Consider the following 53,913-nt stretch of genomic DNA (forward strand, 5'->3'; position numbering starts at 1 on the left):
TCCTGACGGCACGCTGTTGCGGGTTCAGGACGCCGAAGGCTGGTACTGGAAGCTAAACCCGGGCCTTTCGCTGATCGAGGACCTGACAGCTATCTACCAAGATCGCTGCGATGCCGGAGCGGGGCGACCTGATGGCGTATTGGATCTCGCGCGACTTTTACCGGACTCGGCTCAACTAGGCACTGCCTTTGGGACGGAAACATACGGCACCTTGCGGGAAAAATACGTTGGTCAAATACCGGTGGCGCAGGATGCCATCTGGCGCCATCTACGGGAACGGCGCGCCGCCTTGTTGGATGCGCTGATGCATAAGGTTTCGACCGGACCTTATCGCCCTGGCTCAGGGTCCGAGGAAGACCATAAACTGATCTTCGGATTGCTCTCGGGCAATACTATGAGCGGGGCGACTCTGCAGTTGGAGCCGGTTCCTGCACCGGCGACGACCGCCGAAAACGCACATGCTGAAGCGCTCGGCGCGGTCGAGCGGCCCCCATGGTGACAGCCTGAAAAGGGCATAATTACTGCCAGCATGACAACATAGCCAGTCAGTTAGCAAACCCAGTCACCCGATTTCCCAGAACAAGTTGTCTCTCGTTATAAAAATAAGTTGCAGGGTTTGACGGTGCATAACTGGGGTTTGCCAAGCAGATGTCCTGTGTAACGGCATAGTGGCGTGTACGACTGTCTGGTTTCCGCACTCCTTGTAGGGGAACTAATGATCGTTACGTAATTCACGCACGCACAGCGAATAGCAGAAAAGTCCCGCACACTACCGGTCCGCAGCATCCAAGATCTTGCGCGCGCAGCGAATGGCCGGTCTGACGGGCCGCACCGCAGCGACAGCTACCCATGACCAATGTCTGCAATGGGCCGCAAACGCAAGCAACGTCGAGTTTTGGAAGCAGGGAAAAACGCTCTCACTGAACTGACATCGGTCGCAGCATGTCGTCGGTGTCAAGGTTGAGCGCGCTGCGCCAGAGCGAGGTCTTGAACACATGACACACGTGCTTGCCGGCGGCTTCCTCGCGGGTCTCGGTCAACAGTCCCGCCCATTCGAGCGGTCGCAGCACACAAGATGAGAAGACGGCCATCTCCCGCCACCCCGCGGTGTGCCAGTCCTGTGGTTCACCGTAGAAGGTTTCGAACAAGGCGGCCTCGGTCGTACCAGGATCGGCTTCTACATTGATCACATTCATCCAGATGTCCCATTTTCCGAAAGGACGGCCGTCGAAGCGCGCATAGGAAGCGTGATCGATCTGAAACAGGAAGTACGGGATCAGTTCGGCAAAAAGGCGTCCAGGCGCACCCGCCAGTTCTGCGCCACGTTTGGTGAGCCGAAATTCACCTTTGAAGTGACGCCCCATGCGCAGCGAAATCAGCAGGAAATGCAGAACCTCGAGCGGCGGAAACTCATATTCGTTGACCACTTTGTTGTAGCGGAACATCTCTTCTGCGGTTTTACCCGGCCAGTCGAAATTCTCGACGGCCCAATGGACGAAGACGCGCTTGAATGCCTTGGTTTTAGTCAGACCGATTGATCCGTGCTCCCGCGCATATTTCAGGGTCAGGAGAGCGCCCCGCAGCAGCGGAGATTGCGCGAGGTCGGGGTGGTCATCGGCGAGAGTGCGAAATTCGATCATTTCTGGACAGTGCCACAGACGGCGCTGCAGTTCCATGATGCCCGCTGAATGATCATTCGGCGGCACCGAGATAATGCTTCCGCAACGAACGGCGGCTTCGACGGGCTGCATCGCAGCACCTCGGCATCTGACGAGTGACCGCAAAGGGCCGGGATATACTGTCGCACCGAGTTTTACAGGCTGCATTCCCAAACCAAAATCATCAAATGCACAAGACTGCCTAGGGGGATGGTGTGGGGGATATGGATTTAGGTAAGCTAAAATTTCATTTACTAACAATTACTTACGGATGTAAGTGGCGGAGAGACAGGGATTCGAACCCTGGGTGGGCTTGCACCCACAACGGTTTTCGAGACCGCCCCGTTCGACCACTCCGGCACCTCTCCGCGGGGGTCTTGGGGGGCATAATTCGACCGCGCGGCATGTGCAAGCCATTTTTTGAACAATTCATCGCCGAACAGCGGTTTCGTGATCGGGCAGAGCTTGGCACCCGCCCGGTGGGGGGCTAGGCTGCGGGGGATCGAAGCAGTCGAAAAGGCAGATGTTGCAATGAAACTCGACAGATTGGCGCCCATGTTGCCGCGGCTGGGTCCGACAATGATGGCCTTTGTTCTGTTGGTGCTGGGGGCGGTGTCCGCAGCACAGGCGGCCGAGGAACAGGAGATCCGCGAATTTCTGAAGGTCACGGGGTTTGACGTGGCGATTGCGTCGATCCAGCAAGGCGCGATGGCAGGCCCGGCGTTGACCGGCGAAGATCCCGATGTGTTCGGTCGCCAATGGGTCAAGCTGGCCGAAGAGGTGTTCGACCCTGACGAGATGATCTCGGAAGCCGTTGAGATGATCGCGGCTGTGATGCCGGACGAGTTGTTGGACCATGGCGCGGCCTTCTATGGCAGCCCGCTGGGTCAACGCCTGGTCGAGGTGGAAAACGAAAGCCACATGGCCGATGACACCGTGAAATACGCCGAGGGCGAACGGCTGACCGGCGAGTTGCTGAAGCAGAACAGCATTCGCATTGAGCTGTTTCGGGAAATGGGCACGGCGATCGGGTCCACGGAAACGGCGATCCGGTCGATTGTCGAAATCCAGGTGCGATACCTGATGGCCGCCGTTGCGGCCGGGGTCAGTGATTTCGACATCTCGGAGGAGGACCTGCGCCTGATGCTGATGGAGCAGAGCGACGAGATGCGCAAGAACATTGAGGTCAACAGCCTTGTGGCCAATGCCTATGCCTATCGTGATCTGTCGGACGAAGAGCTGATCGATTATCTGGCGGCGCTTCAGGATCCGAAGATGGGTCAGGTTTATGAAATTCTGAACGCGGTCCAGTATCAGATCATGGCGGAACGCTATGAAACCCTGGCCAGCCGTCTGGTCGATCTGCAACCCGAACAGGAGTTGTGATGCCCCATCGCCTGCGCCCTTTTCTGCGCGTCGCGGCTGTGCTTGTTGCGCTGGCGATCGGCGGTGGTGCGGCAGAGGGGTGGGCAGAGGTGCGCGATCAGTCGCCGACGGCACACGACACGGCGCAAGCGCAAGCCTATGACACGCTGTGGTCGCTTTTGCGGCTGAATGATCTGCTGGACATCATGCAGGTGGAAGGCGCCACCATGGCGCTTGAGTCAGATGTCGACCTTTTGGGACATCCCGGCGGGACGGCGTGGGAGCGGCGGGTTCAGGCCATTTATGACATCGACCGGCTGAAAGCCGATGCCGAAAGCGCGATGGAGGCGGCGCTGGACCCAGCGCATCTTGAGGCGCTGAACAGCTTCTATGCCTCCGAAAACATGCAGCGCGTGGTTGAACTTGAGATCTCGGCGCGCCGCGCCTTTCTGGAACCCGAGGTCGAAGACCGCGCCCGCACCGCCTGGCTGAGCGGGCGCGCGTTGACGCCGCATGAAGACGCCATTCTGCGTTTTGTCGAGGTCAATGACCTGGTCGAACGCAATGTCATGGGGGCGCTGAATTCGAACTATGCCTTTTTGCGGGCGATGACCGATGCCCATCCAGTGGCGGCCGAGAAACTGACCGAGCAGGAAATCCTGTTCGAAGTCTGGTCGCAGGAGACGGAAATCCGGCGTGACACGTCCGAATGGCTGTTTGCCTTCCTGTCGACGGCCTATGGCCCGGTGTCACAAAAGGTGCTGGACGACTACGTTTCCTTTTCGGCCACCCCGGCGGGTCACGCGCTGAACCATGCGATGTTCGAGGCGCTGGACCAGATCTATATCCGGTTGTCCTCGGATCTTGGCCGCGCCGTGGGCGAGTTTGGGGCGCAGCAAGACCTGTGATGCCGGATCACGGCGGGTGGTGATCCGGGCAGGGCGCGCGCTCAGTCGTCGGGCACCCCGTCCAGTCCTTTCAGCCCGTCCAGCATCTCGCCCAGATGCGCCTCGTACCGGCGCCATTTGCCGATGGACGAGCTGTAGAGCGGTTGACGCACCTGCGCCAGTGACAGCGTTTTCACATCCCGGTCGGTCTTGTGGAAATCCAGGCAGGCGTCCTCCCAGTCCAACTCACAGAACTCCAGCAGCTTGCGCACTTCGTGTTCGGGGTTGGCGACGAGGGATTCGTATTCCAGCTCGTATATCCGGTCAGGTGCCATCTCGCGCCACAGGGCAAGGTATTCGGTGAACAGGCGATAGGTCTCGACAAGATCGGATTGGGTGTATGTGTAAAGATGCAGCCCCGTGACAAAGCGGTTCTTGAACATCGACCACAGGTTGTCACGCGGATCGCGGCGCAGCGCGACGATCTTGGCGTTGGGCAGCGCCAGCCACGAAAGCGGCGCGATCTGATAGGTCGAGATCGTTTTGTCGGTGATCCGTTCGGCCCCCGGCAGACGAATGTCGATGGCGGCCTGATAGGCGCGACCGATGCCCTCAAGCTGGGCCGGGGTCATGTCGGCAATAGTGCCCCCGTCGCGGTCGGTTTTCGCCACCGCCTCGAACGCCAGAGGATGCAGGATACTCAACTCGTCCCCGCCGGTGATGGTCGAGTGGCTGGCCAGGATCTGTTCGACCAGCGTGGTCCCGGACCGGGGCAAGCCGGTGACAAAGATGGTCTGGTTGTCCTGAAACCCGACCGTGCCGATCCGGTCGGGGTCGAACCCGTCCAGAAACGCGCGCAGCTTGTCGAAATCCCGTTGGGCCTTGGCGCGTCCATAGGGGTGGCGCCTGGCCATGATTTCGTTCGCGCGCGACAGGTAGTGCCAGGCCTGATCGTAATCGCCCGTGTCTTCCATCACCTTCAGAAGACCATAGCCCAGATCCATCCGGCCTTCGTCGGGCAGGTCATCGCGCTGCCACAAATCCTGCATTTCGGTGACCACCGGATCATCGGCGGCAAGTTTCTTGCCATGAGCGATCATCCGGTAAATCGCGCCCGAGCGGACACCGCGGGTCAGCGCGTCGCGCAGCAGGGCGTCGGCTTCGTCCATCGCGCCTTCCTGCTGCAGCATGTTGGCGGCAATAGTGATCACGCGCAGGCTGTTGGGATCTGCCTCAAGTGCCGCCTTGATCTGCGTATGCGCACCGTCGGCATCGCCGGCCAGTTTGCGCGCCACCGCGCCAAGGGCAAGCGTTTCGCCGGTGGGGGACGCAAGCCGTTCCAGATGATCCAGATCGGCCCGTGCGGCGGCCGCGTTTTCCAGCGTCAGATGAGCCTGCGCGCGCGTCATCAGGGCCAGGCGATTATCGGGATCCTGTTTCAAAAGGCGATCCAGACACTCCACCGCCTCGGTCGGCGACCCCAGATCCTGATAGAGCTTGCCCAGATTGCCCAGAACGATCGGGTTGTGCGGAATCAGCCGCCTTGCGTGCAACAGAAAGGGCCTGGCCTCCTGATGACGCCCTTCGGCCAGCAGCAGTTGGCCCAGCTGTGCGGCGGCCTCGCCATAATCGGGATCAATGGACAAGGCATGGCGAAAGCCGGCCTCTGCCTCGTCGGTGCGGCCAAGACTGGCAAGGGCGGCCCCGTGGATGGTGGACAGTATTTCACTGCCGCCGCGGGTCGCGATCAACTGGCGCGCCTGTGCTTCGGCTTGGGCCATGTGACCGGCATTGACGAGACCCACCAGGGCGTTGATTTCATCCTTCGACACGTTCGTGGTCACGCGCGCGGTGCTGGTCTGGACCGCCTGCATTGCCTTGGCGATGGCCTTGCGGTCACGCGCGCCCAGCTTGGCGGCCTTCAAACGCGCCTTCGCAGCCTTCAGCGCCGCGTCATCGCCATGGGCGGCAATGGCGGCAGCGTAAGCCTGCCACACCTTCATCTCGCCCGGTGCCAGCTCGGCCGCGCGGGCCAGAAAGTGGCTAGCGTCCTTCGGACGCCCGGCCTGCATGTGGATCTGCCCCATGTGAAACGGGATCTCGGCGCGGGTCGGGGCGAGTTTGGCCATCTGCGCCAGCAGATCCAGCGCCTCGCGCGGTTTGCCGCTGCGCGCCAGCCCCATCGCGCGATTGAACATGACCGGGATCTGGTTGGCATTCAGCGGCAGCATCGCGGGCTCCTTGCGCTTGGGTCGGCGGGGTTGGGCAGGGGGCTGCACCGCCGCAGGGTTTCCTTTCATGGCCTAATATGTCATGCGAAGGGTCGCAAGGGGCGGTGCGGGCACTGGCGTGCGCGGGATGCGATTTTCCCCGGAAATCGTCTTGACTTACGGGCGTTTTCACCCGATAAGCCGCCACTCCTGCCGGGATTATCCCGCGTGGGGGCGTTTAACTTTGCCCATCGGGGCGCGCTGTTCGCGGTAAGTGAAGGGATCACCCCTTCGACAAACACCGGATCACCCGGGACCACAGAACGCGGAATATGAAGGAAGATCAAATGTTTGCGGTTCTGAAAACCGGCGGCAAGCAGTATAAAGTTCAGGCTGGCGACGTGCTGCGCGTCGAAAAGCTGGCTGCGGCTGCGGGCGACAAAGTCCAGTTCAACGAGATTCTGATGGTTGGTGCAACCGTCGGCACCCCCACCGTATCCGGTGCAGGCGTGCAGGCCGAGGTCATCGACCAGATCAAAGGCGAAAAAGTCATTCACTTCGTGAAGCGTCGCCGCAAGCACAGCTCGAAGCGCACCAAGGGCCACCGTCAGCAACTGACGCTGATCCGCGTGACCGACATCCTTGAAAAGGGCGCGGACAAATCGGGCGTGAAAGCTGCGATTGGCGCAGGCTCGGTATCGGGTGGCGTTGCTGCTGCGCCGGCCAAGAAAGCTGCGCCGAAAAAGGCGGCCCCCAAGACGGCCGAGAAGGCAGAAGCAGCCGCTGCTGCGGATGACCTGACCGCCATCACCGGTGTCGGCCCGGCCGCCGCCAAGAAGCTGGCCGATGCCGGCATCACCACATTCGCCCAGCTTGCGGCGGTTGACGTTGACAGCTTCGACGCCGTCAAGGTTAAGCCCGAGTGGGTTGAGCAGGCCAAAACGCTGGCCTAATCTGAGCTAAGGAGAGAGAACATGGCACATAAAAAAGCAGGCGGTTCATCCCGTAACGGCCGCGACTCGGCCGGTCGTCGCCTTGGCGTCAAGAAATATGGCGGCGAAGCCGTGATTCCCGGCAACATCATCGTGCGTCAGCGCGGCACCAAAATGTGGCCGGGCGAAAATGTCGGCATGGGCAAGGATCACACCATCTTCGCGACCGCCGAAGGCGCCGTCAAATTCCATAAGGGCCTGAAAGGCCGCACCTTTATTTCGGTTCTCCCGGTGGCGGAGGCCGCCGAGTAAGCCGAACCTGACAAGGTTGTGAAAAACCAGGGGCCGGCTGTGAAAGCCGGCCCCTTTTCTTTTTGTATCAAACACCTATCTGCCATTCATCGGGATTTCACAATTTGGTCTTAATGCCCGCCATATCCTGCGATATGCCGCATAGACAGACCTGACCACCCCGGTGCGTTCTGCGCTTTTCAGAGGAGGGAAAGCCATGAAGCATGTTGAGATCACACGCCAGCCGCTGATTGAAGCGGACCGCTTTGTGCTCCGCCCTGTCCGCCGTTCGGATGTGGGGATGCTGTCCATGTATACGGCGGATGAACGTGTGGCCTCGGGCACGCGGTCGATCCCGCACCCTCTGCCGCCCGGCACGACCGAGGCGTTCATCGAACGATCATTGCAGGATGGGCGCCGGGAAGATGTCTGGGTGATGGATGGCGCGCGTGATGACGGGCGCGAGGTTCTGGGCGTGATCAGCCTGACCCAGCTGGACCGGGCGCAATCGCAGCTAGGCTATTGGGTTGCGCCGGGGTTCTGGAACACCGGGATTGCATCCGAAGCGGTGCAGGCGCTTGTCGCGGCGAACCCCCAGAACAACACCTCGATCTTTGCCGAGGTGTTTCAGGACAACCCGGCCTCGGCCCGTGTGCTGACCCATGCCGGTTTTGAATATATCGGGGATGCCGAAAGCCATTGCGTGTCCCGCAATGCCAATGTGCCGACCTGGACCTATATCAATAAGATCTCGTAAGCTGTTGTCATGGCAGATAAGTTTGTGATCAGGGCGGGGCGGCTGACGCTTCGCCCGCTTGGGGCTGCGGATGGCGAGCAGGTGGTTGACTTGCTGAACGATTACGAGGTTTCGCGCTGGCTGACGGTCGTGCCGCATCCCTATCGCTTGTCCGATTTCAACGGCTTTCTGACTCATCTGGCCGACACCTCGCCATTGGGCGGGTTGGCGATCGAGCAAAATGGGCAGGTCATGGGCGTGATCGGGCTGGACCCGACGCTGGGCTATTGGCTGGGGCGTGTCCATCAGGGGCGCGGCGTGATGACCGAGGCGGCGACGGCGTTGGTCGATTGGGCCTTCGAAAACCTTGAAATCGACCGGATCGGATCGGGTTATTTTCGCGGCAACGCCGCCTCGCGGGCCGTGCTGACAAAGCTCGGTTTTCGCGAAACTGGCGTGATCGAACGGGTGAACTGTGTTGCGCAAGGCACTGTTGTGGAACTGATAAAGCTCGATTTGTCCCGCGACGGCTGGCAGCGTTCCCAATGATGACCCGGCTCGTCACCGACCGGTTGATGATGCGCCGCCTTCAGCCGTCGGATGCCGAGGCATTTCATGCGCTCGTGTCGCATTTCGACGTGGTGCGCATGACGTCCAGTTGGCCCTGGCCCGCCGATCCTGCCTTCACCCGGTCGCGCTGTCATCCTTGTGACCCGGTGACGGGCATGGCCGGGCCGGTGTTTCATCGCGGCCAGTTGGTCGGCGCCATGGGCATCATGTCCCGCGACGAAGCAGGCCCCGAAATGGGCTATATGTTTGCGCCGGAACATTGGGGCCGGGGGTTTGCCACCGAAATGGGGCAAAAACTGATCACGCATGTCTGGGCGCAGTATGACTGGGACGTGGTCCGCGCCACGGCGTTTTTCGACAACCCGGCATCCGCGCGGGTTCTGACCAAGCTGGGCTTTGTCGAAACCGAACCGACATCAGGCCGGTGCGTTGCGCGCGGGGGGGATTTTCCGCTGCGCAGCTTCATCCTGCCGCGCCCTGCAGGATTCTGAGCGGATTGCGCGTCAAACCGCTTGAACTCTTGAGCCTCGGCGCATTTCCCTCTATCGCCAATACCGTAACCAGAAAAGGCGTGTGCCCCATGAAATTCCTCGATCTAGCCAAGGTCTATATCCGGTCCGGGTCCGGTGGCGGGGGCTGCGTGTCGTTCCGGCGCGAAAAGTATATTGAATACGGCGGTCCCGATGGCGGCGATGGCGGGCGTGGCGGCAACGTGGTGGTCGAGGTCGTCGACGGGCTGAACACGCTGATCGACTTTCGCTATCAGCAGCACTTTTTCGCGGGCAATGGACGCCCCGGCATGGGGCAGCAGCGCACCGGCGCAGATGGCGACGATATCGTGCTGCGCGTGCCCGTCGGGACCGAAATTCTGGACGAAGATCAGGAAACCGTGATCGCCGACATGACCGAGGTTGGACAGCGGTTCGTGCTGGCCAAGGGCGGTAATGGCGGCTTCGGCAACCTGCACTTCACCAGTTCCACCAACCGCGCCCCGCGCCGCGCCAATCCGGGGCAGGAGGGGGTTGAGCGCACGATCTGGCTGCGCCTGAAGCTGATCGCCGATGTTGGCCTGCTGGGATTGCCCAATGCCGGCAAGTCGACCTTTCTGGCGGCGACCTCGAACGCGCGGCCGAAGATCGCGGATTACCCCTTCACCACGCTGCACCCCAATCTGGGCGTGGTCGGTGTGGATGGGGCCGAGTTCGTGGTGGCCGACATTCCCGGTTTGATCGAAGGTGCGTCCGAAGGACGTGGCCTGGGCGATTTGTTCCTTGGGCACGTAGAGCGGTGCTCCGTCCTGCTGCACCTGGTTGACGGCACATCCGAGGATGTGGTCGGGGACTGGCAGACGATCATCACCGAGATCGAAGCCTATGGCGACATCCTGGGCGGCAAACCGCGCGTTACGGTTTTGAACAAGATCGACGCGCTGGATGATGAAGAACGCGAAGAGAAGCGCAAGACGCTTGAGGCTGTCGCGGGTCCCGTGATGCTGATGTCGGGCGTTGCACATGAGGGCACGACCGAGGTGCTGCGGGCGTTGCGCAAGGAAATTTCGGACGACCGCATCCGTCAGAAACCCCAAGAGGAGAAGCAGACGTGGCAACCCTGACCCAGGCTGACCGCATCGTTGTCAAGATCGGCTCGGCGCTTCTGGTCGACGTTGCGACGGGGGCGCTGAAATCTGATTGGTTGCAGTCTCTGGCCGCCGATGTTGCTGTCTTCAAGGCGCGCGGGGCGGATGTCGTTCTGGTCTCGTCTGGCTCGATCGCGCTGGGGCGCGGTGTGTTGGGTCTGCCCGCAGGCACCTTGTCGCTGGAACAATCGCAGGCCGCTGCCGCTGTCGGTCAGATCCGGCTGGCGCGGGCCTATGAAGAAGCATTGGCGCCGTTGGGCGCAACCACCGCGCAAGTTCTGGTCACGCTGGAGGACAGCGCGGATCGCCGCCGCTATCTGAACACACGCGCAACGCTTGAGACCCTTCTGTCGCTGGGCGTCGTGCCCATCGTGAACGAAAATGATACGGTCGCCACGGATGAAATCCGCTTTGGTGACAATGACCGGCTGGCCGCGCAAGTGGCCGTCACGGTGGGCGCTGATCATCTGGTGCTTCTGTCCGATGTGGACGGCTTCTATTCGGGCAACCCCAAGGATGATCCCGCCGCCACCCGCTATGATGTGATCGACACCATCACGCCCGAGATCGAGGCGATGGCGGGCGACGCGGGCACGGGGTTGTCCAAGGGCGGCATGAAAACCAAGGTGATGGCCGCGAAAACGGCAACCGGGGCAGGGTGCGACATGACGATCACACTGGGGTCGCGGATGAACCCGCTCAGCGCCCTGGCCGAAGGTGCTGCGGCGACCCTGTTTGCCGCGCGCACCGATCCGAAGGCGGCGCGCAAGCACTGGATCGCTTCGATGAAATCACGCGGCGCGGTGGTGGTGGATCAGGGGGCGGAACGCGCGCTGCGATCCGGGAAATCGCTGCTGCCCGCCGGGGTGGCGGCGGTGCGCGGTGAATTTCAGCGCGGCGATCCGGTGGAGATCCACAGCACGGGGGGCACCCATCTGGGCGCGGGGCTGAGCCGCTACACGGCGGACGAGGCCCGGGCGATCAAAGGCCAGCGGTCGGACCGGATCGAGGCCATTCTGGGCTATCCGGGCCGCGCCGCCCTGATCCATCGCGACGACATGGCCCTGTAAGAACAACGACCAAGGGAACGGAGATCAACCATGAGCGAAGACATCACATCCATGATGGCCGACATCGGACGCCGCGCCCGCGATGCGGCCAAGGTGCTTGCCTTCGCTCCGGCTGCGGCCAAGGAAAAGGCGTTGATCGCCGCGGCCGACGCCTGTTGGGCGCGCCGGGCCGAGATCATTGCCGCCAACGAAAAGGACATGGCGTTTGGCCGCGACAAGGGCCTGTCGCCCGCGATGTTGGACCGGCTGATGCTGGACGAGGATCGTATCAAGGGCATGTGCGACGGTCTGCGCGCCGTGGCAGGGCAAGCCGATCCGGTGGGCGAGGTGCTGGCGGAATGGGATCGTCCCTCGGGCTTGCATATCAAGCGGGTGCGCACCCCCTTGGGCGTGATCGGCGTGATCTATGAAAGTCGCCCCAATGTGACGGCGGATGCGGGCGCGCTTTGCCTGAAGGCGGGCAATGCCGTGATCCTGCGCGGTGGGTCCGAAAGCTTCCATTCCGCCGGGTTGATCCATGCCTGCCTGCAAGACGGTTTGCGTGCCGCGGGACTTCCCGAAGACGCAATCCAGCGCGTGCCGACCCGTGACCGTGCGGCGGTCAGCGCGATGCTGACCATGACGGATTATATCGACGTGATCGTGCCGCGCGGCGGCAAGGGGCTGGTGGGCCTGGTGCAGCGCGAAGCCCGCGTGCCGGTTTTCGCCCATCTTGAAGGGATCGTGCATATCTTCATCGACAAGGATGCCGACCCCGACAAGGCCCGCCGGGTGGTGATGAACGCCAAGACGCGCCGCACCGGCATTTGCGGCGCGGCGGAATGTCTGTTGGTGCACCGCGACGCGGTGGCCCTTGGGCAAACAATCCTGGATGACCTGATGGACGCCGGGGTTCAGGTTCACGCGGGCGAGGGGTTGACCGGCACCATCGCCGCCACCGAGGATGACTGGGGCAAGGAATTTCTGGACAGCATCATCGCCGCGCGGGTGGTTGATGACGTGGACGGGGCGATTGACCACATCAACCGCTATTCATCCTCGCACACCGACGCGATCCTGACGGAAAATGACGCGACCGCCGAGCGGTTCTTTACCCGGCTGGACAGCGCGATTCTGATGCGCAATGCCTCGACCCAGTTCGCCGATGGGGGCGAGTTCGGCATGGGGGCCGAGATCGGCATCGCCACCGGCAAGATGCATGCGCGCGGGCCGGTGGGGGCGGCTCAGCTCACTTCGTTCAAGTATCTGGTCGAAGGCGACGGGACGACCCGCGCGTGATGGTATTCAAAACTCGACGTTGATCGAATGATCCGACAGCGTCACCCCGGCGGTTCGGTTCTGGCGCGCCAGTTCCGGTGCGATCAGGGCAAAATGGACCTGGGCCGGGGGCACATCGGTGTCGCCCTGCGGGGTGCTTAACAAGGCCCAAAGGTCCGGATCCAGCTTCAGCTTGTCGGCCACACCCCGGATCGTCCAATGATCCCCGTCACGCCGGACGCTGATCCGGCCCCCCCCAGGGCATCGCGCTTTCAAAGCATTGCAGGATCAGGAAAGCCAGTTTGACACAGGCGCGGGGCTGGCTGCCTTCCGGTGTCCAGTCCACCTCGATCTTGCGGCCATCGACACCGGGGGCGAGGATGCTGCGAATTTCGCCGTCCGCGATCATCTGATCATCTGGCGCCGCCCCGAAGGCCACGCGGAAATATCGGATGCGCAGGTTGGCATTGGTCACGCTTTCCGCAATCAGCGCCATTTCCGGGCTGTCAGCCATTCCGGAAAGCTGCAAAAGCTCAACACCATTGCCGATCGCCCCCAAAGGGCTGATAAGGTCGTGGCAGATGCGGGAACCGATAAGCGCCGTCAGGTCGCGGTTATGTTGTGTCATGGGGTCGCCTTGAATAGGAGGGCAGGATGGGAATGGGATCATTGCTGGAGCCGGGCATGCTGGTGCGTCACCCCGAGAAACCCGATTGGGGTCTGGGACAGGTGCAGTCCAATATCGGGGGCAAGATCACGGTGAATTTCGAACATGCCGGAAAACAGGTTATCCTGTCGGATCTGGTAGATCTCATGCCTGTGTTTGAACCTCCGCATTCAACCAGAAGAAACTAGATTTCTGTTTCTGCAACCATAGGAGGTATCCAGCCCGGTTGCAAACCCGAAACCATCGCCATAGAAGCCCAGCGAGGTTAGCAAAGTGTTAAAGACGATGCCCCAGCCCGATTTTCTTTTGCGACTGGCCCGGGACGAGGCCGATCTGATTGCCGCCCAACGCCTGCGCTATGATGTGTTTGTTGATGAATTGGGCGGCGATGGCGCTTTGGTGGACCACGACGCGCGGCTGGAACGGGATGCTTTCGACCCCCATTTCGATCACCTGATCCTGTTCGATCAGGCACGGGCAGGCTGTCCCGCCGTGGGGGTCTATCGGTTGTTGCGCAGCGACATGCTGTCGGACGCGCCCGGCGGAGTGGACCGGTTCTATTCGGAAGACGAATATGATCTGAGCGTGCTGAAACACTCGCGCCGCAGATTGCTGGAACTGGGCCGCTCGTGTCTGCATCGCGATTATCGCGGGGGCAGCGCGATGATGGTCATGTGGGCAGGTCTTGCCGACTATGTCGACCTGCACCAGATCGACATCATGTTCGGTGTGGCCTCGTTCCACGGGACCGATATTGACGCATTGAAAGCCCCGTTATCCCTGCTGCACCATCGTCATCTTGCACCGCCAGAGTTGCGGGTGCGGGCGCGACCGGCACATTACCAGCCCATGGATTTGATGGACGAGGATCAGATCGACCGCCCCGCCGCGATGCGGGCTGTGCCAGCCCTGATCAAGGCCTATCTGAGACTGGGAGGGGTCGTCGGCGACGGGGCCTATGTCGACCACGCCTTCAACACCACCGATGTCTGCCTGATCATGGACACCAAACGAATGAGCCAGACGCACAAGGCGATCTATGCCGGGGGCAGGCGCAGATGACGGCCCTGTGGCAGGATGAACCAGAGCCGCAGGTGTCTCACCCGCGCGGTCTGGACTGGGTCAGGGTCGTTCTGCGCGGTCTGCCGCTGGCCATTTTGGTCTTTGGCGGGCTGGCCGTCCTGCTTCTGGTGCGACTGGTCGAGCGTCCGTTGTTCGGCGTCCAGCGCCCCCTGACACCGCATATCACCCAGATCGTCTGCCGCACGGCATTCGTGGTCCTGGGCATTCCCTATGCGACGACCGGCACCCCGATGCGCGAAAACGGGGCGGTGGTGTCGAACCACGCCGGTTGGCTGGACATCTTTGCGCTGAACGCCCGAAAACGCGTTTATTTCGTCTCGAAATCCGAAGTGGCCAGCTGGCCGGGTATCGGCTGGCTCGCCCGCGCGACCGGAACGGTGTTCATCAATCGCGACCGGCGCGAGGCCAAAGGGCAGATCGAGGTGTTTCGGGATCGTCTGTCTGCCGGGCACAAGCTGTTGTTCTTTCCCGAAGGTACATCCAGCGACTCGCGCCGCGTTTTGCCCTTCAAATCAACGCTTTTCGCGGCGTTCTTCGCAGACGAGCTGCGCGAATTCATGTGGGTGCAACCGGTGACATTGCGCTATATCCCCCCCGCCGGTGCCGATCCGCGCTTTTACGGCTGGTGGGGCGATATGGAGTTTGCGCCACATCTGATACAGACGCTGGCCGCACCCCGCCAAGGGCGGGTCGAACTGGTCTATCACCCGCCGGTCAAGGTGTCGGATTTCGACAGCCGCAAGGCGCTGGCCGCCCATTGCGAGGCGGCGGTGCGTGCGGGTCTGGGCGATCTTGATGTCGAGACGTCTTAGCCGCGCATCGCGTCCACCAGACGCCCCAGCGTGGCCGAGGGGTCGTCGGTGCGCCAGATCTCTTCACCAATGGCGAAGAAATCGGTGACGGGGGTCAATGCGCGGATCGTGTCCTCGTCCAGGGCGCCTTCAGCCACCACCGGCACTTCGATCATCTCGCTCCACCATCCGAAAAGATCGCGATCGGCGCGGCTGCCATCGCCCAGCGGTGTGGCACCGGCCGGGCCGAAGCTGACATAATCCGCGCCCATTTCACCCGCCGACATCCCGTCATGACGCGAGGCCCCGCAAAAGGCGCCGACGATGGCATCCGTGCCCAGGTCTTCGCGGGTTTTACGCATCCGGCGTGCGCCATCGCCCAGATGCACCCCGTCCAGCCCCAACCGTTCAACCATCAACACATGGTCGGCGATCACGATGGGCACGTCGCGGGCATGGGCGACTTCGCGGCAGGCGTCGGCGGCGCGGGTGATGCGATCTTCGTCCGCGGTCGCCAGCGTCAGCCGCAGGCAAGCTGTCGCGTGCGCATCCAGAACCCGCGCCAGCTGGTCGGGAAAGCGAGACAATTCGAAATCGGGCGGTGTCACCAGATAAAGTTGGGGAAGTTCCAATTCGGTTTCGGCCATCGCGTGTGGTCCTCTTCATCGGGTGTTTGCAGCTTCATAGACGACCTGCGCGTCTTTGCAAGCATCAGGGTGGCACGCGGTTGGACCGGGTTATTTCGGGGGCAGGGTGGTCACATAGGCAAGGGCGAGTTCAAGCAGTGTCGTACGGGTGCCGTCATCTGCCACCGCCGCGGGGCCTGCGTCGATGAAGCCGCCCATCCGGCGTCCGGTGAAGGCCATCGGCTGGGCACCCGGCAGGGCCAGCGCCGCCGCTTCGTTCTCTTTTCCGACGCGATACATCGCGCCGTCCTTGTGCACCCCGCACAGCATGTTGCCATTCAGCATGAAGGCGATCCCGCCGAACATGCGCTTTTCGGCAAGCCCGTCCAGATCTTGCAGATCGTTCCTGAGAAGCTCCAGGGTTCCTTCGTCATACGCCATTCCAACGCCCCCTTCTTGCCCTGATCCTGCGGTCAGCGTATCACGCCGCCAGACAAAGGAAAGGATCGGTCTTGGCGGATCAGAGGACGGACAATTCGGGCCCGCAACCAGAGATCGTGCTGGTGCGCCCGCAGATGGGGGAAAACATCGGGGCGGCGGCGCGTGCGATGCTGAATTTCGGGCTGGAGCGGATGCGGATCATTTCCCCGCGCGATGGGTGGCCGAACCCGTCGGCGGTGGCGATGGCGTCAGGCGCGGGCCGTGTGCTGGATGCCGCCGGGGTGTACGACACGCTGGCCGAAGGGGTGGGCGATTGCGACTATGTCTATGCGACCACTGCGCGGTCGCGCGATCTGGCAAAACCGATCCTCAGCCCCGAACGCGCGATGGAAGAGGCGCGCGCAATGCAGGCGGCGGGCAAGAAGGTTGCGGTGCTGTTCGGGCCAGAGCGCACCGGGCTGGAAAATGACGAGGTGGCGCGCGCCAACGCGATCATCTCGGTGCCGGTCAATCCTGGGTTTGCGTCGCTCAACCTGGCGCAATGCGTGTTGCTGACGGCCTATGAATGGCGTCGCCAGACCACCGAGGTGAACCACGAAATGATGGAATGGGCAGGATCGGACCGCGCGCAGGCCATCGAGATCGAGAAACTGGCCCAGCATTATGAGGTGCGGCTGGATGAAGCCGGGTTCTTCTTTCCGCCCACCAAAGCGCCGGTGATGAAAACGACGCTCAGGAATATGTGGAGCCGAATGCCGATGACCCGCGCGGATGTGCAGATCTTCCACGGCATTCTGCGCCAGCTTTTGCGCGGCAAACAGGAGTGATCAGGCCTTTCGCGTGGCGGCCACAACCCAGATGACCGCCAGACCCAGCGAACCGACGGCATTCAGGTTGGCCATGGTCAGGCCGAACATCTCCCACGGAATCTCGTCGCAGCGGATCAGGGGGGCGTCGTTGATCTTCGACAACAGGTCTTCGACCGACAGATCCGCGACACCGCCGCCGGAACAGGCCGCCGGACCTTCCCACAGCTTGCGTTCAATGCCTGAGTGATAAAACCCCAGCGCCGAGGTGGTCGCGGCGGCCAAAGCGCCCAGCCAGGCCAGCGCCCGTTGTTTGCTGGCCAGTGCCGCGCCCCCGATCACGATGGCGGCGGCGTGGGGCCAGCGTTGCCATAGGCACAGTTTGCACGGTGCATAGCCAAGCGCCTGAAAGACAAACGCACCGCCAAGGATCAGCGCCGACGATACGGCGGCAAGGGCGATAAGCTGTGTGGTTGAGAACCGGTCGAGAAGTTTCATAGGTATTTCACCATATAGAAGCCGCCAAGCAGGATTACGACGAACAGGATGAACATCAGGCCCAATCGGCGTTCGATGAAGTCACGAATGGGGGCGCCGAATTTCCACAAAAGCGCGGCCACGATGAAAAACCGCAGGCCCCGCGCGATGAAGCTGGCCACCATGAAGACGCCGAAGTTCAGTCCCGTCGACCCGGACAGGATCGTGATCACCTTGTACGGGAAGGGCGTCACTCCGGCGATCAGCACCGCCCAGGCGCCCCACTGGTTGTAGGTGTCCGCGAAATGGCCGAATTCATCCGTTTTGCCATAAAACTCCAGCACCGGATGACCCACGCTTTCGTAAAGGCCCCAGCCGATGAAATAGCCGAATGCGCCGCCGATCACCGACGCAATCAGAGCGATCCCGGCAATGGAAAAGGCGCGTGAGGGGCGGGCGATGATCATGGGGATCATCAGGACATCGGGGGGGATCGGAAAGACCGAGCTTTCCAGAAACGACACCACCGCCAGCGCCCAAAGCGCGTGGCGTGTGTCGGCCAGTCCCATCGTCCAGTCGTAAAGGCGCCTGATCATCTTCTTGTCCCGTGTTTTCGTTCACGAAACATGCGGCGTGGTCAAGGTCAAGGCACGTGTATGCTATCTTGTCTTGATACACGCCGAATGACCGGTAAACTCCTTGTGGAACCTATGTGTCTTTTGGGCGTTTTACGTAACGAGTGGACGGAGGGATATACTCATGAAATGGCGTGGCCGGCGCGGAAGCCGAAACATTGAAGATCGTCGCGGCATGGGCGGCACGGCGCAGGTCGGCGGGCTGGGTCTGCTGGCGGTGGTTGCCATTGGATATTTCCTTGGGGTTGATCTGACGCCGTTTCTGCAAGGCGGTGGCACGCTGGCGCCGACCGGGGGCGGTGAAATCACCGAAGCCGACCGGCAGGAAGGCGAGTTTGTCTCGGTCACACTGGCCGACACTGAAGAGGTTTGGGACGATCTGTTCCGCACACAAGTGGGCGAACGCTATAATCCTGTGACGCTCGTGCTGTACAAAGGGGTGACGCAAAGCCCCTGTGGCGGGGCGTCAGGCGCGACCGGGCCGTTCTATTGCCCCGGGGATAGCAAGGTCTATCTGGACACGGCGTTTTTCACGACTCTGTCACGTCAGTTGGGCGCGCATGGCGATTTCGCCGCGGCCTATGTCGTGGCGCATGAGGTGGCACATCACGTTCAGAACGAACTGGGCATTCTGGGCCAGGCCAATTCGATCCGCCAACAGGTCAGCGAGGCCGAATCCAACGCGATTTCGGTGCGGATCGAGCTTCAGGCCGATTGCTATTCCGGCATATGGGCACGCGAGGCGCAGGCGCGGTTCGGCACGTTGGAGCGGGGCGACATCGCCGAGGCGATCAACGCCGCCCGCCAGATTGGCGACGACACCCTGCAAGCCAGCGCAGGTCGCGTACCGATGCCGCACACGTTCACCCATGGCACGTCCGAACAGCGCCAAAACTGGTTCTTGCGTGGCTATGAAAGTGGTGACATGCGCAGTTGCGATACGTTCTCGGCCGACCGGCTGTAAGGCAGTGATTCTTTTTTGTCCGGTTCAGACTCTGAACCACAGAGCCGGTCGGGATGCTGGGAGTGTCCCTTATTTCATACGTTAAGTAACGGAAAAACCTACGTGTTTATAAGGTTGTTGCGACCGCAACGAGTTTTGTTTACGAATCTTGCAGCGACAGGATCACAAACAAACCCGACCGCGCAGTCGATAATTCTTGCGTGACGGCAAAGAGCCTGTTTTTAATTGATCATCGGTCGGGCGGGACACGTCCGGCACAGATCAGACACAGATCGCGTTTGGGAGGAAGCAACATGAAATTCACACTGAAAACTGCTTTTGTCGGCGTTGTTGCGCTGGGGCTGACCGCCGGGGCCAGCATGGCGCAAGAGGTCACGCTGCGCTGCCAGCATTTCCTGCCGCCGAAAGGGTCGACGCCGCTCTATTTCATGACGCCCTGGGCCGAGAAGGTAGAGAAAGACTCCGGCGGACGGATCAAGGTCGAGCTGTATCCGGCGATGCAACTGGGCGGCAAGCCTCAGGCGCTTTACGACCAGATCCGCGACGGCGTGATTGATTGCGGCTGGGCGCTGCCCGCCTACACGCCGGGCCGGTTCCCCGAAGCCGAAGCCTTTGAACTGCCCTTCATGACCAGCCGCGATGCCGAAGCATCGTCGAAAGCTGCGTGGGAGTTTTCGGAAAAATACCTGATGGAACGTATGGGAGACGTCAAACTGCTGGCAACCCATGTTCATGGCCCCGGGATTGTCCATAAGAAGGGCGAACCTGTCATGGCGCTGGAGGATTTCCAGGGCTTGAAACTGCGCGGCCCGTCGCGTCAGGCCAATGCATTGCTTGAGACACTCGGCGCATCGCCTGTCGGCATGCCCATGCCGACGTTCCCTGAATCTCTGTCCAAAGGCGTTGTGGACGGGGGCGTGACACCCTGGGAAATCGTGCCGCCGCTGAAGCTGCATGAACTGGCTGACAGCCACACAGAATTCCCCGGTGATCGTTCGCTTTATAACACGTTCTTCATCTGGGCGATGAACAAGGACACCTATGCAAACCTGCCGGATGACCTGAAGGCGGTGATCGATGCGAACTCGGGGCTTGAGACCTCGGGCTGGGCCGGTGCCTCTTTTGACAAAGGTGACGTGATCGGGCGCGAAATCGTGGCGGAATCGGGCAACAACATTCACCAGCTCGATCCTGCTGTCGTTGCCGAAATCCGTGCTCTGGGGGACAAGCAAACGGAAGCCTGGGCCGCGGACATGACGTCTAAGGGTCTGGACGGTGAAGGCATGGTGGCCATGGCCAAAGAGCTGGTCGCGAAATATTCCGACAACTGATCGTTGAGGGACGTGGCTTCGGGCAACCAGGCGTGCCCGAAGCCTTTTTCTGTGCGCAGGCAATGTTCAGCTGCGCATCACCGGATGAAGGGGGCAGTTGTGGCAATCGCAAGGACAGCACAGATGCGGGTGGGTCGCATGATGGAATTTGCCAGCCGCTGGATGGCGTATTCCGGTGGGGCAATCCTGGTCGCGATCGCATTGACAACGGTGGTCTCGATCATCGGTCGGACGCTTTCGGGCTTGGGCCTTGGCCCTGTCAAAGGCGATTATGAGATTGTTGAAATGGGATGTGCCGTCGCGGTTTTCGCCTTCATGCCATGGTGTCAGCTCAAACGCGGTCATGTGACCGTTGATATATTCATTTCCAAGCTGCCGGACAGGATGCAGGCGATCCTCGGCCTGATTGGTGATCTGTTCCTGACTGGCGCGGCGTTTATCATTCTGTGGCGGTTGTGGCTGGGGTTTGGCGAGAAGTTTCCCTTCGGCTCGGAAGGGCTGCGCGCAGCACTTGGTATGGGCGACAAACCCTTCTTTCCGGAAAGCACCTATGAGCTTGAGATCCCGCTTTGGATCCCCTTCGGCCTGTGTCTGATCGGCGCGGCCTTTTTCCTGATCGTTGCGGCCTATTCGGTCTGGCGATCGTTCAACTGGGTGCTTGACGGCAAGGAGCAGCGGGTATGACCGGAATAGAACTGGCGATCGTCGCCTTTGCGCTGATGCTGCTTGCGATCTTCCTGCGCCTGCCGATCGGATTGGCGATGGGTCTGACCGGGTTTTTCGGCATCTGGTATCTGATGGGGCATCCGTCGGTGACGCTGAGCCAGCTCAAGACGCTGTCATACGACACGTTCTCAAGCTATTCGCTGTCCATTGTGCCGCTGTTTTTGCTGATGGGGCAGTTTGCCACCAAGTCCGGCATGTCCGGCGCGCTGTTCGAAGCGGCAAGCGATTGGCTGGGACACCGCAAAGGTGGCGTCGCCATGGCCGCCGTCGGGGCTTGTGCAGGCTTTGGCGCGGTGTGCGGGTCGTCGCTGGCGACGGCGTCCACGATGGGGCAGGTGGCCTTGCCCGAGATGCGAAAGCGGGGCTATTCCGACGCCTTGTCGACCGGGGTGCTGGCCGCCGGCGGCACGCTGGGCATCCTGATCCCGCCATCCGTCATTCTCGTGATCTATGCGATCCTGACCGAGCAGAACATCGTAAAGATGTTCATCGCCGCGCTGGTGCCCGGCATCCTTGCGGCGCTGGGTTACATGCTGACCGTTGCGGTCATGGTGCGCATCAATCCCGACAGCGCCACGACCGCAGAGCGTATGCCTTACGCGCATCGGTTCCGGACGTTGCTGTCGATCTGGCCGGTTGTTGTGATTTTTGGGCTAGTGATGGGTGGGATCGCCGCCGACTGGAACTGGGTGAAACCCGGGGTTCAGGCGCTGTTCACGCCAACCGAAGGCGCTGCTGTCGGTGCGGTGGCGACCGGGCTTTATGGCGTGATGACCGGCGGGCTGACCTGGAAAGGGTTTCTGGACAGCATCCTGTCGACCGCGCAGGCCACCGCGATGATCTTTTTCATCGTGCTGGGCGCGCAGATTTTCAACTCGTTCCTTGCCTTTACGCAAGCCCCGCAAATGCTGGCCGAATGGGTTTCGACACAGGGATATGCGCCACTGGTGGTGCTGGCGATGATGCTTGTCGCCTATCTGATCTTCGGCTGCGTGATGGACAGTCTGTCGATGATCCTTCTGACGATCCCGATCTTCTATCCGATCATCGAAGTTCTGGATTTCGGTCTGACCCCGGAAGAGGCGGGCATCTGGTTCGGCATCCTGGCCCTGATCGTGGTCGAGGTCGGGTTGATCACGCCGCCGGTGGGTATGAACCTGTTCATCATCAACTCGATGGCGCGCGACATTCCGATGTCCGCCACCTATCGCGGGGTGGCGCCCTTCGTGGTGTCCGACCTGATCCGCGTCGTGATCCTGGTGGCTTTTCCGGGCATCACGCTGTGGCTGGTCGGGGTGATGTTCTAGGCGGATAAAATCGCCACGGTTGGGGCAAATCCTCGTTGACCTTGCCCCGGCGCTTGGGTAATTCCAACCCAGTGCCCAAGTGGCGGAATGGTAGACGCAGGGGATTCAAAATCCCCCGCCTTCACGGGCGTGAGAGTTCGAGTCTCTCCTTGGGCACCACTCCGACGTCAGTTTGAACCGTCGCCAAATGGCGCGTGGTTTGGCGATCTGTCGCAAAGGACGGACCCATGGAAAAAGACCCCCGAAAGCGTGCCGCCGACCTTCTGCATCTGCGCGGGCAGGGGTTGTCGAAAGGGGATCCGGTGGCACTGCCGCTTGTGTCCAGTTCGATGTTCCACCTGCCCGGAGACCCGGACGCGGCGGCGTCTTATGGGCGGGTCGATAATCCGACCTGGCAGGCGCTGGAGCACAGCCTTGCCGTATTGGAAGACGCGCCCTGTGTGGCTTTTCCGTCGGGTATGGCGGCGATTTCAGCCGCCCTGTTTGCCACGCTGACGGCCGGGCAAACGCTGCTAATCCCATCGGACGGGTATTACGTCACCCGCCTGTTGTCGACGCGGTTCCTGTCGCAACTGGGAGTCCGGGTGATCCAGCGCCCGACGCTTGGCTTTGCCGAGGGCGGGTTTGACGGCATCGATGTGGTGTTCATCGAAAGCCCCTCCAACCCGGGTCTGGACCTGTGCGACATCGCTGCGATTGCGGCGATGGTGCGCGCGGAAGGGGGGATCACCATCGTTGACAACACCACCATGACACCTTTCGGCCAGCGCCCGCTGGCACTGGGGGCTGATCTGGTGGTGTCCTCTGACACCAAGGCACCCGGCGGACATTCGGATGTGTTGATGGGGCATGTCGCCACGCGTGATGCCGCATTGCTCGAAGCGGTGCTGGACTGGCGCAAGATCTCGGGCGCGATCCCGTCTGCCCAAGCGGCGTGGCTGCTGCATCGTGGGTTGGAAACGCTTGAGGTGCGGTTTGATCGCATGTGCCAATCGGCTCAGACCATTGCCCAGACGCTAGAGGGGCACAAGGCTGTGCAAGCGATCCGTTATCCGGGGCTGGCCAGTGACCCCGCGCATGATCTAGCCAAGCGGCAGATGCTGCGGTTCGGCTTTCTGATCGGCCTGACGCTGGCCGACAAGGATCAGGCCGAGGCGTTCATCACCGCCAGCCGCTATCTGCGTCCCGCGACGTCATTCGGCGGCGTGCACAGTTCAGCCGAGCGTCGGATCCGGTGGGGCGATGATGTGGCCGAGGGGTTCGTGCGGCTGTCGGTTGGCTGCGAGCCGGTTGACCCGCTTCTGGATGACCTGTTGTCGTCACTGGACAATCTGGCCTGATGCGTGGCCTTTCGCGGGGAAAGTCCCCCGATGGAATCATTGGACAACCGGAAAACGCGCAGCGACATCGGCCCGACAACCCCAGATAGAGAAGTGTGGCAGGGTAATGGCACGATACCGCAGATTTTACCCGTAATGGATGAAAACATTGGAAAAAATCGAGGATATCTTCATATTTTGGGCGCAAATTGCTAGTAATAAAGTCATGTCGGAGGGGTGTCCGACGCGTATGTAAAGGTTTCAAAGTTGAGCTTGCGTGATATCAGGGTGCAGGAAAACACACCGATCCATTGGAGCGGGTTGTCACCAATTTCACCGACACATGATCCGATGCGGGGGCGTCATTCGCGCGGGGGCATTGCGTCCTCGGGTGTGTCAGCCCACACGCGGGTTGAAACCCTGCGCGGGCCTGTGCATGCCCGTGACCTGCAGATCGGCGATCAGGTCAAGACACATCGGGGCGGCTATGCGACCCTGCGCTGGGTTGGCACATCGCGGCTGTCTGATCAGGGCGAACCCCCGATGCGCCGCACCTCGTTTGATGGCCGCGAAAGCACGACCCTTGTGACGCCGGATCAACTGGTGCTGATCACGCACCAGCAAAATGAACTCATGTTTGGCGCGGCCGAAGTGCTGTGCAGCGCGCGCGACCTTGCGGCGGTTGGGCTGTTCACACCGGATGAAACGGTAAATCCGACCTTCGTGCATGTGCTGTTCGACACCTATGAACTGCTGCATTGCGGTGATGACTGGGTTGAAAGCCTGCGGCCCGACATGGATCGGATCCGGATCGCTGACACGGACACGGCGGATGAGATCCTGACCCACCTGCCCAAGCTGGCCAGCCATCAGGCGCGCGCGGCCTATGTGCGCACGCGCCCCATCCTCGATGAACGCGAGGTTTCGCTTCTGTTCGCGTGACGGCAGCAGCCGGACTGGTCGTCACGACGGTGCTGAACGATCCAGCCATTCCTGCCAATCGGCAGGTGTATCGACATCAAACCGCGCGTGGTCGGCGGGCAGGGGGATGAGGCGGGTCGGCAAATCTGCGATGACATGGTGTGCGCCCTGATCCCCTTCCAACGCGGATAAACGACTCAAAAACCGTGCCGGGATCAACACGGGATGCCCGGGTGCGTTGTCCTGCGTGGCGCCGCGCAGGATCCTGTCAGGGTCGAACCCGTCAGACAGGCTCATCAGATCATCAAGTGTCAGGGCGGGCATATCTGCCAGCAGCACCAACACGCCGTCCAGCCCCTTTGGCAAAGACCCGATGGCGTGCGCCAGACTGTGGCCCATTCCCCGACCCGCATCCGGGCAGGGCAGTGGCGTGGCAAGGCTCTGCCGTACCAGGGTCAGACGGGTAGGCGATCGCGCGGGCAGGGCGACGAATACCCCATGGCCCGTGGCAAGGGCCGTGCTGATCCTGTTGGCAAGCAGCGGCACCCCGTCATGCCTGCGCAGCATCAGCTTGTCCCGCCCCATCCGCCGTGACCGGCCCGCGGCCAGGATCAGAATGGCAAGGGATGGGGCGCGGGACATGACCTTACTTCTCGGGGATCAGGCCCTGTGGACTGAAACGCAGGACCAGAAGCAGAATGATCCCCATCGAGAACAGGCGCATATGGGCCGCCGAATCCAGCAGATGCGTTTTCAACGCCGACCCATCCGCCATGCCGGCTGTCACCATCGACATCAGCCAGTTGCCAATCGGTTCGACCTGGATCCAGAAGAACCAGATCACGAACGCCCCCAGCACGGATCCCAGGTTGTTGCCAGACCCGCCGACAATGACCATCACCCAGATCAGGAATGTATAGCGCAGCGGCTGATAGGTGCCGGGCGTCAACTGCCCGTCCAGCGTGGTCATCATCGCGCCTGCCAATCCGCACAGGGCCGAGCCGAGCACGAAGATCTGCAAATGGCGGCGGGTCACGTCCTTGCCCATCGCCTGTGCCGCGACCTCGTTGTCGCGAATGGCGCGCATCATGCGCCCCCACGGGGATTTCAGCGACAGTTGCGCCAGGATCACCAGAACCAGCAGAACAGCCGTAAACAGCATTGAATAGGACAGTTTCACCGCCAGCGTCGAGGCCGTCGTGGTGTCCAGCCCAAGGGTTGTTGCCCGCTCTGCAAAGCCCGCACTTTGTTGCAGGTCGACCTCATATGGGACGGGGCGGGGCAGGCCGATCACGTTCTTCACGCCGCGCGCCAGCCAGTCCTCGTTTTTCACCACCGCCAGAATGATCTCGGCGATGCCCAGCGTGGCAATCGCCAGATAGTCCGAGCGCAGGCCCAATGCGGTCTTGCCCACAAGCCATGCGGCGCCCGCCGCCAGAAGCCCGCCCACCGGCCAGGCCAGCAGCGTCATATAGCCATGCGCGCGGTAATTGTCGGGCCCGCCGGGATTCAGGCCACCCAGATACCCGGTCTGGGCCGGATTGATCGCTTCGACCCCGGCAACGCCCGCGTCGAAGATCCAGCGGAACACGAAAAAGCCGACGACGAGTGTCGCAAACATGGTCAGGCCACGCAGGCGCCCCTGCGCCATGGTTTTGTATTGCCAGACCATCAGCAGGATGGTCGCAGCCCCCATCACAAGCCCCGCGACGATGCGAAACCCGCCCGCACCCCAGGCCCCCGGTGTGGGTGGCATGGACACCAGCACCGTGGCCAGCCCACCCAGGGCCACAAAGCCCATGATCCCGACGTTGAACAGACCCGCATAGCCCCATTGCAGGTTCACGCCCAGGGCCATCACGGCGGAAATCAGCGCCATGTTCAGGATGGTGATGGACGAGTTCCAACTGCCTGAAAAGATCCAGACCTGTGTCGACCCTTCTAAAATGAACAGAAGCGCCACCAGCGCGAACATAAGCGGAGTGCGAAGCGATTGGCTCATACCGATTGCCCCTTGAAAAGACCGGTGGGTTTGAACAGCAGGACGATGATCAGGATCACGAAGCTGACCGCGAATTTGTAATCTGTGGACATCAACTGCACGAGGCCCGAGGGCTCAAGGCTGTCCGGCAGCAGATAGGTGGCGACCTTCTTCCAGGCATAGGTCACGGTGACCTCGGAAAAGGCGATGACGAAACCGCCGGCGATGGCCCCCAGCGGGCTGCCCAGCCCGCCGACGATGGCCGAGGCGAAGATCGGCAACAGAAGCTGGAAATAGGTGAACGGTTTGAAGGTCTTGTCTAGACCATAAAGCGTGCCTGCGATGGTGATCAGGCCAGCCACGATGATCCATGTGATCATCACCACCCGTTCCGGGTTGATGCCTGACAGCAGCGCCAGATCTTCGTTGTCTGAAAAGGCGCGCATGGATTTTCCGGTGCGCGTCCTGTTCAGAAACCAAAACAGCGCGGCCACGACGATGACGGCGGTGACGATGGTCAACCCCTGGCTGGTTTTGAAGGCCAGCCCTTCATCCAGCCCTGTCCAGGCCTTGAAGTCCCGCGCGCTGATGATGAACCGCGCGCCGTCGCCGAATTGCTGGTCATCGGGGCCGATGATGAAGCGGACCACGCCGTTCATGATGAACATCACCCCCATCGAGGCCATGACAAAGACGATCGGTTTGGCTTTGACCCGCCGATAGAAGCGATAGACCACGCGGTCGGTGGCCAGCAACATCAGCGCGGTGCCGACAATGCCGAAGGGCAGGGCCAGAAGGGCGGTGGGCAGTGGGTCGATTGACACGCCCATCGACTGGAACCACCATGTCACAAGGATCGTCACCATCGCGCCGAACGCCATGCTGTCACCATGCGCGAAGTTCGAGAATCGCAGGATGCCGTAAATCAGCGTGACCCCCAGCGCCCCCAACGCCAACTGGCTGCCATAGGCCATCGCAGGGATCACGACGAAATTCAGCAACGTCACCAGCGCGTTCAGGATATCCATCAAAACTCTCCTTCGCAGGTGCCGATATAGGTGATGGCCGTTGGCCCGTCATTCGAATGGGCGGTGAAGCGAGCGACGTCACCCGCGCGCGACAACAGGTATTCCGCACCTTCGCCGGTGGCGAAAACGGTGGTCAGCGGGGCATCCCGTTTCACGCCCACCACGGTCAGATCGCCGAAATCGGTGACGATTTTCGCCCCGTCCAGCTCCGCTGTCAGCGTGAAGCTGGTGTCCTGACAGGCCTCGGTTTCATAGCATTCCGTGGTGAACGTGCAGGTCTGCGCGAGGGCGGGCAGGGCGATCCCGCTGGCCATAAGAGCCGCGCAAATATGTTTCAGCATCCTCATCCCCCCAGGAACGACCGGCGCACGTCGGGGTCGGCCAGCAGCTCTTTGCCCGATCCGGTATGCGCGTTGGCGCCCTGCACCAGAACATAGCCTTTATCCGCAATCTCAAGCGCTTGTCGGGCGTTTTGTTCGACCATCAGGATGGAAATGCCGGTGCGCGCGACTTCGATGATCCGGTCGAAAAGCTCGTCCATCACGATGGGGCTGACGCCCGCGGTGGGTTCATCCAGCATCAGAACCTTGGGCTTGGTCATCAGGGCGCGCCCCACCGCCACCTGCTGCCGCTGACCACCCGACAGCTCGCCCGCCGCCTGATTGCGCTTTTCATGCAGGATCGGGAACAGCTCATAGACCTGATCCATGGTGCCGGAAATGTCGTCCTCGCGGATGAAGGCCCCCATTTCGAGGTTTTCCTTCACCGTCATAGAGGTGAAGATATTCTGCGTCTGCGGCACAAACCCCATGCCCTTATGGACACGCGCCTGAGGCGACAGGTCGGTGATGTCTTCACCATCCAGCCGGACCGAGCCCTGGCGCAGGTTCAGCATCCCGAAGACGGCCTTCATGCCGGTGGATTTGCCCGCGCCATTTGGGCCGACGATCACCGCAATCTCGCCCTTGTCCACGGCAATGGTGCAGTCATGCAGGATATCGGGGCCGTTCTTCCCATAGCCGCCGGTCATGCTGTCACCGATCAGAAAGGCATCGCCCGTGTGCATCTGGTGCCCGGTGCCCGAGCTTGGGGTCAGCGTGCCCTGACCCTTGGGATTGACGATCGAGGCATCCTTGTTGCCACGCTCGTCCTGATAGGGGTTCCCGCTCATGCGCCCACTTTGTCCTTGTTTTTCAATCCGGTGCCCAGATAGGCCTCGATCACGTGTTCGTTGGCCTTGATCTCGTCCAATGTGCCCTCGGCCAGCACCTTGCCTTCGGCCATGCAGATCACCGGATCACAGATCTTCTCGATGAAATCCATGTCATGTTCGATCACGACGAATGTATAGCCGCGTTCTTGGTTCAGGCGTTTGATGGCGTCGGCGATGGTGTAAAGCAGGGTGCGGTTCACGCCTGCGCCGACCTCGTCCAGAAAGACGATCCGCGCATCGACCATCATCGTGCGGCCCAGTTCCAGCAGCTTTTTCTGACCGCCCGAAATCTCGCCCGCCCGCAGGTCCGCGATATGGGAAATGGTCAGAAATTCAAGCACTTCATCGGCCTTGGCACGCAGGGCGCGTTCTTCGTCGGCGATCCGTTTGCGGCCAAACCACGTGTTCCAGAGCTGTTCGCCCGACTGACCGCCCGGCACCATCATCAGGTTTTCGCGACAGGTCATCGACCCGAATTCATGTGCGATCTGGAAAGTGCGCAGAAGCCCCTTGTGAAACAGCTCGTGCGGCGGCAGGCCTGTGATGTCCTCGCCCGCCATGGTGATGCGGCCCGAGGTCGGGGGCAGCACCCCGGCAATCACGTTGAACAATGTCGTTTTACCCGCGCCGTTCGGGCCGATTAATCCCGTGATCGAGCGTTCCTCGATCCGCATCGTCGCGCCGTCCACCGCGTGAAAACCGCCAAAATGCTTGTGAACGTCTTCGATGACGATCATGTCTGTCCCCTCTCGCAACCGGAAGTAGGCCGCTTTTCTTACCAAAACAGCCCGGACGTGATCCGGGCTGTTTCGTTGTTCATGCAAGGTCGATTAGTGGAATTTCACCGCCTCGATGGCGCCGCCCTTGATCTCGATCTCGCGATAGCTGCCGCCGCTTTCACCGGGGCCGATCAGTTCCACGTCGGAACCGCCGACATAGTCGATGTCACCGCCACCGGCGAGGATCTCAAGCGCCTTGCCCAGTTCGCCCGGACCGATGGGTTCACCGGGGGCGTTGGCCACCATGGTCACGGCTTCCGCGACAGCCGCGCCGTCGGTCGATCCGGCCGCCTGCATGGCCAGAAGCAGCACTGCGGCGCTGTCATAGCCTTCCTTGGCATAGGGCGAAGTGCCGTCGATCCCGGCGGCTGCCAGCATTTCTTCCAGCTTGCCCGCGCCGTCATTGGCCGAGCTGGGGTGCTGACCGAAGCTGCCGTCGATCGAGTCGCCGAATTTCTGGGTCAGGATGTCCGAGACCATGCCGTCGGGCAGGACGAAAGTGTCAAACGCACCAGTGTCCAGCGCGCCCTGGATGATGCCCGAACCGCCCTGGTCCGAATACCCGGCGACGACAAGCGCCTGGCCACCGGCAGAGGCCAGCGCGCCCACCTCGGCGGAATAGTCGGCCTTGCCTTCCTCGTGGGCGGCATTGATGGTCACGGTGCCACCGGCCGCTTCAAACGCCGCCGCGAAGCTGTCGGCCAGACCTTTGCCATAGTCGTTGTTGGTATAGGTCACGGCCACTTCGTTGATGCCGCGGCTGGTGATGATGTCGGCCATGATTTCACCCTGACGCGCATCCGACGGGGCCATGCGGAAGAACAGCCCGTTGTCCTCGATGGTCGACAGGCCCGGCGACGTGGCCGAGGGCGAGATCTGCACGATGCCGTTGGGCAGCGCCACGCTGGTCAGAACCGCGCCGGTCGCACCCGAACACATCGCGCCCACGATGCCGGCAACGCCGTCACCGGTGACCAGACGTTCAGCGGCGGCGGTGGCAGCGGCAGCATCGACACAGGTTGAATCACCGCGCACGGCGGTCACGGTGGACCCTTCCATGAATAGGCCCGAATCGTTGATTTCGGCGATCGCCAGTTCCGCGCCGCCCGCGATATGCGGGGCCAGCGATTCAAGCGGGCCGGTGAAGCCCAGAAGCACACCCACCTTGATGTCGTCTGCAAAGGCCGCGCCGCTCATCAATGCGCTGGCGGCGGTGGCCATAAGAATCTTTTTCATGTTTTTTCTCCCAGTTGGAAAATTCCGAAGCCGAGCCTAGGCAAGCCCACCGGAAAAGAAAAGGCCCAAGCGTGACCCACGCACAAAAAGGCGCCACGTCAAGCGGCAGCCTCCGGACGGGGCAGGGCATAATAGATGCTGTCGCACCATTCCCCGTTGACCTGCAACGTGTTTTCGGCGTGCCCCGTCACCTGAAACCCCAACCCGTCCAGCAGCCGGGCCGAGGCGATGTTGCGCGGGTCGATTTCGGCGGTGATCCTGTCGATCCCCGGATGCCGGTCCCAGGCGGCACCCAAGACGGCCAGAAGGGCTTCGCGCCCCAACCCCTTGCCCCAGTGATCGGGATGCAGGATGTATCCCAACTCGGCAATCCGCCACAGACCCGCCTTGCCGATCACCCGGCCTTCATGCGCGACGACATATTCCAGCCCGGTGGCCCTGTGCGAGCGGATCATGCCGTCCAGCACCTGCTGCGTTCGGGAATGTTGGGTATGGGCCGGGTGGCTCCAGTAACGCATGGCGTCGGGGTGGGCGAAGACCGCGTGCAGATCGTCCAGATCGTCCTGTCGCGGAGCGCGCAGGCACAGCCGGTCGGTGCGGATCATGGTGCCACGCGCGTGGCGTGGCTGCCGCGTTCACGATACGGTGTCGTATCGTAATGCGACCGATAGCATTTCGAGAAATGCGAGGGGCTTGAGAAGCCGCAGGCCAGCGCCACGTTGATCACGCTCATATCCGTCTGCATCAGCAGGTTGCGCGCCTTTTGCAGGCGCAACTCCATGTAATACCGCTTGGGCGAGCGGTTCAGATAGCGGCGAAACAGGCGTTCCAGCTGCCGTGTGGACAGGCCCACATCAGCGGCCAGGATCGAAGGTGAAATCGGCTCTTCGATATTGGCTTCCATCTTCTGGATCACTTCGCTGAGCTTCGGATGCCGCACGCCGATCCGGGTGGGCACCGACAGGCGCTGGGTGTCGCGATCGGTGCGGATCGAGGTATAGATCTGTTGATCCGCGACGATGTTGGCGATGTCCTCGCCATGTTCATCCGCGATCAGTTTCAACATCAGGTCAATCGACGATGTGCCGCCCGCCGCCGTCATGATGTTGCCGTCAATCACGAAGACCCGCTTGGTCAGGTCGACCTCGTCAAAGGCTTCGGCGAAGCTGTCATGGTTTTCCCAATGGATCGTCGCGCGCTTGTCGTTCAGAAGCCCGGCCTTGGCGATCACATGGGCCGCGGTGCACAGGCCCGCGATCTTGACCCCGCGCCGGGCCTCGCGGCGCAACCAGTTCAGAAGTTTCGTCGTGCAATGGCTCTGCACATCGACGCCCGAGCAGATGACCACGCAGTCTTCACGCTTCAGCTCTACCAGGTCACTGTCCAGGTTGAACGAGGTGCCCGCCGATGACGTGATCGTCTGGCCGCCTTCACCCATCAGAACCCATTCGTACAACCGCCGCCCGGCAGCCCGGTTGGCGATGCGCAGCGCATCTATGGCGCCCGCGAAGCTGAGCAGGGTGAAGCCTTCGACCAACACGAAGACGAAACGGCGCGGGGCCGTCGTTGCGGGTGTTGGGTCTTTCGTCATCCGAGTCACCTCGTCCAAGAGGGGTTTCAATGTGGTTGCGGGGGACCACATCAGGTTTGCGCGCCTGCGACAAGGGTGAAACAACAGGGCGAAAACGCGCGGCGTCTGTCCTGAGGGGGGCCATCGGGGCAGAGCGGTCTGCCAGAACAGTAAACCGACCCGCGCGTATTCCATAACGGTAATTGCACGTGACCGCCGACCGCGTTAGAAGATGGGCTTCACCCCGCAACTGCGGGAAACCATGCAAGACGGAGCAATGACATGACGCAGTGGGACAAGTCGGCCTGGCGCAAGAAGCCACGGGTGCAGATGCCTGACTATACCGATGCGGCCAAACTGGCCGAGGTCGAGGCACAGCTTGCGAAATATCCTCCGCTGGTCTTTGCGGGCGAAGCAATGCGCCTGCGCGCCCAGCTTGGCCGGGCCTCTCGCGGGGAAGCGTTTCTGTTGCAGGGTGGGGATTGTGCCGAAAGTTTCTCGGATTTCTCGGCCGACGCGATCCGCGATACGTTCAAGGTGATGCTGCAAATGGCGATGGTGCTGACCTATGGGGCGAAAGTGCCGGTCATCAAGGTTGGCCGCATGGCCGGACAGTTCGCCAAGCCGCGCTCGGCCCCGACCGAAACCGTCGGCGGGGTTGAACTGCCCAGCTATCGCGGTGACATCATCAACGAGCTTGATTTCTCTGAGGCAGCGCGCATTCCCGACCCGCAGAAGATGCTGCAGGCTTATACGCAAGCCGCCGCGACCCTGAACCTGCTGCGTGCCTTTTCGACCGGCGGTCTGGCGGATGTGCATAAGGTGCACAGCTGGACGCTTGGCTTCACTGAAAGCGACGAGGCCGAGAAATACCGCGAAATGGCCGAGCGTATTCAGGACACGCTGGATTTCATGCGCGCCGCCGGCGTCGACAGCGACCGGGCGCACACGTTGCAGACGGTCGATTTCTATACCTCGCATGAAGGGCTGCTGCTGGAATACGAAGAAGCGTTGACCCGTCTGGATTCCACTACCGGCAAGACGGTGGCAGGCTCGGGCCACATGCTGTGGATCGGCGATCGCACCCGCCAGCCCGATGGCGCGCATGTGGAGTTCTGCCGCGGCGTGGTGAACCCCATCGGACTGAAATGCGGACCGACCACAACGGCTGAGGATCTGAAGATTCTGATGGCCAAGCTGAACCCGAACAACGATGCCGGTCGTCTGACCCTGATCGCACGTTTCGGGGCAGGGAAAGTGGCCGAGCATTTGCCGCGCCTGATTCAGACCGTGAAAGACGAAGGCGCCAATGTCGTCTGGTCCTGCGATCCGATGCATGGCAACACGATCAAGTCGGCAACCGGCTACAAGACCCGGCCCTTCGATTCCGTGCTGAAAGAAGTGCAGGAGTTCTTTGCTGTCCACAAAGCCGAGGGCACCATCCCCGGTGGCGTGCATTTCGAAATGACAGGCGCCGATGTGACGGAATGCACCGGCGGCGTGCGCGCCGTCACGGACGAGGATCTGTCGGACCGCTATCACACCGCCTGCGATCCGCGCCTCAATGCCAGCCAGTCTCTGGAACTGGCGTTTCTGGTGGCCGAGGAACTTTCCTCCATGCGCAGCGAGGATGCCGCCGCCATCAAAGCGGGCTGACCGTCTTGGCCGGATCATCGCAACCGGATCAATCAAAGCCAGATCAAACAGAAAACCCCGGTCCAGACGGCCGGGGTTTTTCGTGTCTTTTGGCGCGGGGCCTCAGTCCTGTTTGACCAGCCGCAAATGCCCCCCCGGGCGCATCGGTGGTTCGATCTGCATCGAAGATGATGCACCGTGAAAACTTGCCGCCAGTTCGGCCAGACCGGGCACCGGAATGCCGCGCGCGTCCGAGGGGCGCATGATATGCCCTTCGCTTTTGCGGTCCCGCGTCGGTCGGATATCGACGCGGGTCACATCCGGCTTTTCGTCACCCGCCGGGACCGCCGCATCAGCGCCGCGAATATCCCAGTATCCGGGGCGGGACAGAGTGTCTTGCCGCGGGCGCGACCTGCGGGCTTGGCCGTGGGGGCCGGGCATCGTCAGAGGGCGGATGTCAAGATTGCGCACGCGGAAGCGCTGCGGACCGCGACCCTGCGCGCCATCGACCTGAAACCCGCCAAGAACACGGGTGACGTTGCTGTGAATGTCCTTCAGCGGCAACAGGATCAACTGGGCGTCCAGCGTCTTGTGAAACAGCTTGCTTTCGCTTTGCAGGGTCAGGCTGACCTCGGCAGGGGTGGTGAATACGCTTTCCAGCGCCTCCTGCACCTCATCGCGGGCATCTGGCGTGAACAGGGCGCTCAGGGGCATCCCGCGCACCTCCATCGACAGGGTGTCGCTGATATGCTGGCCCGCCAGCCGGATGCGCGCATGGCCCGGCGCGATCCGTTCCAGGATCATGGCATGGGCCAGGTTCTCTCCGATGCCGCGGGGGTCCACGTCGCCACGCGTGGGCATCAGTCGACCGTTTCGCAAGGCGTGCCAGTATGCTTCAATCTGAGCGATGGCGGGAAATTTGATCGTGCGCCGGGCGGCTGCCAGCGCGATCACATTGCCATCTTTGAGGTATTCAATCTTCATCTTCGCGTCCCAGGAGTTGAAACGATTTTAATAAAATGTGTCGTAACCAGCGAGCTTGTTCAAATTGTGACCGTTTGTTAACGATTGGAAGGATAATCCTTACCGATGTCTTAATATGTCACATTCCTCTCGAAATTGGCATAAAAACTTAACGAATGGTTAATGCTACATGCCACATTCCATGACAGGCTTCGCAAGCATCGCAGCCGAAGACGAAGGCTGCAACTGGGTCTGGGATCTTCGATCGGTCAATGCGCGGGGGCTGGATATCAAGATACGGCTGCCCGACTGGCTGGGCGGGTTGGAGGAGCCGCTCCGCAAGGCGCTGAAGGCGTCGGTGGCACGTGGCAATGTATCAGTCAGCCTGAAAATCACCCGCCGCGACGAGGCCGGACAGTCCGCGATCAACCCCGACGGGTTGGAACGCGCCCTAGCTCAGTTGACGGCCATCGCCGCCGAGGCAGAAGCCCGTGGCCTTAGGGTCGCACCCGTGCAACCCTCTGATATTGCAGGGATGCGTGGTGTTCTGGAACAACGGGCCATGACCGACGAAGACACCGCCCCGCTGTTGACCCGGCTGGCGAAGGACATTCCCCCATTGATCAGCCAGTTTCAGGCCTCGCGCGCGCAGGAAGGGGCGGCATTGACGCACCTTCTGTCCCAACAGATCGACAATGTCGCGCAGCTTGTCACCGCTGCCGAAGGCGTACTTCCCGCCCGTCAGGACGCACAGGTCGCGGGGTTGCAGGCGGCTCTTGCCCGCGTGCTAGACAACAGCGACGGCGCCGACCCCGATCGTGTTCAGCAAGAACTTGCCATTCTGGCCGTCAAAACCGATGTGCGCGAGGAAATCGACCGCCTGAAAGCCCATATCGACGCCGCGCGAAGCCACCTGACGTCGGAGCAACCGGTGGGCCGAAAGCTGGACTTTCTGATGCAGGAGTTCAACCGCGAGGCCAACACCCTGTGCTCCAAGGCGCAGTTCAAGGAATTGACCACCATCGGCCTTGACCTGAAGCACGTCATAGATCAGATGCGCGAACAGGTTCAGAACGTGGAGTAACAATATGTCCGACAGGCGCGGCCTACTTATCATCCTGTCGTCGCCCTCGGGCGCGGGAAAATCGACACTGGCGCGGCGGTTGATGGAATGGGATCCGACGCTCAGCTTTTCCGTTTCGGCCACCACCCGCGCGCCGCGTGAGGGCGAGGTGGACGGCCAGCATTACCATTTCGTGGACGAGCCCAGGTTCAAAGAGATGGTGATACAGGGCGAGATGCTGGAACACGCCCACGTTTTCGGCAATTTCTATGGCTCGCCGTCCGAGCCCGTGCGCCGCGCGATCGAGGCCGGACGCGACGTGCTGTTCGACGTGGATTGGCAGGGCGAGGTGCAGATACGGAACTCTTCGCTCGCCTCGCACTCGCTGTCGATCTTCATCTTGCCGCCCTCGATCAAGGAATTGCGCGCGCGGCTGGTGGGGCGCGGGCAGGACGACGAAGCCACAATCGCAAAGCGGATGCAGAAAAGCTGGGACGAGATCAGCCACTGGGGCAGCTATGACTATGTGCTGATCAATGACGATCTGGACCAAACCGCCGAACGCCTGATCACCATCGTCGAAGCCACCCGTCAGCGCCGCAATCAGCAACCGGGATTGTTGAACCATGTCCGTAAGTTGCAGGCCGAATTTGAAGAGGGAAACCAATGATCTATGAACTGGACGGGATCGCCCCCGAGATTGCCGAGGATGTCTTTGTTGCCGCCGATGCCAATGTCATCGGAAGGGTGGAAATTGGGGCCAAGGCCTCGGTCTGGTTCGGGACAACGATTCGTGGTGACAACGAACAAATCTCCATCGGAGCGGGCACGAATGTGCAGGAAAACAGCGTCTTTCACACCGATCTGGGCTTCCCGCTGACCATCGGCGCGAATGTGACCGTCGGCCACAAAGTGCTGCTGCATGGCTGCACCATCGGAGACAACACCTTGATCGGCATGAATGCCACCGTGATGAACGGCGCGGTGATCGGCAAGAACTGCCTGATCGGGGCAGGGGCCTTGGTGACGGAAGGCAAGGAAATCCCCGACGGATCCATGGTTCTGGGCGCGCCGGGTAAAGTTGTGCGCGAGCTGGATGCTGCGGCGATCAAAGGGATCGAGGCGTCTGCGGTGCATTATCAGCAGAATGCGGCACGGTTTTTGACGGGGTTGAAGGGGGTTGGTGGATAAAGGGCCTCGGCTGCAGCGAGCCGATCGCCTCGGATACCGGATCGCTCGAACTTCGGCATGGCTTCGGGACTGGCCCGGTCTATGCTATGTTTTAGTTATGAAACCATCCACTATTCAAGAGTTTCACGATGCGCAGACAACTGATGACAGGGCGATATGTGAGGCTCTGCGTGCAGTGATTGATGAGATGCTTCCAGACGCTGAAAGCAAGATCTGGCATGCCCATCCTGTCTGGTTTCTCAAAGAAACTCCCATCGTCGGGTACAGCAAGCTCAAAAACTGTATCCGTCTGATGTTCTGGAGCGGGGCGGATTTTGACGAGCTGGATTTGCAGCCGGGAACCGGCAAGTTCATGGATGCGTCAATCCGATACACGGATGTGGAAGAAATCAGATATGACGACTTGAAACGCTGGCTTGTAAAGAGTCGACAGGTGCAGTGGGATTACAAGAACATCTACAGGCGAAAAGGTCGGCTGGAGCGACTGTCCTAAAGCGCAGAGGTCTGCCTTGATAGCAGCAATAGCCGATACAGACGCGAATGGGCGCTTCAATCTGCAGCGAGATGAAAGAACCGCATATCCTGCGGATTGGTGCTTTAAAAAAAAGGCCGCTGAAACCAGCGGCCTTTCCTGTAATGCGATCTGAAACGCTTTACGCTACTTTCTCGCCAGCCTCTTTCAACCAAGCCAGCACGTTTTCCGGCGCGCTTTCGCCGTAAGGGTCTTCGCCGTGGTTGTCGCAGCGACCCGGCTCTTCGAACCAGGCTTCGACCACACCGTCATTGATGACGGCGGCATAGCGCCACGAGCGGGCACCGAAACCAAGGTTGTCCTTGTTGACCAGCATGCCCATGCCGCGGGTGAACTCGCCCGAGCCGTCGGGGATGACCTTGACGTTTTCCAACTCCTGGTTGCGGGCCCAGGCGTTCATGACGAAGCTGTCATTGACCGACATGCAATAAATTTCGTCGATGCCTTGGGCGCGGAACTCGTCGGCACCTTTTTCGAATCCCGGCAGTTGATAGGTCGAGCAGGTCGGCGTGAACGCACCGGGCAGCGAGAACAGAACGACACGCTTGCCTTTGAAATAATCGTCCGACGTCATGTCCTGCCAGCGGAAGGGGTTGGGGCCTTCGATGCTGTCATCCCGGACACGGGTACGGAAGGTGATGTTGGGAACGCGAACGCCAGCTTGCATGTCAAAATCCTTCTGTCTGAGGCGCGCGCAGAATCGCGCGGCGCGGGTTGCTCAAGTCTTAGAACGATTCCAGATAGGTCTCAACGCGGATTTTGCAAGTGCAGCATGGGCAGATTCTGCATCCGCAATGTGCTGTGTCGAAGAGGGGCGTCGAAAAAGCGTAGGAACGGCATTCCAACGCAACACCGCGTTTGATAATCAGAGATTATGAATATCACCCTTCGGCAACTGACCTATGTGATTGCCCTGGCCGAAACCCGTCATTTCGGCCAAGCGGCGGCGCGGTGTCATGTGACGCAACCAGCCCTTTCCAATCAGATCAAGGAACTGGAAGATCGTCTGCAAACGCCTTTGTTCCTGCGCGACCGGAAAGGGGTGTCACTGACCTCGGCCGGGCAGGACGTGCTGGCCACCGCAAAGCGGATCATGGCCGAGCTTGAGCGGATGGAAGATGCGGTGCATTGGCAGAAAGGGCTGACCGGACGGCTTCGGTTGGGGGTTATCCCCACCGTTGCGCCGTATCTGCTGCCTATCGCGTTGCCCTTGATCCGGGCGCGCACGACCGGGCTTGACCTGCGCCTGCGCGAAGCCCAGACCGCCGATCTGCTGGCAGATTTGGAAGAGGGGCGTTTGGATGCCGCGATCATCGCGCTGCCCTCGGGTGTCACCGGGCTGGTCGAAGCTCCCCTGTTCACCGACCGCTTCCTGCTGGCCGGTACATCTGCCCAGATCGCACGTATCTCCGGCGGCCGTGCTGCACTGCATCCGGCGATGATCGACCCGGAACTGCTGCTGTTGCTGGAAGAAGGGCATTGCCTTGCCGATCAGGCGCTTGAGGTTTGCGGCCTGCGTCGGCGCGACCGGCGGGTTGACCTTGGGGCGGCGTCGCTGGGCACGCTGTGCCGGTTGGCAGCGGGGGGGCTGGGTGTGACCTTCCTGCCGGAACTGGCGCGGGGCGACGAACAGAAGGCCACGCCTGACCTTGCCGTCGCCCGGTTCGCCCAGCCCGAACCATGTCGCACCATCGGTTTGGTGCGCCGCAACCTGTCGGTGCATACCGATTGGTTCGATACGCTGGCGGGTCTGCTGCAACAGGCGGGAACGCAGGTGGTTCGGGATGCAGGTCATGCGCCAGGCACATAACAGCCATGCGGCTTTCAAGGTGACTCGGCGGCACGATACCGTTATATGTCGCAAAGCCGATTTTGGCGCGGAGGAATGCCATGCGTGATCTGAAAATCCCGGAAAGTCGCCACCCTGAAAAGGCGCATCGCCCGGACAATGCACAGCCCAAGAAGCCCAGCTGGATTCGCGTGAAGGCGCCTGGCGGCAAAGGCTATGCGGAAACGCACAGGATCATGCGTGAAAACAACCTTGCCACGGTCTGTGAAGAAGCTGCGTGCCCCAATGCCGGCGAATGCTGGAGCCAGGGCCACGCCACCATGATGATCATGGGCGAGATCTGCACCCGCGGCTGCACCTTCTGCAACGTCGCCACCGGTCGTCCCGACGATCTGGACGCGTTCGAACCGGGCCGTGTGGCCCATGCGGTGAAGAAACTGGGGCTGAACCACGTGGTGATCACCTCGGTCGACCGCGACGATCTGAAAGACGGTGGGGCAGACCATTTTGCGCAGACCATCCGCGCCATTCGCCACCAGTCACCCGACACCACCATCGAGATTCTGACCCCGGATTTTCTGAAATGCGATCCGTCCGTTCTGGAAACCGTGGTCGAGGCGCGGCCGGATGTGTTCAACCACAATCTTGAAACCGTGCCGGGCCTTTATCCGCAGGTGCGCCCCGGCGCACGGTATTTCCATTCGCTGCGCCTGTTGCAGCGGGTGAAAGAGCTGGACCCGTCGATGTTCACCAAATCCGGGATCATGGTCGGGCTGGGCGAGGATCGTCAGGGCGTGTTGCAGGTCATGGATGACATGCGCGCGGCGGGGATCGACTTCCTGACCATCGGGCAATATCTGCAACCGACCCCAAAACACCATGCAGTCGCGCGGTTCGTGCACCCGGATGAGTTCAAGGATTACGAGACCGCCGCTTACGGCAAGGGGTTCCTGATGGTGTCGGCCACGCCTTTGACACGCTCGTCCTATCACGCGGGTGACGATTTCGCACGGCTGCGTGCGGCGCGTGAAGAACAGCTTGCAAGAGGCTGACAGGAAAAACTTTAAGGCCTGAGGCGCAGAGGCTCCATCTGCATCCAGTCCGGTGTTCCGAACAGCATTTCGTAAATCACGAGCGCCGCGCAGATCGCGACGACCGCAAAAACCAACTTCACACGTTTGGCCGAAGGCGGATGCCGCGCCCATTTGGCCATCCGCATGAACCAGCGCGGGTTCATGGGTCAGTCGTCGTCCAGAAACCGCACCTTGCCGATATGGGGCAGGTTGCGGTCGCGCTGTGCAAAGTCGATGCCATAGCCCACGACGAATTCGTCCGGGATTTCGAACCCGATCCAGTCGGCGCGGATGTCGACCTCGCGCCGGGACGGTTTGTCAAGCAGCGCGATGGTTTTCAGCTTGCGCGGCGATTTGGCCTTCAACAGACCGACCACGTGTTTCAGCGTGAAACCGGTGTCGACAATATCTTCGACCACCAGCACGTCGCGCCCCGCAATCTCGCCGCGCAAGTCCTTGAGAATACGCACTTCCCGACTGCTTTCGGTCGAATCGCCGTACGAGGATGCTTCCAGAAAATCGACCTCGACCGGCAGGTCCAGCTCGCGCACAACATCGGCGATGAACACGAACGATCCGCGCAACAGGCCGACGACGACCAGCTTGTCGGTGCCGTTGAATTCGTCATGAATTTCCTGCGACAGCTCTTCGACCCGCGCCGCGATCTGCTTGGCCGAGATCATCGTGTCTATGACATATGGACGCTGTGCCATGTGTTCCCCCTTGATTTCCGGTCGTATTCCTAAGACATACGCAGCGAAGTGAGAAGGGGAAACCTGACCATGCCGACACATGGGGAAAAACGCGTCCTGCCATACACGTCGGAACAGATGTATGATCTGGTGGCGGATGTGGGGCGGTATCCCGAATTTCTGCCGTGGAATTCTGCTGCACGTGTGCGCCGCGTGACGCCGCAGCCCGATGGGCGTGACCTGATGGAGGCGGATCTTGTCATCAGTTTCAAGGTGTTTCGCGAACGCTTTGCCAGCCGTGTCTTTCTGGATGAAGGCGGGCGTCGGATCGACACCGAATATCTGGACGGTCCCTTCAAATACCTGAAATCGCACTGGATATTTCACCCGCACCCGGACGGGTGCGAGGTGGAGTTTTTCGTGGATTTCGAGTTCAAGAGTGCAATCTTGCAAAAAGTGATCGGGCTGGTCTTCAACGAAGCGATGCACCGCATCGTCGCCGCGTTTGAGGCCCGCGCTGCAGAGCTTTATACACCGAAGGATCAGCCTCCGCGCGCGTAAACCCGCACCCCTTGGTCAGCTTTTGCGCCGTTTTGGCGTGCTGTCACCGCCTTTGGCCTTTGCGATGGCCTTGGCGGCAGCCCGGGCCCGGTTTTTCTTGCTGTTGGGCTTGCCCTTTGGCGGGGGCGGACCTTTCTTGCGGTCGGCGGGGCGCTTGCCTTTGGGCGTGTCAGCCTCGGGTTTGAACGGCTTGCGCGGTTTGGCGTCCGCGTCCTTTGTCCTGGCAGGGACGGGGGCTTTGATGGGACGATCGTCGCCGAACTCGTCTTTCCCTTTGTGCTTGGTGTTTGACGTGCGGTCGCCTTTGCGATGCGGCTTTGGCGGTTTCCTGTCAAACTTGCGTGTCTTACCACGCGGGGCCGGCTTCCCGGTGCGCCCAAGATCAGGGGCAGCGTCCAACTGTTCGACGGCAAAGCCCTCGACCGACATGGCAGGGGCGATCGAGGACAGGAAGCCAGGAACCTTGTCTGCCTTCACCTCGAAAAACGACTGGTCATCTTGCAGCCGGATCGCGCCGATATCACCACGCGAGATCCCGCCGGCCTTGCACAGCATGGGCAGCAGGTGACGGGGGTCGGCGCCTTGCTTGCGCCCTTTGGCAAGGCTGAACCAGACGCTTGGCCCGAAGGGTTCGTGCTTTTCCGGCTTGGTGTTGACGTCGGACAGTTCCTCGGGCGCAGCGTGGGCCGTGTGGTAAAGTTTCAGATAGGCCGCGGCGAGTTGCGCGGGGGTGAATGTCGCCACCAGTTCTTCGGCCAGCGCCGCCTCGTTCGCGGTGGGCTCCTGTATCCAGACATCATCGGCCAGAATGCGTTTCTGATCCTCCGCCTGCACCTCTTGCGCCGAAGGGGCCGGGCCCCAACCTGCATTTAGCTTGGCAAAGCGCAACAGGCGTTCTGCCTTTTTGCGGGCTGCGGGCGGCACGATCAGAGTACTGACGCCCTTGCGTCCCGCGCGCCCTGTGCGGCCCGACCGGTGCAACAGCGTTTCGTGATTGTTGGGCAGTTCGGCATGGATCACCAGATCGAGCTTCGGCAAGTCGATCCCGCGCGCCGCCACATCCGTCGCCACACAAATCCGCGCCCGCCCGTCGCGCATGGATTGCAAGGCATTTGACCGTTCGTTCTGTGTCAGCTCTCCGGACAGGGCGACCACATTGAACCCACGGTTTGACAGACGCGTCGCCAAGCGGCTGACCATGGCCCGCGTGTTGCAGAAAATGATCGCGTTCGGCGCCTCGAAGAACCTGAGCACATTGATGATCGCGTTTTCCCCGTCACGCGGGGCGACAAGCATGGCGCGGTAGTCAATATCCGTGTGCTGACTTTTCTCGGCCACCGTAGAGATCCGCTGAGCGTCCTTCTGATAGCGCGCGGCCAGCGTGGCGATGCTTTTCGGGACCGTGGCGGAAAACAGCAGGGTTTGGCGATCTTCGGGGGTTTCATCCAGAATGAACTCAAGGTCTTCGCGAAAGCCCAGGTCCAGCATTTCGTCGGCCTCGTCCAGCACCACGCTGCGGAGCGCCGACAGGTCGATTGACCCGCGCATGACGTGGTCGCGCAGACGCCCCGGTGTGGCAACAACGATGTGCGCGCCACGCGCCAAGGCACGGCGTTCATCCCGCATGTCCATTCCGCCCACGCAGGAGGCGACGACCGCCCCGGTCTTGGCAAACAGCCACATCAACTCGCGTTTCACCTGCATCGCCAATTCGCGCGTGGGGGCGATAACCAGTCCCAACGGGCTGGCGGCGGGGCCGAACTGATCTGCGTCACCCAACAGCACCGGCGCAATGGCCAGGCCGAAGCCGACGGTTTTGCCTGACCCGGTCTGGGCCGAAACCAGAAGGTCCGCGCCTTCCAGCGCAGGGTCGGACACGGCGGTCTGGACTTGGGTCAGGGTGTCATATCCACGCTCGGCAAGCGCGGCAGAGATGGTCTGTTTCACGGGCGGTCGATTCTGTTGTGTCTGAGGAACAAGTGGGGCGTCTTGCCATGGTGGGCTGCGTCGCAGGGGCGAAAGCGGGCTGATAGCCTGTTCGCACGGGAATGTATAGCGGAATAACGCGCTAGTCGGTGTCGGCCAGCGGATGGTGGGTCAGGACAAGGTCTTTCAGCCGTTCCTCCAGCACATGGGTATAAATCTCGGTGGTCGAGATATCGGCATGTCCCAACAACGTCTGGATCGAGCGCAGATCGGCCCCATGCGCCAGCAGATGCGTGGCAAAGGCGTGGCGCAGACGGTGCGGGGTCACCGCGTCGGGCGACACACCGGCGGCCACGGCGATCTCTTTGATCAGGCCATAGAAACGATGCCGCGTCAGATGGCCGGATTTGCCGCTGGACGGAAACAAAAAAGGCGAGGGCTTGGTGCCCTTGTTGACCCGCGCCGTGTCCTCGGCCTCATCGCGCGCCTCAAGCCAGGCGGCCAGCGCATCGCGGGCGAGGGGCGACAGGGGCACCATCCGTTCTTTCCCGCCTTTGCCCTTCACCAGCAGTATATGCGGGTCGCCACGGGCGGCCGAGGCGGGCAGGGTGACAAGCTCGCTCACCCGCATTCCGGTGGCATAGAGCAGTTCCATCAGGCAGGTGTTGCGCAGTTTGTCCAACGGGCTGCGGCCATGATTGCGCGCGGTGGTCAAAAGCGCCTCGACCTGATCTTCGCTCAGGATCTTGGGCAGGGATTTCGACCGGCCCGGCCCCTTGATCTTGATCGCCGGGTTGTCCGGGCGCCACCCTTCTTCATAGGCAAAGCGGTAAAGCTGCTTGATCGCCGACAGACGGCGCGCGCGGGTGGATTGCGCCAGCCCCATCGTATCGCAATCGACCATGAAGGCTTCGATATCGGCGCGGCTGACATCCGCGAAATCCAGACCCTTGTCATCCGCAAATTCGGCAAAGCCTTTCAGGTCGCGCCCATAGGCCAACAGCGTGTTTTCAGACGCATCCAGTTCGGCCGCCTGCGCTTCCAGAAAGGTGGAAATCCAGCGGGCGTGGTCGGCGTTCATCCGCGCCGCTCCAGGATCAGGAACTGAAGGGCGGCCTGCCGGGCGACCTGTTCCAGCCCCACATGCCGGAAGAAGGCCAGCGCGTCGGTCAACTCGTCCAGATCGCCATTCAGGCCTGTTGAAAACAACTCGATGGCGCGCAGGATGGCTTCACCCAGCCGGTCCTGTTCAACAAGCGAGCGCAGGCGGATGGGCAGATCGGTGGCGGCGAACCCGTCAAGCACGGCGCGGCTGCGGTCGTCGATCGGTGTCAGATCGGCGGTCTCGCCACGTGCGATACCCAGAAGGATCGGCGCGAGCGGGTCGCGGGGGGCAGCATGCCCAAGGGCCGCGACGGTGTCATACTGGTCGGAAAGAAGCCCAAGGCGAAGGGCAAGGTCGCCTGCGCGGCCGGACAGGTTTCGTTTGGCCAGGTCCGCCCCGAATACCTGCGCAAACGGCACCTCCAGCCCGCTTTCTTCCAGATGGGGCCACAGCGCCAGCACGGCGCGGGCAAGGTCGTCGTCATCCTCTGAGGCCAGCGCGGTTTCCACGGCGTTCACGGCGCTCATCCGGTCCCAGATGCCGCCCGATGCCGCGGGTCGGCGTTCGGAATAGAGACCCAAAAGCTGGTTTTCCGTCACGGCCCCGACCCGTGCCAGACGTTCCCCGGCTTCGGCCCGCGCTTTCCAGCCGATATTGGCGCGCAGATCGGATTGCGCGAAGGCCAGCGGCAGCGAGGTCGTGTTGATATGCAGACCGATCGCCTCGAACATGCGGAAGGTGAGGGGCGAGGGGTGATCGGGCCGCGGCAAGTCCGGTTCGTCCTCGAACAGTTCGGGGTCAAGAAACCGTGCCAGCAGGGCGTCGTCCTCGTCGCTGATATAGCCCAGCGCCCGCCCCGTTTCCAAGGTCAGGACCGCCGCGTCCCAATCGCCGCTGCGCGCCAGGCAGAAGACGCGGGCGGGGAAGGTGGGGCTGAGTTCGGGCGTGGCGCGCAAGGTGGTGCAATGCTCATCCTCGTTGCCCAACAGAAGCGCGGTGTCGAAGGCGCGGCGAAAGACACGCGGATTGACCGAACCGGCCCGCGCCAGAAGCGCCTCGGCCTGATCCAGCGCGCCCTGGGTCAACAGGCGGTCGACCCGCGCCAGAAACAGGCGATCTTCGCCCGCGCTGGCCCCTTTGGGGGGATCAAGTTCGGCCAGCATCAGACGTTGCAGCAGGCTTTGCAGGGCGGGCAGCAGATCCAGATCAAGCGCGGTGATGCGGCGGGACAGGTCGTCGGGCCGTGACATGCCCCACAGGTCGCGCGGCAGGCCCGTCACCGCATGGGGCAACAGCCCGACCGCATCCAGCACCGGGGTTTCCAGCAGCGTCATGGTGACTTCGGCTACCGACGCGCCCGTACTGGTTGCCGGTTCATCAAAAGACGGAGGCAAGATGGCACTGTCAGACGATGGCGGCGGCAGTGCGATGCTGTCCGACAACCAGTCGATGGCCGACAAGGGGGCGGTGCCCTGAGGTGCCTGCGCCGTGGCGGGCAGTGCCAGCCCGGTCAGAACACACAATAACGCGCCGCCCAGACAAGCGGCGCGCCCATGTCGTCTGTCCCTGACCTGTTCAGTCCCCATTCAACGTCACTGTGCTGCTTTGTGGGGCGGTTCTCGGCGCCATGTCACCGAAGAACGCAAACCCGGTCAGCCCGATAAAGCCGACGATTGCCAGGAAAAGAATAAGCTTGATCAAACGGATCAGCATGTTGTTCCACCCATTTTCTGCCTCAAGTGGTGTTTTGTCTGATTTTATATATGGCATTTTCGGCAAGATCACGCCATTCAGGAAAGAAATCCGAATTTGGGCAAGTGAGCGCCGTTTTGGCATTCAAACTGAAAAAATCCATCGTCATGGTGGGCATGATGGGGGCCGGAAAGACGGCGGTCGGGCAGGCGGTTGCGAACCGGTTGCGCGTGCCGTTTCTGGACAGCGACGAAGAGATCGTGCGCGCCGCAAATATGTCCATCGCCGAGATTTTCGAACGCGACGGCGAGGCGTTTTTTCGAGATCGCGAATCCGAGGTGATCGGGCGCCTTCTGGACACTCAGCGCGCGGTTCTGTCCACCGGCGGCGGGGCGTTCATGTCGGAACGCAATCGCCAGATGATTGCCCAGCGCGGGGTTGCCGTCTGGCTGAAAGCCGATCTTGACCTTTTGTGGGCGCGGGTGCGCCACAAGGACACACGGCCCCTTTTGCGCACGCCCGACCCGAAGGCCACGCTGACCGATATCTACAACACCCGCGTGCCGGTCTATGCCAAGGCCGACCTGGCGGTCGAGGCGCAGCGCGACTATTCGATTGCCGATATGGCGGATGCGGTTGTGGCGGCGCTTCTGACCCGCCCTGATGTGCTGGAGGAAACCTGACATGACCACCGTTCATGTGCCGCTGGGCGATCGTGCCTATGATGTGCGGATTGCGCCGGGCCTGATCGGGCGCGCGGGGGCAGAAATCGCCCCCCTGTTGCCCCGCCCGAAGGTCTGGATCGTGACGGAACAGACTGTTGCGGGGTTGCATCTTGCGTCGCTTCAGAAAGGGCTTGCTGCCAGCGGGGTTGCCTCGGACGCTTTGATCCTTCCGCCCGGGGAAGGGACGAAAAGCTGGCCGCATCTGACGCATACGGTCGAATGGCTGCTGGATCAGCGGGTCGAACGCAAGGACGTGGTGGTCGCCTTTGGTGGCGGTGTGATCGGCGACCTGGTGGGCTTTGCCGCCGCGATTTTGCGCCGGGGGGTGCGGTTCGTGCAGGTGCCGACATCGCTTCTGGCACAGGTGGACAGTTCGGTCGGCGGCAAGACGGGGATCAATGCCCCGCAAGGCAAGAACCTGATCGGCGCATTTCATCAGCCGTCCCTTGTTCTGGCGGATATCGAGGTGTTGGGCACGCTGACTCCGCGCGATTTTCTGGCGGGTTACGGCGAAGTCGTCAAATATGGCGGGCTGGGGGATGGGGCGTTCTTCGAATGGCTCGAGATCAACGGCCCCGCCCTGGCCGCCGGTGACATGGATCTGCGCGAAGAGGCCGTGCGCCGCTCTGTCCAGATGAAGGCCGATATCGTGGTGCGGGACGAAACCGAGCAGGGCGATCGTGCGCTTCTGAACCTCGGCCACACCTTCGGTCACGCGCTGGAGGCGGCTACGGGCTATTCCGACCGGCTGCTGCACGGCGAAGGCGTCGCCATCGGGTGCGCGCTGGCGTTTGAAACCTCGGCACGGCTGGGGCTGATCAGTCAGGAAAGCCCGTCACGCTTCCGCGCGCATCTAGCGGCGATGGGGATGAAGAAAGACCTGTCGGACATTCCGGGTGATCTGCCGGATAGCACGGGGCTGATCACCCTGATGGGGCAGGACAAGAAGGTCGAACAAGGCAAGCTGCGATTCGTGCTGGCCCGCGCCATAGGCGACGCTTTCGTGGCAGATGATGTGGATATGGATGTGGTGCGCGCGGTGTTGGACGACGCGCTGGCCGGGCGCTGATATGAAAACAGCCGCCCAAAGGGGCGGCTGCGTCGCTTGTATCCGACGGGATCAGAATGGGATTTCGTCGTCGAACCCGCCGCCTGCAGGTGCCGGGCCGCTGTCGCCAGCGCCACCGCCATAACCGCCCTGGCTGCCCCCGCCGTAACCGCCGCCGCCACCCTGGCCGCCGCCTTCACCGCGTCCGTCCAGCATGGTTAAAGTGCCGCCATACCCCTGCAGCACGACTTCGGTCGAGTAGCGATCCTGCCCGGACTGGTCCTGCCACTTGCGGGTTTGCAGCTTGCCTTCGATATAAACCTTGGAGCCTTTGCGCAGGAACTGTTCGCAGACGCGCACCAGCCCCTCCGAGAAGATGGCGACCGAATGCCATTCGGTTCTTTCCCGCCGCTCGCCGGTGTTGCGGTCTTTCCAGGTCTCTGACGTCGCAATGCGCAGGTTGCAGACCTTTCCGCCGTTCTGGAATGTACGCACTTCCGGGTCGGCGCCCAGATTTCCGATCAGCATGACCTTGTTAAGCGAACCCGCCATCCGTCGTCCTTTCGATTCTGTAATTCGACTTCATCGTTACACCATCCGGGGGGGCATGGGGATACCGAAATCCCGTGTGAGCGTGGCAAATGACGGGTAATGAAGCCGGGTCTATATCCGCATATCAAGCTCGCCTTCGCAAAATGCCGCACCCTCTTCCCCAGAAAGCCGAACTTGCGTATATTGCCGTCATTGATTTCAGGGGACAGGCAGGGGACAGGCATGTCACGCAGCATATTTCGTCGTGGATACGGGGCCGTTTTGGTCGTTGCAACGGGGCTAGCCCCAATCGGTCAGGCCGCTTTTGCCGAGAACCTGTTTTCAAGCTCGGGTGGACGGTCCGCCTTTGCGGCGCAGACCCGCGTGTTGGACACCCGCGCCGCGCAGCAATATGCCTCCAGCACCCGGCTGACCCCCAACAAGGGCGCCGTGCCGACCTATGGCATTCCCTCCTTCACCGGAAAATACAAAGGCGAATACCTGGCACTCGCCAAAGCCGCGGCCCAACGGCACGGTATTCCTCAAGACCTGTTCCTGCGGTTGGTGCAGCAGGAAAGCGGCTGGAACCCGCGTGCACGCAGCCATGCCGGGGCGATTGGGCTTGCGCAGTTGATGCCCTTCACTGCACGCAAGCTGGGGGTTGACCCGCATAACCCGGTGCAAAATTTGGAAGGCGGTGCGCGTTACCTGCGCCAGCAATATGACCGGTTCCGGTCGTGGAGGCTGGCGCTTGCAGCCTATAATGCCGGGCCGGAGGCGGTGCAGAAATACTCAGGTGTGCCGCCTTACAAGGAAACGCGCGGCTATGTACGGGCCATTCTGGGCAGCTAGCGCGCCCGTTCAGAGCGATCGTTCCTGAGGCCCGGAATAGGCGCGTTCGACCTTCGCCACCCGCAACGCGTAGTGCGCATACCAGCTTTCGATCCCCATTTTCTGTGCGATCAGATGCTCGGACACCTGTTTCCATGCCAGAATTGAGGCCTCGTCCGACCAATAGGACACGGTGATTCCAAGCCCGGAGGCATCGCGGGTGGTTTCCGCCCCCAGATATCCGGGCTGCGCCTGCGCAAGCGCGAAAATCCTGTCCGCCATCGCCGCATATCCCAGTGCGGGGTCCGCCAGTTGATTGGTGAAGATCACGGCGTAATAGGGCAGAGCAGGCAAAGGGGCGAAGCGGGGTTGGGTCATCTGGACGCGTTTCTCAGTCTGGTTACGCCCAGACTAGAGTGGTGGCTCAGGATATTCCAGCCAAGCGACCTATTCGACGCCCGACAGTTCTTTCTTGTGCAGCCATTCCGCATGTTTGGGCGCGCGCTTGGTCTCGGACCATTCGTTCAGCATGTCCCATTTGACGGCGTCCATGCGGGCCAGCATTTTTTCCTCCTCGGGGTCGGGGCAGGCCAGTTCCACGCGGTGTCCGTTGGGATCGAAGAAATAGATCGAATGGAAGATCGAATGGTCGGTCACCCCGAGAACCTCGACCCCTTCTTTCTCAAGATGCTCTTTGAATTCAAACAGTTCCGCGCGGTCTTTGACCTTGAAGGCAATATGCTGCACCCAGATTGGCGTGTTTTCGTCACGGCCCATGTCCGGTTTGGTCGGAAGCTCGAAAAAGGCGAGCACATTGCCATTCCCGGCATCCAGAAAGACGTGCATATACGGGTCCGGCTCATGGGTCGACGGCACATGGTTTTCCGCGATTGCCAGAACAAAGTCCATGTTCAGCATTTTCCCATACCATTCAACGGTTTCCTTTGCATCCTTACAGCGATAGGCGACGTGGTGAATCTGTTCGATCTTCATGTGAATTCTCCTATTTCACACGTTAAGTAACATGATTTCATTGCATATGCAACGAAAATGAAGGACCACTCTGTGTGGGGGACGCATTGGAATGGAGTGAAAGGACGCGCCTATGCCGGAGCGTGTGTATGGGCGAAGGGTACTTTGGCGCGCTGGGAAGCTGGACACGAGTTGCGAATCCGTTCCCGATAGCACCTCAGGGATGGCCGCACTGGCCGCGGCGGACAGAGGGATCAGTGCGATCGTCAAAGCGCGTCTGTGATTGATGATGGGGCAATTCGGGGGCAGGATTGCATGAGGCCCCATAGGTAGCGGCCATGCTAGCCACGCCTATCCCCCTTTGCGGAAAGCGGACGGCGTGGTGCCGGTTTGCTTTTGAAAGGCGCGGGTGAAATAGGCCGCCGAGGCAAAGCCCAGCGAAGCCGCGATGTCCTTGATCGGGATATGCGTTTCGGTCAGCAGGCGGCGCGCTTCGTAATGGATGCGGTCTTGCAGGATGGCGGATGCCGGACGCCCGCAAGTCTTGTTGCACACACGGCTCAGATGGGTGGGGGTCACACCCAGTTCGGCGGCATAGTCGCGTACCGTCTTATCCGTGTGAAACTCCTGTTCAACCAGTGCGGTAAAGGCATTGACCAACCGCCCGGTCGCCCCGATGTCCGACTGTTCGACCCGGGTGTCGGACAGTTGGCGTTCCAGCCAGACCGACAACAGCCCTGCGTGGCACATCATGGCCCGGTGCGAGGTGTCGTGGCCTTTCTCCATTTCGCGTTGCAGGTCATCGACCAGCCCGCTCAGCACCATCTGCTTGTCGGCCTCGCGCAGGCGCATGTGCACGGCCTCGTCCGGCAGGGCCAGCTCGTCCTCGCTGCCCTGAGGGAACACGACGATGGTGCCGTTGACCTGATTGGACATTTCGAACCCGTGCATCGTGCCGGCGGGCAGGAACAGGCAGTTATGTGGCCCATATCCCGCCGTCACACCGTTGACCGTGATGCGGCCCTGACCGCGTGTGAACCACAGAAGGACCGGTGCCCCGTATGAGCGCATCGCCTCGGTGCGCCAACGACCACCACTGCCCAGCCGGGCAAGGGGCAAGACACGGAAAGGGGACGAAAAAGATTTCGATGTGGTCATGAGTTCAGCGTCAGACGAATAATGCAGGCAACCAGCGGCAACGTAACATGGGTATCTCAAAATCGCACCGCTGTCGCATTGTTTTTTCTGCACCTGTGTTATCCACAGCTTGTCCACAGGGTTTGCGCGACAAATGCGTGGTTTTCCGCGGATTGGTGCGGATATGGTGACGGTTAACGGCGTTCCGGCCGCTGCATTCCAGTCAGGGCAGGGGAATCACCCTCCAGTTGCCCATGCGTTTGCGAAACCACGTTCGTTGCCGCTTGGCATATTGCTGCGAGGCGATGATGGCGCGAACGCGTGCCTCGTCCAGAGAGAGGTCGCCCTTCACATGCGCGATCAGTTCGGCGGCGCCGATGGCCTTCGCGCTTGGATCGCGGGGGTTCCAGGTGTCGAGATTGGCGCGTGCTTCCTCCAGCGCGCCCTGTTCCAGCATCACATCGAACCGCTGCGCGATGCGGTCGCGCAGCCAGTCGCGATCAGCATGCATCACAAACGGGCAGGTCTCGGCCAGCGGCAGCAGGGGCGGCGGCGTGTCGTCCTGCCAACTGGCCAGGCCGCGACCGGTGGTGCGCTGCACCTCCCACGCGCGGGCAACGCGGGCGGGGTTTTGCGGGTCGATCCGCTCGCGTGTCGCGGGGTCCAGATCGGCCAGAAGCGCGGGCAAACCGCCCTGGGCCATTCGATGCGCGCCCTCGACACGGATTTCGGGCGGGGTCAGCGGGATGTCGGCTAGCCCTTCGGTCAGGGCGCTCAGGTTCAGGCCGGTGCCGCCGACGATGATCGGGCGATCCGGGCCGGACAGGATCGGCCGCAGATCCCTGAGCCAATGACCCGCCGAAAACGGATAATTGCGCGGCACATAGCCATAAAGCCGATGCGGCACGCGGGCCTCATCCTGCGCCGAGGGGCGGGCCGTCAACACCCGCCAATTGTCAAACACCTGAAGCGCGTCGGCATTCACGATGACCCCGCCCGAGGCCTCGGCAATTGCCATGGCCAGCGCGGATTTCCCGGATGCGGTCGGCCCGGCGATCAACACCGGCTGGTCACGAGGGACCGCGCGGGCCAGGCGGTCGATGTCAATACGGGTCTGGGCATGGGGCACAGGCATGGGTCGGTCGGCTTTCATCCGGATGGCGCCCTGGAACGGGCTTTTTTAAAGAACGACGCGGATCGCGCATTGAATAATGTGCCTTGATCGGTCATTTTGCCCAAAACAATCACGACAACCAGAAAGTGGCAACCGATGAGTGATCAGGCCTCAGGGGTTTCGGGCAAGACGGCGTCAGAAACGGACGCAGACGCCCCGCAACCGACCTATAACCGTGTCATGTTGAAAATCTCGGGCGAGGCCCTGATGGGGGATCAGGGATTTGGCCTGAACCCGCCTACCGTTGAACGCATCGCGCAAGAGGTCAAGTCGGTCCACGACATGGGGGTCGAGATCTGCATGGTGATCGGTGGCGGCAACATTTTCCGCGGGCTGCAAGGCTCGGCCCAGGGGATGGAGCGGACCACGGCCGATTACATGGGGATGCTGGCGACGGTGATGAACGCCCTTGCGATGCAGTCGGCACTGGAAAGCCTGGGGGTGTTCACGCGTGTGATCTCGGCCATTCCGATGGATCAGGTATGCGAACCCTACATCCGCCGCCGCGCCGTGCGTCACCTTGAAAAAGGACGGGTCTGCATCTTTGCCGCCGGCACCGGCAACCCGTATTTCACCACGGATACAGCGGCAACTTTGCGTGCAAATGAAATGGCTTGCGAGGCGATCTTCAAGGGAACGAAGGTCGATGGTGTCTATGACAAGGATCCGGTCAAGAACGCCGATGCGGTGCGCTTTGACAACGTGTCCTATGATGATGTGCTGGCCAACCGGTTGGGGGTGATGGACGCCTCGGCGATCG

Annotated in this window: 63 protein-coding genes and 2 tRNA genes (2 of these 65 cut by a window edge); 34 read left to right on the top strand and 31 right to left on the bottom strand. The window is 61.4% G+C overall.

The window, feature by feature from the left end:
• Positions 1 to 499, top strand: partial view of a hypothetical protein gene (locus IE188_RS07450; RefSeq protein ID WP_191285826.1) — the 3' portion only. It extends 1,361 nt beyond the left edge of the window; only the last 499 of its 1,860 coding nucleotides appear in the window; the start codon falls outside the window, past its left edge; the stop codon is at positions 497 to 499.
• A gap of 418 nt (positions 500 to 917) precedes the next feature.
• Here IE188_RS07450 and IE188_RS07455 read toward each other — a convergent pair whose 3' ends face one another.
• Both IE188_RS07455 and IE188_RS07460 read right to left on the bottom strand, forming a co-directional pair.
• Positions 918 to 1,640, bottom strand: coding sequence for a hypothetical protein (locus IE188_RS07455; RefSeq protein ID WP_229836624.1), 723 nt, complete (start codon positions 1,638 to 1,640; stop codon positions 918 to 920).
• 296 nt (positions 1,641 to 1,936) lie between these two features.
• Positions 1,937 to 2,026: transfer RNA gene (locus tag IE188_RS07460), tRNA-Ser, on the bottom strand.
• 163 nt (positions 2,027 to 2,189) lie between these two features.
• Between IE188_RS07460 and IE188_RS07465 the strand changes: the two genes are divergently transcribed.
• Positions 2,190 to 3,044, top strand: coding sequence for a DUF2059 domain-containing protein (locus IE188_RS07465; protein WP_191285827.1), 855 nt, complete (start codon positions 2,190 to 2,192; stop codon positions 3,042 to 3,044).
• Complete coding sequence (locus tag IE188_RS07470) at positions 3,044 to 3,931, top strand: DUF2059 domain-containing protein (protein WP_191285828.1); 888 nt, start codon at positions 3,044 to 3,046, stop codon at positions 3,929 to 3,931. Before IE188_RS07465 ends, IE188_RS07470 begins: the two co-directional genes overlap by 1 nt.
• 41 nt (positions 3,932 to 3,972) lie before the next feature.
• On the opposite strand, the gene IE188_RS07475 is transcribed toward IE188_RS07470, so the two are convergent.
• Positions 3,973 to 6,141 (bottom strand): tetratricopeptide repeat-containing sulfotransferase family protein, encoded by a 2,169-nt coding sequence (locus IE188_RS07475; protein ID WP_191285829.1) that lies wholly within the window; start codon positions 6,139 to 6,141, stop codon positions 3,973 to 3,975.
• 326 nt (positions 6,142 to 6,467) lie between these two features.
• Between IE188_RS07475 and IE188_RS07480 the strand changes: the two genes are divergently transcribed.
• From IE188_RS07480 to IE188_RS07515, 8 genes are all read left to right on the top strand, one after another.
• Positions 6,468 to 7,073, top strand: a complete 606-nt coding sequence (locus tag IE188_RS07480) for a 50S ribosomal protein L21 (protein WP_191285941.1) — start codon at positions 6,468 to 6,470, stop codon at positions 7,071 to 7,073.
• Positions 7,074 to 7,094: 21 nt separating this feature from the next.
• Entirely contained in the window at positions 7,095 to 7,364 is a 270-nt protein-coding gene (gene rpmA / locus IE188_RS07485) for a 50S ribosomal protein L27 (RefSeq protein ID WP_191285830.1), read from the top strand.
• Positions 7,365 to 7,560: 196 nt separating this feature from the next.
• Complete coding sequence (locus IE188_RS07490; RefSeq protein WP_191285831.1) at positions 7,561 to 8,100, top strand: GNAT family N-acetyltransferase; 540 nt, start codon at positions 7,561 to 7,563, stop codon at positions 8,098 to 8,100.
• Between the two features lie 9 nt (positions 8,101 to 8,109).
• On the top strand, positions 8,110 to 8,628 hold the full coding sequence (locus IE188_RS07495; RefSeq protein WP_191285832.1) for a GNAT family N-acetyltransferase: 519 nt from the start codon (positions 8,110 to 8,112) through the stop codon (positions 8,626 to 8,628).
• Positions 8,625 to 9,140 (top strand): GNAT family N-acetyltransferase, encoded by a 516-nt coding sequence (locus IE188_RS07500; protein WP_191285833.1) that lies wholly within the window; start codon positions 8,625 to 8,627, stop codon positions 9,138 to 9,140. The genes IE188_RS07495 and IE188_RS07500 overlap by 4 nt, the downstream gene beginning before the upstream one ends.
• 89 nt (positions 9,141 to 9,229) lie before the next feature.
• Complete coding sequence (gene obgE / locus IE188_RS07505) at positions 9,230 to 10,261, top strand: GTPase ObgE (RefSeq protein WP_191285834.1); 1,032 nt, start codon at positions 9,230 to 9,232, stop codon at positions 10,259 to 10,261.
• The gene (gene proB, locus IE188_RS07510) at positions 10,249 to 11,355 is read left to right on the top strand and encodes a glutamate 5-kinase (protein WP_191285835.1); all 1,107 of its coding nucleotides are present in this window, start codon (positions 10,249 to 10,251) and stop codon (positions 11,353 to 11,355) included. Before obgE ends, proB begins: the two co-directional genes overlap by 13 nt.
• Positions 11,356 to 11,385: 30 nt before the next feature.
• Positions 11,386 to 12,633, top strand: coding sequence for a glutamate-5-semialdehyde dehydrogenase (locus tag IE188_RS07515; RefSeq protein ID WP_191285836.1), 1,248 nt, complete (start codon positions 11,386 to 11,388; stop codon positions 12,631 to 12,633).
• 6 nt (positions 12,634 to 12,639) lie between these two features.
• Here the strand turns inward: IE188_RS07515 and IE188_RS16760 are convergent, their stop codons facing one another.
• Positions 12,640 to 12,816 (bottom strand): hypothetical protein, encoded by a 177-nt coding sequence (locus IE188_RS16760; RefSeq protein WP_229836592.1) that lies wholly within the window; start codon positions 12,814 to 12,816, stop codon positions 12,640 to 12,642.
• A 25-nt stretch (positions 12,817 to 12,841) separates the two neighbouring features.
• The gene (locus IE188_RS07520; RefSeq protein WP_229836594.1) at positions 12,842 to 13,240 is read right to left on the bottom strand and encodes a histidine phosphotransferase family protein; all 399 of its coding nucleotides are present in this window, start codon (positions 13,238 to 13,240) and stop codon (positions 12,842 to 12,844) included.
• Between the two features lie 32 nt (positions 13,241 to 13,272).
• On the opposite strand from IE188_RS07520, the gene IE188_RS07525 reads away from it, so the two are divergent.
• The 3 genes from IE188_RS07525 (at position 13,273) to IE188_RS07535 (ending at position 15,174) form a co-directional block, all read left to right on the top strand.
• Complete coding sequence (locus IE188_RS07525; RefSeq protein ID WP_191285942.1) at positions 13,273 to 13,467, top strand: DUF3553 domain-containing protein; 195 nt, start codon at positions 13,273 to 13,275, stop codon at positions 13,465 to 13,467.
• Between the two features lie 97 nt (positions 13,468 to 13,564).
• Positions 13,565 to 14,341: a GNAT family N-acetyltransferase gene (locus IE188_RS07530; RefSeq protein ID WP_191285837.1), complete on the top strand. Its 777-nt coding sequence runs from the start codon at positions 13,565 to 13,567 to the stop codon at positions 14,339 to 14,341.
• On the top strand, positions 14,338 to 15,174 hold the full coding sequence (locus IE188_RS07535; RefSeq protein ID WP_191285838.1) for a lysophospholipid acyltransferase family protein: 837 nt from the start codon (positions 14,338 to 14,340) through the stop codon (positions 15,172 to 15,174). Before IE188_RS07530 ends, IE188_RS07535 begins: the two co-directional genes overlap by 4 nt.
• Here IE188_RS07535 and IE188_RS07540 read toward each other — a convergent pair.
• Positions 15,171 to 15,800 (bottom strand): thiamine phosphate synthase, encoded by a 630-nt coding sequence (locus tag IE188_RS07540; protein WP_191285839.1) that lies wholly within the window; start codon positions 15,798 to 15,800, stop codon positions 15,171 to 15,173. The two genes, IE188_RS07535 and IE188_RS07540, sit on opposite strands and share 4 nt — an antisense overlap.
• Positions 15,801 to 15,890: 90 nt before the next feature.
• On the bottom strand, positions 15,891 to 16,220 hold the full coding sequence (locus IE188_RS07545) for a TfoX/Sxy family protein (RefSeq protein ID WP_191285840.1): 330 nt from the start codon (positions 16,218 to 16,220) through the stop codon (positions 15,891 to 15,893).
• A 71-nt stretch (positions 16,221 to 16,291) separates the two neighbouring features.
• Between IE188_RS07545 and IE188_RS07550 the strand changes: the two genes are divergently transcribed.
• Entirely contained in the window at positions 16,292 to 17,047 is a 756-nt protein-coding gene (locus IE188_RS07550; protein ID WP_191285841.1) for an RNA methyltransferase, read from the top strand.
• Here IE188_RS07550 and IE188_RS07555 read toward each other — a convergent pair whose 3' ends face one another.
• Both IE188_RS07555 and IE188_RS07560 read right to left on the bottom strand, forming a co-directional pair.
• Positions 17,048 to 17,524 carry a disulfide bond formation protein B gene (locus IE188_RS07555; RefSeq protein ID WP_191285842.1) on the bottom strand — a complete coding sequence of 159 codons (477 nt, stop codon included), beginning with the start codon at positions 17,522 to 17,524 and terminating at the stop codon, positions 17,048 to 17,050.
• Positions 17,521 to 18,099, bottom strand: a complete 579-nt coding sequence (locus tag IE188_RS07560) for a YqaA family protein (protein ID WP_191285843.1) — start codon at positions 18,097 to 18,099, stop codon at positions 17,521 to 17,523. Before IE188_RS07560 ends, IE188_RS07555 begins: the two co-directional genes overlap by 4 nt.
• 163 nt (positions 18,100 to 18,262) lie before the next feature.
• Between IE188_RS07560 and ypfJ the strand changes: the two genes are divergently transcribed.
• The 7 genes from ypfJ (at position 18,263) to IE188_RS07595 (ending at position 24,727) form a co-directional block, all read left to right on the top strand.
• Positions 18,263 to 19,102 carry a KPN_02809 family neutral zinc metallopeptidase gene (ypfJ, locus tag IE188_RS07565; RefSeq protein ID WP_191285844.1) on the top strand — a complete coding sequence of 280 codons (840 nt, stop codon included), beginning with the start codon at positions 18,263 to 18,265 and terminating at the stop codon, positions 19,100 to 19,102.
• A 293-nt stretch (positions 19,103 to 19,395) separates the two neighbouring features.
• Positions 19,396 to 20,433 carry a TRAP transporter substrate-binding protein gene (locus IE188_RS07570; RefSeq protein WP_191285845.1) on the top strand — a complete coding sequence of 346 codons (1,038 nt, stop codon included), beginning with the start codon at positions 19,396 to 19,398 and terminating at the stop codon, positions 20,431 to 20,433.
• A 99-nt stretch (positions 20,434 to 20,532) separates the two neighbouring features.
• Positions 20,533 to 21,117, top strand: coding sequence for a TRAP transporter small permease (locus IE188_RS07575; protein WP_191285846.1), 585 nt, complete (start codon positions 20,533 to 20,535; stop codon positions 21,115 to 21,117).
• Positions 21,114 to 22,466, top strand: a complete 1,353-nt coding sequence (locus tag IE188_RS07580) for a TRAP transporter large permease (protein ID WP_191285847.1) — start codon at positions 21,114 to 21,116, stop codon at positions 22,464 to 22,466. Before IE188_RS07575 ends, IE188_RS07580 begins: the two co-directional genes overlap by 4 nt.
• A 73-nt stretch (positions 22,467 to 22,539) precedes the next feature.
• Positions 22,540 to 22,625: transfer RNA gene (locus IE188_RS07585), tRNA-Leu, on the top strand.
• Between the two features lie 68 nt (positions 22,626 to 22,693).
• Positions 22,694 to 23,806, top strand: coding sequence for a cystathionine gamma-lyase (locus IE188_RS07590; protein WP_191285848.1), 1,113 nt, complete (start codon positions 22,694 to 22,696; stop codon positions 23,804 to 23,806).
• Between the two features lie 246 nt (positions 23,807 to 24,052).
• Complete coding sequence (locus tag IE188_RS07595; protein WP_191285849.1) at positions 24,053 to 24,727, top strand: Hint domain-containing protein; 675 nt, start codon at positions 24,053 to 24,055, stop codon at positions 24,725 to 24,727.
• A gap of 21 nt (positions 24,728 to 24,748) precedes the next feature.
• Here IE188_RS07595 and IE188_RS07600 read toward each other — a convergent pair whose 3' ends face one another.
• The 9 genes from IE188_RS07600 to IE188_RS07640 form a co-directional block, all read right to left on the bottom strand.
• Positions 24,749 to 25,348 carry a nucleotidyltransferase family protein gene (locus IE188_RS07600; RefSeq protein WP_191285850.1) on the bottom strand — a complete coding sequence of 200 codons (600 nt, stop codon included), beginning with the start codon at positions 25,346 to 25,348 and terminating at the stop codon, positions 24,749 to 24,751.
• Positions 25,349 to 25,352: 4 nt separating this feature from the next.
• Positions 25,353 to 26,708: a branched-chain amino acid ABC transporter permease gene (locus tag IE188_RS07605; RefSeq protein ID WP_191285851.1), complete on the bottom strand. Its 1,356-nt coding sequence runs from the start codon at positions 26,706 to 26,708 to the stop codon at positions 25,353 to 25,355.
• Complete coding sequence (locus IE188_RS07610; protein WP_191285852.1) at positions 26,705 to 27,715, bottom strand: branched-chain amino acid ABC transporter permease; 1,011 nt, start codon at positions 27,713 to 27,715, stop codon at positions 26,705 to 26,707. Before IE188_RS07610 ends, IE188_RS07605 begins: the two co-directional genes overlap by 4 nt.
• Positions 27,715 to 28,056, bottom strand: a complete 342-nt coding sequence (locus IE188_RS07615) for a hypothetical protein (protein WP_191285853.1) — start codon at positions 28,054 to 28,056, stop codon at positions 27,715 to 27,717. Before IE188_RS07615 ends, IE188_RS07610 begins: the two co-directional genes overlap by 1 nt.
• A gap of 2 nt (positions 28,057 to 28,058) precedes the next feature.
• Entirely contained in the window at positions 28,059 to 28,886 is an 828-nt protein-coding gene (locus IE188_RS07620; protein WP_191285854.1) for an ABC transporter ATP-binding protein, read from the bottom strand.
• Positions 28,883 to 29,665, bottom strand: a complete 783-nt coding sequence (locus tag IE188_RS07625; RefSeq protein WP_191285855.1) for an ABC transporter ATP-binding protein — start codon at positions 29,663 to 29,665, stop codon at positions 28,883 to 28,885. Before IE188_RS07625 ends, IE188_RS07620 begins: the two co-directional genes overlap by 4 nt.
• A 93-nt stretch (positions 29,666 to 29,758) precedes the next feature.
• Positions 29,759 to 30,943: an ABC transporter substrate-binding protein gene (locus IE188_RS07630; protein WP_191285856.1), complete on the bottom strand. Its 1,185-nt coding sequence runs from the start codon at positions 30,941 to 30,943 to the stop codon at positions 29,759 to 29,761.
• A 98-nt stretch (positions 30,944 to 31,041) separates the two neighbouring features.
• Positions 31,042 to 31,548 carry a GNAT family N-acetyltransferase gene (locus IE188_RS07635; protein WP_191285857.1) on the bottom strand — a complete coding sequence of 169 codons (507 nt, stop codon included), beginning with the start codon at positions 31,546 to 31,548 and terminating at the stop codon, positions 31,042 to 31,044.
• Positions 31,545 to 32,534 carry a GlxA family transcriptional regulator gene (locus tag IE188_RS07640; protein ID WP_191285858.1) on the bottom strand — a complete coding sequence of 330 codons (990 nt, stop codon included), beginning with the start codon at positions 32,532 to 32,534 and terminating at the stop codon, positions 31,545 to 31,547. Before IE188_RS07640 ends, IE188_RS07635 begins: the two co-directional genes overlap by 4 nt.
• A gap of 261 nt (positions 32,535 to 32,795) precedes the next feature.
• Between IE188_RS07640 and IE188_RS07645 the strand changes: the two genes are divergently transcribed.
• The gene (locus tag IE188_RS07645; RefSeq protein ID WP_191285859.1) at positions 32,796 to 34,169 is read left to right on the top strand and encodes a class II 3-deoxy-7-phosphoheptulonate synthase; all 1,374 of its coding nucleotides are present in this window, start codon (positions 32,796 to 32,798) and stop codon (positions 34,167 to 34,169) included.
• A 102-nt stretch (positions 34,170 to 34,271) separates the two neighbouring features.
• On the opposite strand, the gene IE188_RS07650 is transcribed toward IE188_RS07645, so the two are convergent.
• Positions 34,272 to 35,132: a PAS domain-containing protein gene (locus tag IE188_RS07650; RefSeq protein ID WP_191285860.1), complete on the bottom strand. Its 861-nt coding sequence runs from the start codon at positions 35,130 to 35,132 to the stop codon at positions 34,272 to 34,274.
• Between the two features lie 181 nt (positions 35,133 to 35,313).
• On the opposite strand from IE188_RS07650, the gene IE188_RS07655 reads away from it, so the two are divergent.
• From IE188_RS07655 to IE188_RS07670, 4 genes are all read left to right on the top strand, one after another.
• A complete protein-coding gene (locus tag IE188_RS07655; protein WP_229836598.1) occupies positions 35,314 to 36,195 on the top strand; it encodes a YicC/YloC family endoribonuclease in 882 nt (293 codons plus the stop codon).
• Positions 36,196 to 36,199: 4 nt separating this feature from the next.
• Positions 36,200 to 36,844 (top strand): guanylate kinase, encoded by a 645-nt coding sequence (gmk, locus tag IE188_RS07660; RefSeq protein ID WP_191285862.1) that lies wholly within the window; start codon positions 36,200 to 36,202, stop codon positions 36,842 to 36,844.
• Positions 36,841 to 37,365 carry a gamma carbonic anhydrase family protein gene (locus IE188_RS07665; RefSeq protein WP_191285863.1) on the top strand — a complete coding sequence of 175 codons (525 nt, stop codon included), beginning with the start codon at positions 36,841 to 36,843 and terminating at the stop codon, positions 37,363 to 37,365. Before gmk ends, IE188_RS07665 begins: the two co-directional genes overlap by 4 nt.
• Before the next feature lie 97 nt (positions 37,366 to 37,462).
• Positions 37,463 to 37,858 carry a DUF1801 domain-containing protein gene (locus IE188_RS07670; RefSeq protein ID WP_191285864.1) on the top strand — a complete coding sequence of 132 codons (396 nt, stop codon included), beginning with the start codon at positions 37,463 to 37,465 and terminating at the stop codon, positions 37,856 to 37,858.
• A gap of 160 nt (positions 37,859 to 38,018) precedes the next feature.
• On the opposite strand, the gene IE188_RS07675 is transcribed toward IE188_RS07670, so the two are convergent.
• Positions 38,019 to 38,564: a peroxiredoxin gene (locus IE188_RS07675; protein WP_191285865.1), complete on the bottom strand. Its 546-nt coding sequence runs from the start codon at positions 38,562 to 38,564 to the stop codon at positions 38,019 to 38,021.
• Between the two features lie 207 nt (positions 38,565 to 38,771).
• Between IE188_RS07675 and IE188_RS07680 the strand changes: the two genes are divergently transcribed.
• Complete coding sequence (locus tag IE188_RS07680; protein ID WP_191285866.1) at positions 38,772 to 39,707, top strand: hydrogen peroxide-inducible genes activator; 936 nt, start codon at positions 38,772 to 38,774, stop codon at positions 39,705 to 39,707.
• An 80-nt stretch (positions 39,708 to 39,787) separates the two neighbouring features.
• Entirely contained in the window at positions 39,788 to 40,738 is a 951-nt protein-coding gene (gene lipA / locus IE188_RS07685) for a lipoyl synthase (protein ID WP_191285867.1), read from the top strand.
• Positions 40,739 to 40,749: 11 nt separating this feature from the next.
• Here the strand turns inward: lipA and IE188_RS07690 are convergent, their stop codons facing one another.
• Together IE188_RS07690 and hpt are read right to left on the bottom strand one after the other, a co-directional pair.
• Entirely contained in the window at positions 40,750 to 40,923 is a 174-nt protein-coding gene (locus tag IE188_RS07690) for a hypothetical protein (RefSeq protein WP_191285868.1), read from the bottom strand.
• 3 nt (positions 40,924 to 40,926) lie between these two features.
• Complete coding sequence (gene hpt / locus IE188_RS07695; RefSeq protein WP_191285869.1) at positions 40,927 to 41,472, bottom strand: hypoxanthine phosphoribosyltransferase; 546 nt, start codon at positions 41,470 to 41,472, stop codon at positions 40,927 to 40,929.
• A gap of 69 nt (positions 41,473 to 41,541) precedes the next feature.
• Here hpt and IE188_RS07700 point away from each other — a divergent pair, with 69 nt between their 5' ends.
• Positions 41,542 to 42,012 (top strand): type II toxin-antitoxin system RatA family toxin, encoded by a 471-nt coding sequence (locus IE188_RS07700; protein ID WP_191285870.1) that lies wholly within the window; start codon positions 41,542 to 41,544, stop codon positions 42,010 to 42,012.
• Between the two features lie 15 nt (positions 42,013 to 42,027).
• Here the strand turns inward: IE188_RS07700 and IE188_RS07705 are convergent, their stop codons facing one another.
• The 4 genes from IE188_RS07705 to IE188_RS07720 all read right to left on the bottom strand — a co-directional run bounded on the left by IE188_RS07705 (position 42,028) and on the right by IE188_RS07720 (position 46,879).
• Positions 42,028 to 43,959 (bottom strand): DEAD/DEAH box helicase, encoded by a 1,932-nt coding sequence (locus IE188_RS07705; protein ID WP_191285871.1) that lies wholly within the window; start codon positions 43,957 to 43,959, stop codon positions 42,028 to 42,030.
• Between the two features lie 121 nt (positions 43,960 to 44,080).
• Positions 44,081 to 45,019, bottom strand: coding sequence for a site-specific tyrosine recombinase XerD (locus IE188_RS07710; protein WP_191285872.1), 939 nt, complete (start codon positions 45,017 to 45,019; stop codon positions 44,081 to 44,083).
• Complete coding sequence (locus IE188_RS07715) at positions 45,016 to 46,566, bottom strand: hypothetical protein (protein WP_229836601.1); 1,551 nt, start codon at positions 46,564 to 46,566, stop codon at positions 45,016 to 45,018. Before IE188_RS07715 ends, IE188_RS07710 begins: the two co-directional genes overlap by 4 nt.
• Positions 46,567 to 46,618: 52 nt before the next feature.
• Positions 46,619 to 46,879: a hypothetical protein gene (locus IE188_RS07720; protein ID WP_191285947.1), complete on the bottom strand. Its 261-nt coding sequence runs from the start codon at positions 46,877 to 46,879 to the stop codon at positions 46,619 to 46,621.
• A gap of 23 nt (positions 46,880 to 46,902) precedes the next feature.
• Between IE188_RS07720 and IE188_RS07725 the strand changes: the two genes are divergently transcribed.
• Positions 46,903 to 47,418 (top strand): shikimate kinase, encoded by a 516-nt coding sequence (locus IE188_RS07725; RefSeq protein ID WP_229836629.1) that lies wholly within the window; start codon positions 46,903 to 46,905, stop codon positions 47,416 to 47,418.
• Between the two features lies 1 nt (position 47,419).
• Positions 47,420 to 48,529, top strand: coding sequence for a 3-dehydroquinate synthase (gene aroB, locus IE188_RS07730; protein WP_191285874.1), 1,110 nt, complete (start codon positions 47,420 to 47,422; stop codon positions 48,527 to 48,529).
• 51 nt (positions 48,530 to 48,580) lie between these two features.
• Here the strand turns inward: aroB and ssb are convergent, their stop codons facing one another.
• Positions 48,581 to 49,060, bottom strand: coding sequence for a single-stranded DNA-binding protein (ssb, locus tag IE188_RS07735; RefSeq protein ID WP_191285875.1), 480 nt, complete (start codon positions 49,058 to 49,060; stop codon positions 48,581 to 48,583).
• 222 nt (positions 49,061 to 49,282) lie between these two features.
• Between ssb and IE188_RS07740 the strand changes: the two genes are divergently transcribed.
• Positions 49,283 to 49,891 (top strand): lytic transglycosylase domain-containing protein, encoded by a 609-nt coding sequence (locus tag IE188_RS07740; RefSeq protein ID WP_191285876.1) that lies wholly within the window; start codon positions 49,283 to 49,285, stop codon positions 49,889 to 49,891.
• Between the two features lie 9 nt (positions 49,892 to 49,900).
• Here the strand turns inward: IE188_RS07740 and IE188_RS07745 are convergent, their stop codons facing one another.
• The 4 genes from IE188_RS07745 to miaA form a co-directional block, all read right to left on the bottom strand.
• Complete coding sequence (locus IE188_RS07745; RefSeq protein ID WP_191285877.1) at positions 49,901 to 50,248, bottom strand: antibiotic biosynthesis monooxygenase family protein; 348 nt, start codon at positions 50,246 to 50,248, stop codon at positions 49,901 to 49,903.
• Positions 50,249 to 50,317: 69 nt separating this feature from the next.
• Entirely contained in the window at positions 50,318 to 50,863 is a 546-nt protein-coding gene (locus tag IE188_RS07750) for a VOC family protein (RefSeq protein ID WP_191285878.1), read from the bottom strand.
• A gap of 330 nt (positions 50,864 to 51,193) precedes the next feature.
• The gene (locus IE188_RS07755) at positions 51,194 to 52,000 is read right to left on the bottom strand and encodes an AraC family transcriptional regulator (RefSeq protein ID WP_191285879.1); all 807 of its coding nucleotides are present in this window, start codon (positions 51,998 to 52,000) and stop codon (positions 51,194 to 51,196) included.
• Positions 52,001 to 52,202: 202 nt separating this feature from the next.
• The gene (miaA, locus tag IE188_RS07760) at positions 52,203 to 53,114 is read right to left on the bottom strand and encodes a tRNA (adenosine(37)-N6)-dimethylallyltransferase MiaA (RefSeq protein ID WP_191285944.1); all 912 of its coding nucleotides are present in this window, start codon (positions 53,112 to 53,114) and stop codon (positions 52,203 to 52,205) included.
• 135 nt (positions 53,115 to 53,249) lie between these two features.
• On the opposite strand from miaA, the gene pyrH reads away from it, so the two are divergent.
• Positions 53,250 to 53,913, top strand: the 5' portion of a protein-coding gene (gene pyrH / locus IE188_RS07765) for a UMP kinase (protein WP_191285880.1). Its footprint extends 110 nt past the window's final position; only the first 664 of its 774 coding nucleotides appear in the window; it begins with the start codon at positions 53,250 to 53,252; its stop codon lies beyond the right edge, outside the window.

The organism is Aliiroseovarius zhejiangensis (assembly GCF_014656375.1).
Taxonomy (GTDB): Bacteria; Pseudomonadota; Alphaproteobacteria; order Rhodobacterales; family Rhodobacteraceae; genus Aliiroseovarius; species Aliiroseovarius zhejiangensis.

Coding starts and splice junctions, on each gene's coding strand:
- IE188_RS07455 (WP_229836624.1), bottom strand. CDS start 1,640: ATGATCGAATTTCGCACTCTCGCCGATGACCACCCCGACCTCGCGCAA.
- IE188_RS07465 (WP_191285827.1), top strand. CDS start 2,190: ATGAAACTCGACAGATTGGCGCCCATGTTGCCGCGGCTGGGTCCGACA.
- IE188_RS07470 (WP_191285828.1), top strand. CDS start 3,044: ATGCCCCATCGCCTGCGCCCTTTTCTGCGCGTCGCGGCTGTGCTTGTT.
- IE188_RS07475 (WP_191285829.1), bottom strand. CDS start 6,141: ATGCTGCCGCTGAATGCCAACCAGATCCCGGTCATGTTCAATCGCGCG.
- IE188_RS07480 (WP_191285941.1), top strand. CDS start 6,468: ATGTTTGCGGTTCTGAAAACCGGCGGCAAGCAGTATAAAGTTCAGGCT.
- rpmA (WP_191285830.1), top strand. CDS start 7,095: ATGGCACATAAAAAAGCAGGCGGTTCATCCCGTAACGGCCGCGACTCG.
- IE188_RS07490 (WP_191285831.1), top strand. CDS start 7,561: ATGAAGCATGTTGAGATCACACGCCAGCCGCTGATTGAAGCGGACCGC.
- IE188_RS07495 (WP_191285832.1), top strand. CDS start 8,110: ATGGCAGATAAGTTTGTGATCAGGGCGGGGCGGCTGACGCTTCGCCCG.
- IE188_RS07500 (WP_191285833.1), top strand. CDS start 8,625: ATGATGACCCGGCTCGTCACCGACCGGTTGATGATGCGCCGCCTTCAG.
- obgE (WP_191285834.1), top strand. CDS start 9,230: ATGAAATTCCTCGATCTAGCCAAGGTCTATATCCGGTCCGGGTCCGGT.
- IE188_RS07515 (WP_191285836.1), top strand. CDS start 11,386: ATGAGCGAAGACATCACATCCATGATGGCCGACATCGGACGCCGCGCC.
- IE188_RS07520 (WP_229836594.1), bottom strand. CDS start 13,240: ATGACACAACATAACCGCGACCTGACGGCGCTTATCGGTTCCCGCATC.
- IE188_RS07525 (WP_191285942.1), top strand. CDS start 13,273: ATGGGATCATTGCTGGAGCCGGGCATGCTGGTGCGTCACCCCGAGAAA.
- IE188_RS07530 (WP_191285837.1), top strand. CDS start 13,565: ATGCCCCAGCCCGATTTTCTTTTGCGACTGGCCCGGGACGAGGCCGAT.
- IE188_RS07535 (WP_191285838.1), top strand. CDS start 14,338: ATGACGGCCCTGTGGCAGGATGAACCAGAGCCGCAGGTGTCTCACCCG.
- IE188_RS07540 (WP_191285839.1), bottom strand. CDS start 15,800: ATGGCCGAAACCGAATTGGAACTTCCCCAACTTTATCTGGTGACACCG.
- IE188_RS07545 (WP_191285840.1), bottom strand. CDS start 16,220: ATGGCGTATGACGAAGGAACCCTGGAGCTTCTCAGGAACGATCTGCAA.
- IE188_RS07555 (WP_191285842.1), bottom strand. CDS start 17,524: ATGAAACTTCTCGACCGGTTCTCAACCACACAGCTTATCGCCCTTGCC.
- IE188_RS07560 (WP_191285843.1), bottom strand. CDS start 18,099: ATGATCAGGCGCCTTTACGACTGGACGATGGGACTGGCCGACACACGC.
- ypfJ (WP_191285844.1), top strand. CDS start 18,263: ATGAAATGGCGTGGCCGGCGCGGAAGCCGAAACATTGAAGATCGTCGC.
- IE188_RS07570 (WP_191285845.1), top strand. CDS start 19,396: ATGAAATTCACACTGAAAACTGCTTTTGTCGGCGTTGTTGCGCTGGGG.
- IE188_RS07580 (WP_191285847.1), top strand. CDS start 21,114: ATGACCGGAATAGAACTGGCGATCGTCGCCTTTGCGCTGATGCTGCTT.
- IE188_RS07590 (WP_191285848.1), top strand. CDS start 22,694: ATGGAAAAAGACCCCCGAAAGCGTGCCGCCGACCTTCTGCATCTGCGC.
- IE188_RS07600 (WP_191285850.1), bottom strand. CDS start 25,348: ATGTCCCGCGCCCCATCCCTTGCCATTCTGATCCTGGCCGCGGGCCGG.
- IE188_RS07605 (WP_191285851.1), bottom strand. CDS start 26,708: ATGAGCCAATCGCTTCGCACTCCGCTTATGTTCGCGCTGGTGGCGCTT.
- IE188_RS07610 (WP_191285852.1), bottom strand. CDS start 27,715: ATGGATATCCTGAACGCGCTGGTGACGTTGCTGAATTTCGTCGTGATC.
- IE188_RS07615 (WP_191285853.1), bottom strand. CDS start 28,056: ATGCTGAAACATATTTGCGCGGCTCTTATGGCCAGCGGGATCGCCCTG.
- IE188_RS07620 (WP_191285854.1), bottom strand. CDS start 28,886: ATGAGCGGGAACCCCTATCAGGACGAGCGTGGCAACAAGGATGCCTCG.
- IE188_RS07625 (WP_191285855.1), bottom strand. CDS start 29,665: ATGATCGTCATCGAAGACGTTCACAAGCATTTTGGCGGTTTTCACGCG.
- IE188_RS07630 (WP_191285856.1), bottom strand. CDS start 30,943: ATGAAAAAGATTCTTATGGCCACCGCCGCCAGCGCATTGATGAGCGGC.
- IE188_RS07635 (WP_191285857.1), bottom strand. CDS start 31,548: ATGATCCGCACCGACCGGCTGTGCCTGCGCGCTCCGCGACAGGACGAT.
- IE188_RS07640 (WP_191285858.1), bottom strand. CDS start 32,534: ATGACGAAAGACCCAACACCCGCAACGACGGCCCCGCGCCGTTTCGTC.
- IE188_RS07645 (WP_191285859.1), top strand. CDS start 32,796: ATGACGCAGTGGGACAAGTCGGCCTGGCGCAAGAAGCCACGGGTGCAG.
- IE188_RS07650 (WP_191285860.1), bottom strand. CDS start 35,132: ATGAAGATTGAATACCTCAAAGATGGCAATGTGATCGCGCTGGCAGCC.
- IE188_RS07655 (WP_229836598.1), top strand. CDS start 35,314: ATGACAGGCTTCGCAAGCATCGCAGCCGAAGACGAAGGCTGCAACTGG.
- gmk (WP_191285862.1), top strand. CDS start 36,200: ATGTCCGACAGGCGCGGCCTACTTATCATCCTGTCGTCGCCCTCGGGC.
- IE188_RS07665 (WP_191285863.1), top strand. CDS start 36,841: ATGATCTATGAACTGGACGGGATCGCCCCCGAGATTGCCGAGGATGTC.
- IE188_RS07670 (WP_191285864.1), top strand. CDS start 37,463: ATGAAACCATCCACTATTCAAGAGTTTCACGATGCGCAGACAACTGAT.
- IE188_RS07675 (WP_191285865.1), bottom strand. CDS start 38,564: ATGCAAGCTGGCGTTCGCGTTCCCAACATCACCTTCCGTACCCGTGTC.
- IE188_RS07680 (WP_191285866.1), top strand. CDS start 38,772: ATGAATATCACCCTTCGGCAACTGACCTATGTGATTGCCCTGGCCGAA.
- lipA (WP_191285867.1), top strand. CDS start 39,788: ATGCGTGATCTGAAAATCCCGGAAAGTCGCCACCCTGAAAAGGCGCAT.
- IE188_RS07690 (WP_191285868.1), bottom strand. CDS start 40,923: ATGAACCCGCGCTGGTTCATGCGGATGGCCAAATGGGCGCGGCATCCG.
- hpt (WP_191285869.1), bottom strand. CDS start 41,472: ATGGCACAGCGTCCATATGTCATAGACACGATGATCTCGGCCAAGCAG.
- IE188_RS07700 (WP_191285870.1), top strand. CDS start 41,542: ATGCCGACACATGGGGAAAAACGCGTCCTGCCATACACGTCGGAACAG.
- IE188_RS07710 (WP_191285872.1), bottom strand. CDS start 45,019: ATGAACGCCGACCACGCCCGCTGGATTTCCACCTTTCTGGAAGCGCAG.
- IE188_RS07720 (WP_191285947.1), bottom strand. CDS start 46,879: ATGCCAAAACGGCGCTCACTTGCCCAAATTCGGATTTCTTTCCTGAAT.
- IE188_RS07725 (WP_229836629.1), top strand. CDS start 46,903: ATGGTGGGCATGATGGGGGCCGGAAAGACGGCGGTCGGGCAGGCGGTT.
- aroB (WP_191285874.1), top strand. CDS start 47,420: ATGACCACCGTTCATGTGCCGCTGGGCGATCGTGCCTATGATGTGCGG.
- ssb (WP_191285875.1), bottom strand. CDS start 49,060: ATGGCGGGTTCGCTTAACAAGGTCATGCTGATCGGAAATCTGGGCGCC.
- IE188_RS07740 (WP_191285876.1), top strand. CDS start 49,283: ATGTCACGCAGCATATTTCGTCGTGGATACGGGGCCGTTTTGGTCGTT.
- IE188_RS07745 (WP_191285877.1), bottom strand. CDS start 50,248: ATGACCCAACCCCGCTTCGCCCCTTTGCCTGCTCTGCCCTATTACGCC.
- IE188_RS07750 (WP_191285878.1), bottom strand. CDS start 50,863: ATGAAGATCGAACAGATTCACCACGTCGCCTATCGCTGTAAGGATGCA.
- IE188_RS07755 (WP_191285879.1), bottom strand. CDS start 52,000: ATGACCACATCGAAATCTTTTTCGTCCCCTTTCCGTGTCTTGCCCCTT.
- miaA (WP_191285944.1), bottom strand. CDS start 53,114: ATGCCTGTGCCCCATGCCCAGACCCGTATTGACATCGACCGCCTGGCC.